The organism is Pseudomonas sp. PB120 (assembly GCF_009761815.1).
Taxonomy (GTDB): Bacteria; Pseudomonadota; Gammaproteobacteria; order Pseudomonadales; family Pseudomonadaceae; genus Aquipseudomonas.
In genome coordinates, this window is the sequence record NZ_RWIN01000047.1 from 1 (window position 1) to 56,272 (window position 56,272).

Here is a 56,272-nt window from a genome sequence, read left to right on the forward strand (position 1 = left end):
AGTCAATATTTTCGCTGACTGAATCTGACGCTATCGCGAGCAGGCTCACTCCCACAGGATTGGGGTTTAATTCGATTGTTATCGGTTTAAGCAGGGTTATTTTCGGCGAAGTGGAGATTAATCGCTTTTAAACCCGATTTTTATCGGCTATAAAGTCGCCATTGCCGCGACGCATTTCATCACGTCTGGCGCTTCTCTTTCTGTCATCGGTCGATGCCACACTCGACCCACAGCATTGCCCGGAGATGATTCATGAGCCGTATCGTTACCGTTGCCGCCACCCAGATGGCCTGTTCCTGGGACCTTGAAGCCAACATCGAGACCGCCGAGAAACTGGTCCGTGAGGCGGCCGGCAAAGGCGCGCAGATCATCCTGATCCAGGAACTGTTCGAGGCCCCGTACTTCTGCCAGAAGCCGAACCCGGACTATCTGCAGCTGGCCACGACGGTTGAAGATAACGTTGCCATCAAGCATTTCCAGAAAGTCGCTAAAGAACTGCAAGTCGTGCTGCCGATCAGCTTCTACGAATTGGCGGGCCGTGCGCGTTTCAACAGCATCGCGATTATCGACGCCGACGGCAGCAACCTCGGTATTTATCGGAAAAGCCACATCCCGGACGGTCCTGGCTACCACGAAAAGTATTACTTCAATCCGGGCGATACCGGCTTCAAGGTCTGGAACACCCGTTACGCGAAAATCGGCGTGGGCATCTGCTGGGACCAGTGGTTCCCGGAGTGTGCCCGCAGCATGGCGCTGCTCGGCGCGGAAATTCTGTTCTACCCGACCGCCATCGGCAGCGAGCCACACGACAAGACCATCTCGTCCCGTGACCACTGGCAGCGCGTGCAACAAGGCCATGCCGGCGCCAACCTGATGCCGCTGATCGCCAGCAACCGCATCGGCAACGAAGAACAGGACGGTTACGACATCACGTTCTACGGCTCTTCATTCATCGCCAACCAGTTCGGCGAAAAGGTTCAGGAACTCGACAAGACCGAAGAAGGCGTGTTGGTCCAGAGCTTCGACCTCGACGAACTGGAGCATATTCGCAGCGCGTGGGGCTCTTTCCGTGATCGTCGCCCCACCCTATACAATGCGATCAAAACCCTCGACGGTTCCCTGGAGTCCTGACCCATGACCACTTTAAACAGCACCCCGCGCGCCGACGGCTTCTACATGCCCGCCGAGTGGGCGCCACAAACCCAGACCTGGATGATCTGGCCCGAGCGCCCGGACAACTGGCGCCTGGGTGGCAAACCTGCGCAAGCCGCGCACGTCGCAGTGGCCAAAGCCATCGCCCGTTTCGAACCGGTGACCGTGGCGGTGTCCGCCGGCCAGTACGAAAACGCTCGCGCTCGTCTCGATGTACCGAATATTCGCGTCGTGGAAATGTCCAGCGATGACGCCTGGGTTCGCGACACCGGCCCGACGTTCGTCATCAATAACAGTGGCGAAGTCCGTGGCGTGAACTGGGATTTCAACTCGTGGGGCGGCTTTGACGGCGGCCTGTATTCGCCGTGGAATCGTGATTCGCAGGTCGGCGGCAAGATCCTCGAGATCGAGCGCAGCCAGCGCTATCGCACCGCAGGCTTCGTGCTCGAAGGCGGTTCGATCCACGTGGATGGCGAAGGCACGCTGATCACCACTGAAGAATGCCTGCTCAACCGCAATCGCAACCCGCACCTTGATCGAGCAGAAATCGAAGCAGTGCTCAGCGCAAATCTGGCTGTGGATAAAATCATCTGGCTGCCGGACGGGCTGTTCAACGACGAAACCGACGGCCATGTGGATAACTTCTGCTGCTACGTGCGCCCGGGCGAGGTATTGCTGGCCTGGACTGATGATCCGCAGGATCCAAACTACCCGCGTTGCCAGGCCGCCATGAAAGTGCTGGAAAGCAGCACGGACGCCAAAGGTCGCCCGTTCACGGTGCACAAGATGCCGATTCCGGGGCCGCTGTACGCGACTGAAGAAGAGTGCGCGGGTGTTGATCCGGTAGACGGGACCCAGGAAAGAAATCCGACCGTTCGTCTGGCCGGTTCCTACGTGAATTTCCTGATCGTTAATGGCGGCATTATCGCGCCGAGCTTCGACGATCCGCTGGACGCGCCTGCCAAAGAGATTTTGCAGGCTTTGTTCCCGCTGCATGAAGTGGTGATGGTGCCAGGACGAGAACTGTTACTGGGAGGCGGTAACATCCACTGCCTTACCCAACAACAACCCGCCCCGCACAAGCAGTGAGTGAGGTCGTAACAGCTTGAGTTGAGAAGAGAATCGCTTTAGCAGTCCTTTACCCCCGGCGTCAGACAGCAAGCCCGCAGCCCTACAGGACTGCGGGCTTCTTTGTATCCACTTGTCGACACTTGAGAAATATTGGCACAGCTCTTGTATCTGTCATCGAGTGAAACAGGGAGGGGGAGGACTTCGATGTTCTGTCATAAACCTTGGATAAGTTAGCCGCTCACACACCAGGAGAGAGCGCGGAAATGAACGCCGAAGTGAATGTAGTGAGCGAGCGGGCGTTGCATCCCCTGGCAGTAAACAGCGAATCGCTCCAGATCCTGGCGCACTGGTTGAAGTCCAAAGGAACGCGTCAGACCACAGAATGTGATCCGCGCCGGACGATGATCGAGCGTTATCCCGCTGGTTTGTTCAGCGAGGCGGAACTGGATGCGTTGTGGGATGTGATGGAAGGATAAGAAGAATAAACAACGGATTGATAAAAGCGCTGCCGGGATGGCGGCGCTTTTTTTATGGGCGGGTTTTATCGGTCGTACACAAAGCGTGCGGTCACCGCAGGCTCCGCACCCTCAAGCCTCTTAGACGATTTTTGCCTATCTACCGACGATTCATGAAATTGACACATGGATAAGGGCGCGACTAGGATTCGCGCCAACGCCTGTGGCTAACCGCCATGACTCAAAATAATAAGAAGGCCCGCCGCGATTTTTCGTGGGCGGGCCTTTTTGTTTCGGGGTGAAAAAAGAGCGCGACAGCGCCGATTCAGCCGTTCGGCACAGCGCGTATCAACCCGTAATAAGGAAAAGAACAAAATGTTGAATAAGCGAATCAGCCTGATCGCTCTGGGGATGTTGAGTGCTACGTCGGTCATGGCTAACGACCAGGCCGAATCCAAGGGTTTTGTTGAAGACAGCAGCCTCAAAGTGCTGCTGCGCAATGCCTACATCAATCGCGACAAAAAAGACGGCAATGAAGATCAGCGCGAATGGGGTCAGGCTGCCATCGGCACCTACTCGTCGGGCTTCACCCAAGGCACCGTGGGTGTGGGCGTTGATGCCTTCGGCCTGTATGCCTTGCGTCTGGACCGTGGCAGCCACAGCGGTGGCCAAGGCATCGACTTCTTCAAGGAAGGCGACAGCGGCAACCCGGCGGGCGACCTGGCCAAGGCCGGCGGCGCGGTAAAATTCCGCCTGTCCAACACCGTCCTGACCTACGGCGACCAGATGCCGGCGCTGCCGGTGCTGAGCTACGACAACTCCCGCCTGCTGCCGGAAAGCTATACCGGCACCCTGATCACTTCCAAAGAGATCAAAGGCCTGGAACTGAACGCCGGTCGCTTCACCGCCGAATCGCGCAAAAGCGCGGAAGGTCGTGACAGCGGTGGTCTGAAATCGATCAACGTATTGGGTGGTAGCTACCAGTTCACCGAACAGTTCAAGGCGGCGGTGTACGCGTCCGACGTTGAAGACGTGCTGAAGAAGCAATACGTCAACGCCAACTACGTGTTCCCGATCGACAAGGATCAGTCCCTGACCCTCGACTTCAACGGTTACCGTACCAAGCTGGACGATGCTTACGTTCGCGAAAGCAAAGCCACCGGCGACGACAACAAGATCTGGAGCCTGGCAGCAACCTTCGTCACCGGCCCGCACTCGTTCACCCTTGCGCACCAGCGCAGCACCGGTGACAGCAACCTGGGCTACGCCTATGGCGGTTATCAGAAAGATCAAGGTCGCATCGGTGATGGCGGCAACACCATCTACCTGGCGAACTCCTACTGGTCCGACTTCAACGCTGAAGACGAACGCAGCTGGCAGTTGGGCTACGGTCTGGACTTCAGCGCCTTCGGCGTTCCGGGTCTGAGCTACAACGTGGCTTACGTGCGCGGTGACAACATCACCACGTCCACCAGCGAAGGCGGTACCGAGCGCGAAATCTTCAACCAGTTCAAGTACGTCGTCCAAAGCGGCCCGGCCAAAGACCTGAGCGTGAAACTGCGCAGCTCGATCCTGCGTGTTTCGCAGAAGTCGAGCGAGTACAACGCCAGCGGTAACGAGCTGCGTGTATTCGTGGATTACCCGATCAACATTTTCTGATGATGGGTTGCGGTATCGAGGCCTGATTCAAGGCTGAAAAAGAAAAGCCCCGACTGGTTCGGGGCTTTTTTGTGGGCGCCGATCGAGTGCGACCCTCTGTAGGAGCGAGCTTGCTCGCGATGGACCAGAGAGCGCCGCGGTTAGCCAGAATATATGCGTTATCGTTCACGACCATCGCGAGCGAGCTCGCTCCTACAAGGGCGGATCGAGTTGTGTGCCATCCCGAGACTCTTGGCCACAAATGATCGAAACGATCATTTGAATGATTGGTTTGCGCAATTGACAGCGATATCCTAAGATCGATTTGACCGAAATGAACATTGCCTGATCAGTTCAGTCAGTTTCGAGGTGAAGCACGTCTTGCCAAACAATTATAAAAGGAGACCCTCGTGGCCCAAATTCCTATCAAGCGCACCATAGAACGCGTACCGGGCGGCATGATGATCGTGCCCCTGCTGATCGGTTCGCTGGTGGCAACGTTCCTGCCCGATACACCCAAATTTTTCGGCTCCTTCACCAATGCGCTGTTCACCGGTGCCTTGCCCATCCTTGCGGTGTTCTACGTCTGCATGGGCGCGAGCATCAACATCAAATCCACGCCTTACCTGCTCAAGAAGGGCGGCACGCTGCTCGCTACAAAAGTCGGGATCGCCGTTCTGATCGGCATTGTGCTCGGGCACTTCCTGGGTGAGCAGCCGATTTCTTCCGGTCTCTTCGCCGGCATTTCAACCCTGGCGGTGGTCGCCGCGATGAACGACACCAACGGTGGCCTGTACATGGCGCTGATGGGGCAATACGGCCGCTCCGAAGATGTCGGCGCGTATTCGGTCATGTCGCTGGAGTCCGGCCCTTTCCTGACCATGGTCACCTTGGGCATCGCCGGTCTGTCGGCATTCCCTTGGCCAACGCTGGTGGGCAGCATCCTTCCGTTGGCGCTGGGTATGTTGCTGGGCAATCTCGACCGTGACATGCGCGATTTTCTGGCCAAAGCCGTTCCAGTGATGATCCCGTTTTTCGCCCTTGCACTGGGTGCCAGCCTGGATTTGCATAACGTCTGGCAAGCCGGTTTGCTGGGGCTCGGGATGGGCGTTGCCGTCGTCGTGCTGACGGGCATCCCGCTGTTCTTCGCTGATCGCCTGACCGGCGGCACGGGCGTCGCCGGGGTTGCTGCGGCGACCACTGCCGGGAACGCCGCAGCGGTCCCTGCGCTAATCGCAGCGGCCAATCCGGTGTATGCCGAAGCGGCCAAGAGCGCGACTATCCTGGTGGCTGCGTGTGTCGTGGTCACCGCGATCCTCGCGCCGTTGCTGACCGCCGCTGTCGCCAAGCGCGTGCAGCAGCGCAGCCCTGTCATCACACCGGACGCCGGGGTCGCGCCGCAAAAGCAGGAGGCGTTGCGATGAGGATTCTGATCATCGCCGATGACCTGTCCGGTGCGGCCGATTGCGCCATCGGCTTTGCGAGCGCAGGGCTGCAGACGGTGGTCACGCTTGAACCCTTGAGTGACAAAGCGGACGCCCAAGTGATCGCCGCCGATACGGATACCCGGCGCCTCACACCGACACAGGCCGCCGAGCGCACCGTCGCTGCGTACAAGGCACTGCATCAACCTGGGCAGCGACTGTACAAAAAAATCGATTCGACCCTGCGTGGTAACTGGGCGGCGGAAGTCGCCGCCCTGCAACCGTTGGCGGGCCTGGCGATCGTGGCTCCGGCGTTTCCCGCCACCGGGCGCACGCTATGCGGTGGCCGGGTGTTGGTGGACGGCCAGCCGCTGGAAACCGCCGATACCTGGAAGCTTGAAAACGCCGACCGCCCGGCGGATGTCGAGGCAATGCTCATCGCCGCCGGCTTAAGTACCGCCAAGCTCGATCTTGACGCCCTGCGCGGTGACCAAAAAGCACTCGCGCAGCACATCGTCGAAGTCGCTCGCAGCGGCACTCAGGCGTTGATCGTCGATGCGCAAACCGAGCATGACCTGCTGACTCTCGCCCGCTTGACGGTGTCGATGGATCAGCCGCTGTTCTGGATCGGTTCGGGTGGCCTCGCGCGGGAAATCGCCAGTCTTGCTGATGTCTCCGACGTAGGATTCACGGCCATCGAACACGATGCCGTCGAAAAAAACCAGGCGCCGATTCTGATACTCGTCGGCAGCCTTTCTGGCGTCTGCGAACGCCAGTGCGCATTGCTTAAAGAGCGGGGCGGAGTCAGCGAATTGGTGGTCCCGCCCGAGATCCTTCGCCAAGGCACGACGCATGTCGATTGGGCGCTCTGGCAATCGCGCATCGGCGAGCAACTGGATGGCTGGAGCGACCTGCTGCTGCGCATCGGCCGCGATGAAGCGTTCGATCCCCAAGAGGGCGCACAACTCTCGACCCTGCTGGCCGCGCTAGTAAAACCCCATTTCACCAAGGTTGGCGGCTTGATCGCCACGGGCGGCGAGACCGCGCGCGCGATATTGACCACCGTTGGCATCGATAGCCTGCAACTGCTGACCGAAATCGAAGCCGGCGTCGCCTTCGCCCGCCCGACCATTTCCCGGCAGGGGCATCGCCCCGGCATCGTGACCAAAGCCGGCGCGTTCGGCACCGATCACGCCTTGTATGCGGCATGGCAACACTTGAGCGACAGCGCCGATCGCTCCCCGCCCCAACGCACACGAATCCAAGGACTCGAATGAACACTATGAACAACTACCTTCCCGTCATCGGCATCACCATGGGTGACGCCACGGGCGTTGGCCCGGAAATCATCGTCAAGAGCCTGACTCACGACGTCGTCTACCAACAATGTCGCCCGCTGGTGATCGGCGATGCGCGCCGTCTGGAGCAGGCCAATGTCATCGTCGGCGGCAGCGCCAAAGTGCGCCGCATCAAGAACGCCGCCGAGGCGCAATACGAGGCCGGCGTCATCGACTGCATCGACCTCGACCTGATCCCCGACGACCTGCCGTTCGGCGAGCTGTCGCCCATTGCCGGCGACGCTGCTTATCAATACATCGCCCGTGCCGTGCAACTCGCCGAGGCCGGCCAGATTGATGCGATCTGCACCGCGCCGCTGAACAAGGAAGCGTTGCACGCCGGTGGCCATAAATACCCCGGCCACACCGAAATGCTCGCGCACCTGACCAACGTCGACGAAGTGTCCATGATGCTGGTGGCGCCGCAGCTGCGGGTGATTCACGTCACGACTCACATCGGCATCATCGACGCGATCCGCAAGATCGAGCCGGGCTTGGTCCAGCGCACCATCGAACGCGGCAACGCGACACTGATCAAGGCCGGCATCGCCCGCCCTCGGATCGGCGTGTGCGGGATCAACCCGCATGCCGGTGAAAACGGCTTGTTCGGCTATGGCGAAGAGGAAGAAAAAATCATTCCTGCGGTGAAGTTGTTGCAGGAACGTGGCCTCGACGTAACCGGCCCATTGCCGGCCGACACGCTGTTCTTCCGCGCCGGACGCGGCGACTTCGATCTGGTGGTCGCGATGTATCACGACCAGGGCCACGGCCCGGTCAAAGTGCTCGGCCTGGAAGCTGGCGTGAACGTCACCGTGGGGCTGGACGTGATCCGCACGTCGGTCGACCATGGCACCGCTTTCGATATCGCCGGCAAAGGCATCGCCGATGAACGCAGCCTGCTCGAAGCGCTGCGCCAGGGCGCGGAGCTTGCCACTCGACGGGGATGAGGCGCACCGGCGCGGTCGTGTAAGATCGACCACCGTCCCCACAACGAGACCCGCCATGAAAGCCTCCGAACGCCACCGCGCCATCCTCGACCTCGTACGCATTGGCGATGCCAACGTCGAGCAATTGAGCGCGGCGCTCGGGGTGTCCGAAGCGACGGTGCGCCGTGACCTGACCATGCTCGCCAAGCAGCGGCATTTGGTGCGCACCTATGGCGGCGCCACTGCCGTGGTGGGCGTGCATGAGCCGGAAGCGTCACTCGAAGAGCGCAAGACGTCCCAATGGGAACAGAAAGACGCCATCGCCCAAGCGGCGGCGGCTCACGTTCAGGACGGCGATACCGTGCTGCTCGACGGCGGCACTACCTGCGCCGCGCTGGCCCATCACCTGTGCTCGCGACAGGATGTGCACGTGGTTACCAATAACCTGTTGGCCGTCATGACCCTGGCCAACGCGCCGGGTATTCGCCTGACCTTGATCGGCGGCGATTTGCGCGGTTCGAGCATGAGCACGTTGGGGCCGTTGGCGGAGCTGACGTTGAGCCGGTTGAGTGTCGATAAAGCGTTTCTCGGCGCCGACGGTGTGGTCGCCGAATTCGGTTTGTGCGAGGCCAGTGCGCAGCAGGCGTATCTCAAGGAATGCATCATCAAGCGGGCGGCACAGATTGTTGTCCTCGCTGACACCGACAAACTTGGCCGTGCCCGGCAGCAGCACTGGACGCCGATTGAGCGAGAGTGGCGGTTGATTACCGGGGCCACTGCTGATGAAGCGGCGCTTGCACCGTTTTATGCGCTGAAGCAAATCACCGTAGAAACGGTGGAAATGGAGTAACCGCGAACCCCTGTGGCGAGCGAGCTTGCTCGCGCTGGGCTGCGTAGCGGCCCCAAAAATCTAACAACCAAGCCAGTGCCTGCGGGTGACACACATTCAATTACCCGTCTCCCCCTCGCGGTAGGTCTCATGTCGCCAACATGTCGTCCGCAGCGACACGTCCTCAAGACGTGTCGCAAAAAGTGAAAAATTGCGACACGTAGTAGACGTGACTTCTGCAGTATAAATTACACCACGTAACTAATGATGTTCCCGCCCCCACCTTTATCCCCTCCAGCTAACTCCCTACATTGAGCTCCAACGCCTACCCATCATCCCGATGAGCAGGTCACTGGAGATTCCTCATGCCTTTCGTCAGCGTCCGCATCACCCGCGATGGTGTTACCTCCGAGCAGAAAGCTCAGGTGATCGCCGAAATCACTGAAACCCTGCAACGCGTCCTCAAAAAGGACCCGCACCTGACCCACATCGTGATCGAAGAAGTCGACACCGATAACTGGGGTTACGCCGGTATCACCACCACCCAGTACCGCAAGCAGCTGGCTGAAGAGGAGGGCAAGTCGTGACGGCGTCGGTCTCCATCGATTTCATCTCTGACGTGGTGTGCCCGTGGTGTGCGTTGGGTGCCACGGCACTGGAGCAGGCCATCGAGAACCTGGCGGGTGAGGTCTCGGTGGAGCTGACCTACAAGCCTTTCGAGTTGAACCCGGACATGCCGGCAGTCGGCGAAAAAGCGGTCGAGCATTTGATGCGCAAGTATGGACGGACCGCCGAAGACGTTGCCGCTGGTAAGGCCATGCAGATCGCTCGCGGCGAGGCCATCGGTTTCACCTTCGACCTGGAAAAGCGCACTCACTTCTACAACACGTTTGATGCGCATCGGCTGTTGCTGTGGGCATTGCAGGAAGGGCGGCAGGTCGAGCTGAAGAAGATCCTGTTGCGGGCCTACTTCAGCGAGGGCCAGAACCCGAGTGATCGCCAGACGCTGGTTCGACTGGCAGCACAAGCCGGACTGGATGCGGCAGCGGCTCAAGAGGTGTTGGCGTCCGGAGCGTTCGCCAAGGAGGTCCGTGAGCTTGAAGCGTTTTACCGCCAGCACGGCATCAATTCAGTACCAGCCATGATCCTCAACGGTCGTCACCTGGTGTCCGGTTCGCAGTCGGTCGAGTACTACGAACAGATGTTGAGACAAATGGCGAAGGCACCTGCCGAAGCCTGATTACGTACTTTTAAAACCATCATTTATCAGTAGAGGTTCATCATGAGCAATTCGAAAAAAGTCATCGTTATTACTGGCGCGTCCCAAGGTCTCGGTGCAGGCATGGTTAAAGCGTTCCGTGATCTGGATTACCGGGTGGTCGCCACTTCGCGTTCGATCAAGCCGTCAACCGATCCGGACATCCTTACCGTGGCTGGCGACATCGGCAACCCGGAAGTCGCTCAACACGTTATCCGTGAAACCATCGCCCGCTTTGGCCGCATCGACACCCTGGTCAACAACGCCGGGATCTTCATCGCCAAACCGTTCACCGCGTACACCGCTGAAGACTATGCGAATGTGCTGTCGGTGAACCTCAATGGTTTCTTCTACATCACCCAACTCGCCATCACCGAGATGGAAAAACAAGGCAGCGGCCACGTGGTCAACATCACCACCAGCCTGGTGGACCATGCCATCGACGGCGTGCCGTCGGTGCTGGCGTCGCTGACTAAAGGTGGTTTGAACGCGGCGACCAAATCCTTGGCCATCGAATACGCCAAGCGCGGGATTCGGGTGAATGCGGTCAGCCCTGGCATCATCAAGACGCCGATGCATGGTGAGGAAACGCATGAAGCATTGGGGAACCTGCACCCGGTTGGGCGCATGGGCGAGATCAGCGACATTGCGCAGGCGGTGGTGTATCTGGATAGCGCCAACTTTGTCACTGGCGAGATTCTGCATGTGGATGGTGGGCAGAGCGCGGGTCACTGAGTTCGGTTTCTCAAACCCCGGAAACAACAAAGCCCTCGTATTTCTACGAGGGCTTTGTTTTGTATGGTGCCGGCACCAGGAGTCGAACCCGGGACCTACTGATTACAAGTCAGTTGCTCTACCAACTGAGCTATACCGGCGTGTTAGGGCGACGATTATAGCGACTGGATTGGTTCTGTAAACCCCTGAATTCAGACTATTTTTACTTAAGCCTCAATCGGGGTTTTTTGACGGGTCTTTCGATCATCGTGCGTTATGGAACTCGACCCGCTAAACGTTGACTTTGGGGGCGGACGTCATCGCTGCGGCGCGCCAAATCCAATACAGATTTACCACTCATATCTCCCCGATTTAGGCAGTTATGTCCTTTTGATTGAATGCTTATGCACAACGGCCTGATCGACGCACGCCATTACCACCGTATTTGTGGATCCGTTCTCATTTGCTCGCAAATGCCTGTTTTTCTGGTTTTTTCTGCATGTGTACGAAAATTGAACAGCAGTGTTTCAGGCCCGAAACAGGCGCGGATATTGGATCCACGATAATTCCATCAACAGAGTTATCCACAGGCTGATGCTGATCAAGAGCGCTCGGCAAGGAGCAAGAAATTGCGCGGTGTGACGGCGGCTTGGCAGAAGGTTCCGAGGCGGACGTCGTAGCCCTGCTCGACGAGGAAAAGTGCCCGATCCAGTACCAGCCAAAGCTCCAGTGGGCGTCGGAATAGACCGCGCAGCAGCTCCAGATTGCGCACTTCGGCCAAACGTTGCCAGCCGGCTGATTCGAGCGCTGACCAATTCTGCGGGCCGATTGTGGATAACTCTTTCAGTGCGGCCAAATGGTGGCAGTAATCAGCAAACGATTTATCCAGCCATGCGCTGGGCAGGGAGGGGGTGGGCAGGTATTCGTCGGCTCCGCGCAGTTGCCGCTGCAGCAGGTCGAACGCCAGGCGTCGGGCCATGGACGTGTCGCGTTGGCGTCGGACGCGAGCACCGGCGGTGACGGTTTCGCTCATGGGTAGCGAAAGGTCGTCGAGGGACAGTTGCAGGTGGGAGCGCTTCGCCGAGGAGGACATCGGTTGATATTCGCCAAGGCTGATCCGGTTATAGCAGCAGGGCGCAATGGCCAGTTGCTTACAGCCTGCCGAACTGGCGAGCTGGATCAGCCGCACATGCAGGTCACCACAGGCGTGCAGTGCGACCGGGGTGTGCTCAGCGTTCAACAACGTGGCGGCGCCCGGAGCCAGCACATCCTGTTCGACATGCAGCGCATGCAGGTGATGACGTTGGCTGAGTGCCTGGCCGCTGGCAACCAGTGCGGGATCGTATTCCAGACAAGTCAGTTGCTGCCCGGTTTGCAGCAGGCGTCGACCCAAGTGACCTTTTCCCGAGCACCAATCCAGCCAGTGCATCGGTGTTGTAGCAAACGATAACCGACCGGCAAACGCTTCGATCTGCTGCCACTTGCGCCCCGGCACATCGACATTCAGCCGATGCCCGGCCGCTTCAAGCGCATGCAGCGGCAACTCACCCACCAAACCCAGCTCAAGGGACAGCGCCGCCAGCGAAGCAAACGGCTCGGGCGCATCCAACAGCGAAGGTTGATTGTGAGCACTTTCCGCCTCGTCCAGCGAACGTCCGCGTAGCCACAAAGCCAGCTCGGGGTGGGACGCTTCCCACGGAAGCTGACGATGGGTAAACGGTCGAGGTTTCCACAGCGCCTGATGTTCTGTCAGAAAAGCATCCAGCGCTTCGAAACGGGCGAGTAAGAGCTCGCCCGTCAGCACGTGGGAATCAGCGCCCTTGGCAGGCATCGACGCGCAACCAGCGCTCCAGCAGCTTGAAGCCGCGGACCAGCACGTAAGCCATCAACAGATAGAACATGCCCGCCGCGAAGAAAATCTCCACTGGCAGATACGTCCGGGCAATGATGGTGCGGGCCATGCCGGTCAGTTCCAGCAAGGTCACGGTGCTGGCCAGTGCGCTGGCCTTGAGCATCAGAATCACTTCGTTGCTATAGGCCGGCAGGCCGATGCGCGCGGCGCGGGGCAGGATGATGTAGAACATCGCCTTGGCGCGGGACATGCCCAGCGCGCGTGCCGCTTCGATTTCGCCCTTTGGAATCGCCTGGATCGAGCCGCGCAGGATCTCGGCGATGTACGCCGCCGTGTGCAGGGTCATGGTCGCCGTGGCGCACCAGAAAGGATCGCGCAAGTACGGCCACATCGAGCTGTTACGGATCACATCGAACTGCGCCAGGCCGTAGTAGACCAGGAACAGTTGAACCAGCAGCGGTGTGCCACGGAAAAAGAAGATGTAGCCGTAGGGAATGGCCCGTACATACCAGAGTCGCGACGAGCGCGCGATGCCCAGCGGGATCGCCAGCAGCAGTCCGGCAATGACGGCGATGGCAACCAGCTCCAGTGTCAGCGTCGCGCCCTGAGCCAGTTTCGGCAGCCACTTGATAATGACTTCCCAGTTCATTGAGTTGTCCTCGCGAAGCCGCGACCCGCGCGTTTTTCCATGAAGTGCATGCCGGTCATGGCGAGAATCGTCAGGCCCAGGTACATGAACGCCGCCACCATATAGAAGGTGAACGGTTGCTTGGACACGGTCACGCCGATTTGTGCGTGACGCATGATTTCTTCCAGGCCGATGACGGACACCAGCGCGGTGTCTTTCATCAAGATCATGAACAGGTTGCCCAGGCCGGGCAGGGCGATGCGCCACATCTGCGGCATGATCAGTTTGGTGAAGATGCGAAATTTCGACAGGCCCAGTGCCACGCCGGCTTCACGGTGGCCCTTGGGAATCGCCAGAATGGCACCGCGAAACACTTCCGTGGCGTAGGCGCCGAAGCACAGGCCCAGCGCAATCACGCCGGCGGCGAAGGCATTGAGTTCGAGATCGGGTTTGCCAAAAAACTCACCCAGGGCACGCATCAGGTTGACCGTGCCGAAATAGATCAGCAGCACCCAGAGCAATTCCGGGATGCCGCGAACCAGCGTCGAATAAGTGCCGCCAAGCCATTGCAGCGGCTTGTACGGGGAAGTCTTGGCCAAAGCGCCGAGAAGACCGAGCACCAGCCCGAGGCACAGGGCCGAGAGCGCCAGTTTCACAGTCATCAGCGCACCCGCGGCAAGCGCGGGGCCGAATCCGTAGAGATCGATAGTCATGGATTTCTTTTCAAAGCGCGGCAGGCAATGCCGAGGACGGGCGCCGTACAACCCAGGCGCCCGTCCGGCAGGTCAGAATCAATAGATGCTGAACGGGAAGTACTTGTCGTTGATCTTCTTGTAGGTGCCGTCAGCGACGATTTCTTTGAGCGCGAGGTTCAGCTTCTCGCGGATCGGGTCGTTTTTACGCACAGCAATACCGATCTTGTCGCTTTCTTCCACCGGGTCACCCTTGAACTCGTAAGAGCGACCGGCGTCGCTTTTCAGCCATTCATAGTTGACGTATTTGTCCGCCAGGATGCCGTCCAGACGACCGGAAGTCAGGTCCAGGTATGCGTTTTCCTGGGTGTCGTAGAGTTTGACTTCGACGCCTTCCATGTTGTCTTCCATCCAGGTGCCAGCGAGCGTTGCACGTTGTGCGCCGATCACTTTGCCTTGCAGGGAAGCCTTGTCGGTTTTGAAATCAACATCTTTCTTGGCGATAAACTGCAGCTTGTTCGAGTAGTACGGGTCGGTGAAGTCCACCGCTTGCTTGCGCTCGTCGGTGATCGACATCGAGGAGATCAGGAAGTCGAATTTCTTGGCGTTCAGGGCCGGGATGATGCCGTCCCAGTCGGAGGTGACCACGCTGCACTCGACTTTCATCTTGGCGCACAGGGCGTCGCCGATTTCCTTGTCGAAGCCGACGACATTGCCACTGGCATCTTTATTGTTGAACGGCGGGTAGGCCGCTTCGATGCCCATCTTCAAAGTTTCGGCCATGGCACCGGCGCTGAAGGCCAGGGTGACGGCGGCGGCCAGGAAGACCTTTTTGTAGTTCTGCATGCGGGTAGCTCCGTTAGCGGTTGCTGGACATGAATTGTTTGCAGCGCGCCGAAAGCGGGTTTTCGAACACCTGCTGTGGCGATCCTTGCTCTTCTACCAGGCCCTGGTGGAGGAACACCACTTCGCTGGAGACCTGACGGGCGAAGCCCATTTCGTGGGTGACCAGCAGCATGGTGCGGCCTTCTTCGGCCAGTGCGCGGATGACATTAAGTACTTCCTGGACCATTTCCGGGTCAAGGGCGGAGGTGGGCTCGTCGAACAGGATCACCTTGGGTTGCATCGCCAGTGTGCGGGCAATCGCTGCGCGCTGTTGCTGGCCGCCGGAGAGTTCGGCCGGGTACGCGTGGCGCTTGTCAGCGATGCCGACCTTGGCCAGCAAGGCTTCGGCGACTTCGATGGCTTCTGCCTTGCTTTGGCCGAGCACGCGGCGCGGGGCCTCGATGATGTTGTCGAGCACACTCATGTGAGGCCAGAGATTAAAGTTTTGAAACACAAAACCAATCTCGCTGCGCAGGCGGTTGATCTGTTTGCCGTCGGCGGCCACCAGTTCGCCGTTCTTGGCGGCTTTGAGCTTGAGTTCTTCGCCGGCCACCAGGATTTGGCCCTGGTGCGGGTTTTCCAGCAGGTTGATGCAACGAAGGAACGTGGACTTGCCGGAACCGGAGGAGCCCAGGATCGAGATCACATCGCCGTCGCGGGCGGTCAGCGAGATGCCTTTGAGCACCTCCAGCGAACCGTAGCGTTTGTGCAAGTTGCGGATTTCAAGCGCGGGCGTGGCCTCAGCCATGTGCGTTCCTCATAGTGTATTGCGCTCCTGCTGTTGGCGGGCCTTCCTGGCGAGGCGGCCAACCTAGCATAGCGTCTGAATGGCAGCCAACAGCGCTACGGGCGGTAATCGGGTGGCTTGCGGCAGGTTGTCGCATCGGTACAGCAGACTGTCGCCCCATCAACAACCGAACAGAGGTTTTAACCAGCGCCTGCCGGGCTGCGGCGTAAAAAAGGGCGCGATGTTGCCAGCTTTGGCCGGGGGTTGGAAGCGCTATCCGGACAAACGTCCCTGATCCGCCCCTTTATTGTGCGTCGAGTGCTTTTTCAGGTGTGTTTCTGGTGCGCGGATACGTTACTTGAGTGGGTCGCAGGGTAACGTTCTGGCTAATTGCCATTAATCTCAATGACTTGCGATGACTGTCCGGTCGGGACGAGATCGCCGGATTAGACGGTTTTGAAACATTTTGGCGCAAATCTTGCGTACAGAATCTAGAACGCCCCGTTGGTTTCTTTTTACGAGAAGGAACACCGAGCGGGATGCATGCATTCGCTTTTCCTTACAAAGGTAGTTTCAATGAGCAGTAACCAAAGCTCTAATGGCCTCGAACAGGGGCTCAAACCGCGTCATGTGACCATGCTGTCGATTGCCGGGGTTATCGGCGCCGGCCTGTTCGTGGGCTCGGGTCACGCCATCGCCGCTGCAGGCCCGGCCGTACTGTTGGCCTATGCCGCCGCCGGTATGCTGGTGGTGTTGGTCATGCGCATGCTGGGTGAAATGGCGGTTGCTTCGCCAGACACCGGCTCTTTCTCGACGTACGCCGATCGCGCGATCGGTCACTGGGCCGGTTTCACCATAGGCTGGCTGTACTGGTGGTTCTGGGTTCTCGTGATCCCGCTGGAGGCCAACGCCGCCGCAACCATCCTGCATGCCTGGTTCCCTGGCGTGGATATCTGGGCCTTCGCCCTGGTCATCACCATGTTGCTGACCGTGACCAACCTGTTCAGTGTGAAGAACTACGGTGAATTCGAGTTCTGGTTCGCCCTGATCAAAGTGTTGGCGATCATCGGCTTCATCGTTCTGGGCGTCGCGGCGATTTTCGGCTTCCTGCCGGGCAGCCAGGTCAGCGGTGTTTCGCACCTGTTCGACACCCAAGGTTTCCTGCCAAACGGCATGGGCGCGGTACTGGGCGCAATCTTGACCACCATGTTCTCCTTCATGGGTACCGAGATCGTGACCATTGCGGCCGCGGAATCGAAAGATCCGGGCAAGCAAATCTCCAAGGCCACCAACTCGGTGATCTGGCGGATCGGCTTGTTCTACCTCGTTTCGATCTTCATCGTTGTGGCCCTGGTGCCTTGGAACGACCCTGTACTGGCCAGCCTGGGTTCCTACCAGACCGTGCTTGAGCGCATGGGCATCCCTAACGCCAAAATGATCGTCGACATCGTGGTACTGGTCGCTGTAACCAGCTGCCTGAACTCGGCGCTCTACACTTCGTCGCGTATGTTGTTCTCCCTGGGCAAGCGCGGTGATGCACCGGCCATGTCCACCCGCACCAACAAAAGCGGCACGCCTTACTGGGCTGTCATGCTGTCCACTGGTGCAGCGTTCCTGGCAACCTTCGCCAACTACGTAGCCCCGGCTGCGGTGTTCGAATTCCTGCTGGCCAGCTCCGGCGCCATCGCGCTGTTGGTGTACCTGGTGATCGCGATCTCGCAACTGCGCATGCGCAAGCAGCGCATTGCCCGTGGCGAGAAAATCGCGTTCAGCATGTGGCTGTTCCCTGGCCTGACCTACGCCGTGATCGTGTTCATCGTCGGCGCACTGACCATCATGCTGTTCCAGGAAGCCCACCGCGTGGAAATCCTCGCGACCGGCCTGCTGAGCCTGTGTGTCGTGGCCGCCGGCCTGTTCGTGGCTCGCCGCCGCAAGCTGGACGCACGTGGCGCGGTAGTACTGAGCTGATTGATCGCGTGATGTGAAAACGGCCGCTGTCAGTGATGACAAGCGGCCGTTTTTGTTTAAGGGCGAAGACTTACTCGCCTTTTTCTTCCTCTGCATCCAGCGTCTGGCGATAGCTGTCCAGCGCATCGCCAAAGTCGGTGATGAACTGCGGATCGGTCAGCCAGGCCTGCGCGGTCTCACGGTCCATGCCGTCGGCCCACATGCGGTAATCGATCAGCATGTCGGCGGCCAGGTGGGTCGCGGCCATGGCTTCGTTGTCGGCGTTTTCCATGTCCAGCAATTCTGGATGGTCGCTGATGATTCCGGCGAGATCGGACAGCAGGGTCAGCAGCATGTCGTTACGGCTGACAGCTTCTGCGTCGCGCATTTTGCTGAACATTGCCAGGGTGTATTCCGGAATCGGTTCGCCGATCTCGCCCAGGTCATCGTCCAGTGCGGCGGGCTTGCGGCCGTGGATATTGATTTGCTTGGCTTTGATCTTGGCGCGTTTGGCGCGTTTCTGCTGCTTGTTCAGGGAGGCCATGGGTGCTCAGTTTGCTTTCGGTTGGTTTTGGGCCGCGATGGCTTCGGATGCCGCCACGTAATCCACCTGGAAGGCAGGGGACTCGATCCAGGCCAGCGCGCCGGCTTCATCTGTTTCCGTGGACCATTGGCGGTACTCGATCAGCGCGGCGATGATGAAGTCTGTCGCTGTTTCTTCGCCTTCCTGCTCCAGCACCAGCGCAATCAGCGGGTGTTCCAGGAAGGCCGCGCACATGGCCTGCTGGCTGATCTTTTGCGCGTCGATCATTTCTTTGAACATGTCGGTCAGGTCGACCGATTCAAAATCGATGCGGTCGTCGTTCGGGTCCAGCTCCACCGGCGCCGCGGCCCGTTGGGTGCGGTTCTGTTTAGCCTTGGCTTTGGCGCGGGTGGCGCGTTTTTGCTGCTTGTTGGCGGAGGCCATGGTGTTTGATCCGTCGTGCGTTAAAAGGGCTCGCTGCGCGGTACTGTCCGCCCCGGGGTATCGGGGGCCAGTTCACCGCTTCGCAGCCAGGACAATGCAATGGGCCATAGTGTGGCTTGGTATGCGCTGCGAAAAAAGGCGAAATGTCCGACTTCTTCTTCGCCGATGTCCATTGGAGTGATTCGCAGGTGGGTATTTGTGCCGTTGGAGAAATAGGCGAGCAGGCGTTCAATGGCAGCAACTGTTCCATAAGGATCGTCGCTGATGCTGATGGCGAGGGTTTTCGCGGTAACGCTGGCAAACGGCAGGTGGCCGGTTTTTGCGAGTAGAGCGCGGCCACTGGGGCGTTTTTCATAACGGGACGTCGGCGTGCACCAGTCGCGAACCACGCCGGCGGGCGTATCCTCCAGCCAACCGAGGCGCTTGCCCGGGAAATAGCCGTAGAGCATCGTCATCAACGGCATCACCACATGCCACTTGCCGAACATCCGCCAGCGATGGGCCGGCGCATAGTCGCGCCAGTAAGCGAATTGGGCGCCAACCGTCACCAAGTGTCGAACCAAGTGCCCGGACGCTCCCAGGCCCGCTGCACAGCCTCCAAAGCTGTGGCCGACGACATCGACAGGTTGACCGGGGAATTCGCGCTGAGCGCGCTTGAGCATCGCCTCAAAGTCCAATGCGCCCCAGTCGGTCCATGACGCCTCGAGGTTTTTCAGTGATGGGGGGCGAGATTCACCGATACCGCGGTAGTCGTAGGTGATCACGTCGAAGCCGTTGGCGTACAGGTAATCGGCGAAGCGCGAATAGTGCCGGCAGCGAACGGAGGTGGCGGCGTTGATGATGACGACGGGGCGAGCAGTGTCCTGAAAGGCATGGCGCCAGGTGAAGCCACCGAGGATGAATCCGTCTGCGGCGGGTTCGTTGAACGGTTCGCCGGGCAGCTGTAACGCTATTTGATTCAGCGCCAGTGAAGGCATGTCCTGCAAATTCATCGGCTTCGTACCTTTGCGGGTAGTGGCCAACAATAGTCTTCGTGCTGTGTGCGAACAATCGATCTGTGATTATTCGGGTGACTGATCAAGCAGTCGCTCTTCAATCGCGGCCCGTTCCCGATCCAGTTCCGCGCGCAGCTCTTCTTCACTTGGAAGCACGAATTTGTATTTGCTGGCGAACAGTTGTTCATTGCCCTGCAGCACCGAGTAGCGCACCACGGATTCGTTTTTTTGAGCGCAGAGAATGATGCCGACGGTCGGGCCATCTTCATCGCTGCGTTTGAGGTCATCGTACATTCGGACGTACATGTCCATTTGCCCGACATCCTGATGGGTCAATTCGCCGCGTTTGAGATCAAAGATGACAAAACATTTGAGCAGATAGTTGTAGAACACCAGATCGATGTAGAAGTCCCTGCCTTCGGTACTGATGCGTTGCTGGCGGGCGACGAAAGCAAAGCCTTTGCCCAGCTCCAGCAGAAAGCCCTGCAGCTGTTCGATGAGCGCTTGTTCAAGTTCGGTTTCCAGCACAAACCCTGCATTGGGCAGGCCGAGAAACTCCAGCATCATGGGATCCCGGATGAATTCCCGGGGGTTATCGTTCATCGCATGGATATTCGTATCAGCTTCCTGCATGACGGCAGTCTTGTCACGACTCATCAGCAGGCGCTCGTAATAGAGCGTATTGATTTGTCTCTCCAGGGCGCGGCTTGACCAGTTCAGTTGGCGGCCTCGTCCATGTACCAATTGCGCGCACTGTCACTGTCGACTCGCAGCAGCCTGCGGTAATGGGTCCAACTCAATTCGAGGCGCAGTGCGTCTCGAATTGGAAACGCTTGATAAAACAGCCGCATTTTTCGCAGGTTGGTTTCGTCAAAGCCCTTCCCGAACTCGGCTGTCAGTGCCTTCCCTAGCGTTGCCAGCAATTGCTTGCCATACGCCGCTCGCCGCGCACCTTCCTGCTCGAATTCCACCATATGCCTGCCGATTTGCCAGCACGTTTGCACCTGAAGAGTATCGACGGTGCGTAACACCTTGCTCCGTGCCTCGCGTATCAGCTCGCCAAGATTTCCCAGTAATGAGGCCAGTTGTGTGTCTTGTGCATTTTCAGATTTGAGTGCACTCATGAAATCTTCCGCCGCTGGATGAACAGGCAGAAGAGGATTGCAGAGGAGGGTGGGTTGGCGATGCCGGGCGCGTCTTGGAGTCCGGAAGGAAAATCCGATTACTTTTGCAGGATGGCTCCGACGGCCATCAAGGCTTGCGGAGTGCATCCTGTAGTCCAATTCGCAGTGAGCTCAAGGTCAAATCAATCTAAAACTTGAGCGCCCAGTCAGAAATCTAAAAGGAGTAACGATTGGGTTCTGAAGAACCCGGGAGTCGTCATCATGAAATACGTCCATTCTTTGATGTTGCCCATCGCAGTTGTCGGTGTGTTTATGTTTCCCGCCATGGCCCCTGCAACGTCTCCGGGACCTGTCGACACTGCCGGTGTGCAGATCCAGCAAGAACAGCAGAATGGAATCAGTTACCTGTCAGGTGGCATTGGTGTGGATGAAGCGCGGTTCATCGAGCAAGCCCATGGGTACAACCTCCACATGAGCTTCAGTGTTGGATCAGCCAATGAATACCTGCCTGGCGTCAATGTGGTCGTGCAGGATACACACGGCCATTCGGTGTTCAGCCTGGACCAGGCGGGTCCCTTGGTGTACGTGAGTCTTCCCGCAGGCAAGTACACGGTCGTCACCACGCGTAACGGCCAGGAACGACGCAATACCGTGGACATCGGAAGCGGTGCTGCCCGTGAGCTGAACATCCACTGGAGCGGCGATCAATACGCTACTGGCTCATGAGGCTGGCCACCTTTTCCCGAAGCGGGAGAGGGAAAAAGTATCGGTGATCGAGCGCAAGGCCCGGATGGGATGAAATCTCGGGCATAAAAAACCCTGAATCTTGCGATTCAGGGTTTTCGGTATCTGGCGTTATTACGATGATGTGAATGAATGGATGATCGCAACACGCAATGGATTGTCTTCGACGCTCAGCAGCTTGATGGCCAAGGCGCAGCAGACCATGATCAACATGGGTTTAATCAGTCGTGGGCCCACCCGAACGGCCGCGCGGGCGCCCAATTGAGCGCCGATGAAGGCCGCCAACGCCATGGCTATGGCAATCGGCCAGATAATCACACCTTTGGTAATGAAGACGGCCAGAGACCCCAGGTTGCAAGAGGCGTTGGCAAGCTTGGTAAAACTCATGGCCCGCATCATTCCCAAGCCGCAGAGAAGAACAAAACCGACGAGAAAGAAAGAACCTACGCCGGGACCGAATATACCGTCGTAAAAACCGAGGATCGGCGCTACGGTAAATGAAAAAAGCAGAATGCCGATTCTCTTGCGTCGACCCTCGTTGGCCAGCTTGGGCGAGAACGCAAAATACATAGCCACCAGAATCAGCAGGATAGGCACGCAAACTTCCAGATAGCGCTTATCAACTGAACTGACCAGCAATGCACCACTGGCGCCACCAATGAATCCGCAGATCACCAGGAAACGGCCCGTGCGCCATTCGATCATTCCCTTGCGAGCAAAGGTTGCCGTTGCCGAAATGGTTGCCGAAGCGGCCTGGAACTTGTTCGTGGCAATTGCACTGATGGGGTCTACCCCGGCCAAAAACAGCGCGGGCAAGGTGATCAGCCCGCCTCCGCCAGCAATGGCGTCAAAAAATCCGGCGCAAAACGCGACGAGCGCCAACATGCCGATTACATCCCAAGACATCACATTCCCTCTTTTCGGATCTGAAGGGTGAATGGTCTGATTTCGGCTTTAGTAAAAAAATCAGCGCTAGCGATGTCTTGGTTAGTGGCGCCGGTCATCGTTCACATCCCTGTTGTGCATCAGCTTCCAGTTAAGCGGCAGCTCCTGCGCCGATTCTGCCCAATCTGATGATCAGCGTATGTCGTCCATTTCCGTTAAAGCCTACGGAGCGTTCCGACAGATTCGAGAGACTGCAAAGGGGTTAGAAAGCCACCTCACCAAATCCCAGGCATAAAAAAACCCTGAATCTTGCGATTCAGGGTTTTCGGTATTTGGTGCCCAGAGACGGAATCGAACCGCCGACACGGGGATTTTCAATCCCCTGCTCTACCGACTGAGCTATCTGGGCAACGGGGCGAATTAAACTGGTTTTTCAGGGGGTCGTCAAGAAAGTTTTCAAAAAAATTTTAATTATTACCGTCGCTTACGTTCCGACCCTCGAAAAAGCGGGATTATTCGGCCGGTGGAACGTAGCCGTCAGCCTTGGCGTAATCCTCGCCGGAAAAGAACTTGTCCATCTCGCCCTGCAAATATTTGCGGTCTTCGGCATTCATCATGTTCAGGCGTTTTTCGTTGATCAGCAGGGTCTGGTGCTTTTGCCAGGCGGCCCAGGCCTTGGCCGAGACGTGGTCGAAAATGTCCTGGCCCTTTGCGCCCGGGAATGGAGCGCGCTCAAGGGCGGGCAGTTCTTCTTTGTACTTGCGGCACATGATGGTGCGGGTCATGACGACTCTCCTGCGTTCAATACGGCGGCCGCGCGTTCGAGCAAGGTTTTGACCGGGGCGGCAAGGCCCAGGCGCGGCGGGGTGGCGAGGTTATACCAGAGCCAGTCGGCCTCGGCCACGTGATGGCCGGTCTCCTGGACCTGAACCAGCCAGGGTTCGATGGATAACTGAAAGTGGCTGAAGGTGTGAACCAGGCTCGGCAGTGCTTGCTGCGTGCCCAATTCCAGCGAGTGTTGCGACGCCAAGTGCTGCAGGTCGTCGAGGTCGTCGAGTTCCGGCAAGCTCCAAAGACCGCCCCACAAGCCCGTGGAAGGGCGACGGTAAAGGAGGATCGCGCCTTCTGCGTTGGCGAGCATCGGCATCAGCGTGCGCTTCTGTGGCACGGTTTTACGCGGTTTGGGGATCGGATAACGGGTTTCCAGGCCGAGCATGTGCGCTTCGCAGCCTTTTTCCAGCGGGCAGAGCAGGCAGCTCGGCTTGCTGCGTGTGCACAGCGTGGCGCCCAGATCCATCATCGCCTGGGTGTAGGCGTTGACCCGATCATGCGGCGTAAAGCGCTCAGCATTGGCCCACAGCTGTTTGGCGACCTTGGGCTCGCCCGGGTAGCCCTCTTGCGCCGTAAACCGCGCCAGGACGCGTTTGACGTTGCCGTCGAGGATCGGCGCCCGCAGACCCATGCTCAGGCTGGCGATCGCGCCGGCCGTGGACAGGCCGATGCCCGGCAGGTCCACCAGCTTTTCCACATCTCGGGGAAACTCGCCGCCGTAGTCGGCAACGATGATTTTCGCGGTCTTCTGCAAATTGCGCGCGCGGGTGTAGTAACCGAGGCCGGTCCACAGATGCAGCACTTCGTCTTCCGGCGCGGCGGCCAGGGCTTCGACCGTTGGCAGCGACGCCATGAACCGGTCGAAGTAATTCAGCACGGTGCTGACCTGGGTTTGCTGCAACATGATTTCCGAGACCCACACCCGATACGGGGTGATGCCTTGTTGCCAAGGCAAATCGTGGCGGCCGTGGCGGTCGTACCAATCCAGCACCGCCGATGAAAACTGCTCGGATTTCATCGCTTGAACAGCCCCTTCAATGCGTTTTTCAGCTCGGGACTGACTTTGTCGCCCAGCTTTTCGTCAATTTTTTCGCTGATTTTGTCACCGGCCAGTTTGCTGGCGACCTGTCCCATGCGTTCGTTGTCGAGGCGGCAAGCCTTGGCGCCGAGTTCCAGCGGGCCACGGCAGCGCAATGGCCACTCGATACCGACGAACTTGTCGCCGACCTGGCAAGCCGGGTCCGGCATGGCGCTGGTGTCGCCTTCGACAATGATGCCGACGCGGTAATCCATGCCCAGCACTCGCAGGTCGACGTCGCCGTCGCCATTGACGGTCATGCCCGGGATACGCACTTTCAGGTCCGGGTTGCTGGCCACGCCGTTGCGGAAGGTCAGGTTGCCCTTGAGCTCCTGGAACGGTGTGTCCCTGCCGCGCGGCTCGCCGCTGAGGGTTTTGCGGTTGAGCGTGGCGATGCCTTTGCACAGCTGCTGTTCGAGGTTGGCATTGAGCAGCACGCCGTTGTTGATGACGAAACTGGCGTTGCCGTTGAGGCTCTCGATCAGTGCTTTCTGGCTGTTGCCGTTGCCGGTCAGGGCGCTGGTGAGTGTGACCAGGCCTTTGACCGGCGGATTTTTACCCTGGCTTTCGAGGATCTTTTCCACCGGTACTTTGCTGATGCGCGTCTGCAGATTCAGCGCTGGTGCTTGCTGGCGCACGTCGAGGGTGCCCTTGGATTCGAAGTTGCCGTCGTACAGGTCGCCACGCAGGTTCTCCAGGGTCAGCAGGCCACCCTGGCCAGTGGCTTTGAGTGCAGCGTTCTGGATCGGCAGTTTGTCGAGCGTCAACTGGCCGAAGGTCAGGTCGGCGTCTACGTCGAGTGTGCTCAGTCGCTCCACCGGCAACAGACGCTCCGAACTCCAGGCTTCCTTGGTCGGTTTTTCCGGCAGCGGCGTGCTGCCGGCACCGGCCAGGGCATTGGCCTCGGTGCTGGCCACTTCGGCCTGGCGCACTTGCTTGGCGCTGTTGGCTTCGGCGGATTTGGGTGGCAGGTAGCGATCGACGTTGAAAGTGTCAGCCTTGAGCACCGCACGCAGGGACTGTTTGGCGAAATCCTCGACAGCGATACGACCGCTGAAGCTGCTGTCATCGACTTTCAGGTTGATGTTGTCGAACGACATGCTGGTCGGTGTGCCGGCAACGCGGCTGACCAGCTCGACTTTGCTCAGGCTGCCTTCGGCCATGGCAGGAAGCTTCTGGCCAATGCTGTCGACAAATTTCGCCAGGTCGAACTGGGCAACCGAAATGCCGCCATTGATTTGCGGAGTCTTGTCGAGGTCGTTGACCTTCAATTCGCCCAGTGCACGCAGCTGGTTGGCGGAGATCTTGATGCCGGTCCATTCGGCGACGTTCGCGGCTTTATCCAGCAACAATTGCCCTTGGGCGGCGAAGGTCATGGTCTTGCCTTGCAGCGGATCGCCGGCGACTTCACCGGACAATTTCATGTCTTCGAATTTGTAGCGCTGCAACGCGCGCTCGAAACGCAGCTCGCCATTGAGTTCGGTACGCACCCGCAGGACCGGTTGATTCGTGCCCAGGAACGCGGTGAGTTTGACGGGGATGTTGGTCGAGTCATGCACCGGGCCGGTGCTCAGCTGGATGCTTTCGGCGCTGAATTGCTTGCCGGTCTTCTCGTCGTTGTATTCAACGCGGGCGTTATTAACGGTCAGGCTGTCGATGTCCAGACGGATCGGTTGCGCCGGCTTTTCGGCCTGGGCGGTGGTTTGCGCGGCCGGCGCAGGTTCTCCAGTGGCGGCCGGTGGCGTGGCCGGGGTGGCGGGCGCCGGGGACTTGCCGATATCTTCCCAATTGCCGTGGCCATCCTTGTCGCGGTTCAGGCGCAGGTTGAGGCCTTCGACGCGCACATCGCTCATCTGCACTTCACGGCGCAGCAGTGGCAGCACGCGGACGGAGAGCCCGAGCATCTGCAAGTCGGCAAACGGCTCGGTGGGTTTGACCAGGGTCGCGACGCTGGCTTCGTGCAATTCCAGGCCCAGCCACGGGAACAGGCTCCAGCCGATGTCGCCATTGAGCGTCAGCTCGATGTGGGCCTTGTCGCGGGCAATCTGGCGAATCTCGTCTTTATAGTCGTTGGGATCGAAGAGGTGGGTCAGGGCAAAGCCGAGCGCCACAATGATCAGCAACAACCCGAGAAGCACCAGACCCAGGATTTTGCCGAACGCTTTCATGGGCGAGTCCTTGTAGTTAGTCAAATTCGAAATTTAGCCGGGGAGTATAGCGCCCCAAAACTGACGACCGGTCAGCGATGACATCGGCAACACATACCGCGGCAAATTTAGCCTGGCCACAAAGCCAAGGCTTAAAGATGCCAGTCGCTCGACCATGACCAGCATGGCAGTTCCTGCAGTGGTACGAAAACAGATGACTTGTAAAAGGTGATATCAGTTTGGTTTTTCTGTCACCTGCAAATGGTAACCTCTGCCGGTTCGCCCGTCCTTCTGCGACGTGATGTCGCACAAACACGACGTCTCATCCAAAAAACAGTCATGCCCGCGTGCATAGAGGCTGGGGGTGAGAAGCGGCTGGCGAGCCATACTAATAATTGGGGGATACACAATGAGCACGAGCACCACGGCGGACGGCTTTGCCGCCGGCCAGCCCGCGTTCCTGTCCAAGGAACGCATCATCGCCAAGCCCGGTTTCAACCGCTGGCTGGTTCCACCGGCCGCGTTGGCCATCCACCTCTGCATCGGCATGGCCTACGGCTTCTCGGTGTTCTGGTTGCCGCTGTCCAAATCGCTGGGCGTGACCAAGCCTGTGGCCTGCGCGCCGGACATGAGCTTCATCTCGCAAGTCTTCTCGTCGCAATGCGACTGGCCGATCTCGATGCTCGGCTGGATCTACACCCTGTTCTTCATCTTCCTCGGCTGCTCGGCAGCGATCTGGGGCGGCTGGCTGGAACATGCCGGGCCGCGCAAGGCTGGCGTTGTGTCGGCGCTGTGCTGGTGTGGTGGTCTGCTGATTTCCGCGCTAGGGATTTATACCCACCAGATCTGGCTGATGTGGGTGGGCTCCGGGGTCATCGGCGGTATCGGCCTTGGGCTGGGTTACATCTCACCGGTCTCGACCCTGATCAAGTGGTTCCCGGACAAGCGCGGCATGGCGACCGGCATGGCGATCATGGGCTTCGGCGGTGGCGCGATGGTCGGTGCTCCGTTGGCCGCAGCCCTGATGGGCCACTTCGCTTCGCCGGACAGCGTGGGCGTATGGCAGAGCTTCCTGGTGATGGCCGCGATCTACTTCGTGTTCATGATCGGTGGCGCACTGTCCTACCGCGTTCCGCCAACCGGCTGGAAGCCTGAAGGCTGGACCGCTCCGGCGAAAAAAGCCTCGAATGCGATGATCACCCACCGTCACGTCCACGTGAATGTGGCGTGGAAAACGCCGCAATTCCGTCTGGTGTGGCTGGTGCTGTGCCTGAACGTGTCGGCCGGTATCGGCATCCTCGGCATGGCTTCGCCACTGTTGCAGGAAGTGTTCGGTGGCAAATTGCTGGGCACTGATCAGTCGTTTGGCCAACTGGACGCCGGGCAACTGGCTTCGATTGCAGCGATTGCTGCCGGCTTCACCGGTTTGCTGAGCCTGTTCAACATCGGCGGTCGTTTCTTCTGGGCTTCGTTCTCGGATTACCTGGGTCGTAAAAACACCTACTTCGTGTTCTTCGCCCTCGGTTTCGCCCTGTATGCGCTGATACCGAACCTCGGTCACCTGGGCAACGTTGCGCTGTTCGTGGCGGCTTTCTGCATCATCCTGTCGATGTACGGCGGTGGTTTTGCGACTGTTCCTGCTTACCTGGCGGACCTGTTCGGTACACAAATGGTCGGCGCAATCCACGGTCGTCTGCTCACGGCCTGGGCGGCGGCGGGTGTGCTGGGTCCGGTGTTGGTGAACTACCTGCGTGAATATCAATTGAGCATCGGCGTTGAACGCGCCGCGGCGTATGACATCACGCTGTACATCCTGGCTGGCCTGCTGGTGCTGGGCTTCCTGTGCAACCTGCTGGTTCGTCCGGTGGCCGACAAGTACTTCATGACCGACGCCCAGCTGGCTGCCGAACAGGCGCTGGGCCATGACAAGGGTGCTGACAGCAGCACCGTACTGGAGTGGAAAGCGGCGCCAGGCAGCAAGCCGTTGGCGATTGCCGCGTGGCTGGTAGTGGGTATTCCGTTGGCGTGGGGTGTTTGGGTGACCCTGCAGAAGACCGCGGTACTTTTTCACTAAGTAAAACGCGCTAACCCTGTAGGAGCGAGACCGGCTTGCCGGCGATGACGGTCTGACAGTCGACAGAAATGTTGAATGAAAGGTCCCCATCGCGAGCCGGCTCGCTCCTACAGGTGTTTTGGGATGTCCGAAATGGCTTGTATGGACATGTCTATCCCCGTCGTTGCGGGGTTCTATCCGTCAGCGATATCACCTCTCGTGTTTCTGTTTCCCGCCCGCGCCCCTATAATGGCTGCCTTTTTCGCCCAATGATTTTGCGGAGCTGGTGATGGCCGAACGTAAGGCGTCAGTCGAGCGCGACACTCTGGAAACCCAGATCAAAGCCTCGATCAACCTGGATGGCACCGGAAAGGCCCGATTTGATATCGGCGTTCCTTTTCTTGAGCACATGCTGGACCAGATCGCCCGTCACGGGCTGATCGACCTGGATATCGTCAGCAAGGGCGACCTGCACATCGACGACCACCACACGGTGGAAGACGTCGGTATCACGCTGGGTCAGGCGTTTGCCAAAGCCATCGGCGACAAGAAAGGCATTCGTCGCTACGGTCACGCCTACGTGCCGCTCGATGAAGCGCTGTCGCGCGTGGTGATCGACTTCTCCGGTCGTCCTGGCCTGCAGATGCATGTTCCGTATACCCGCGCGACCGTCGGCGGCTTCGACGTTGACCTGTTCCAGGAATTCTTCCAGGGCTTCGTCAACCATGCGCTGGTCAGCCTGCACATCGACAACCTGCGTGGCACCAACACCCACCACCAGATCGAGACCGTGTTCAAGGCCTTTGGCCGTGCACTGCGCATGGCGGTAGAGCTGGATGACCGCATGGCCGGTCAGATGCCGTCGACCAAGGGCGTCCTGTAATGCAGACGGTCGCGGTTATCGATTACGGCATGGGCAACCTGCACTCGGTGGCCAAGGCCCTCGAGCACGTGGGTGCCGGCAAGGTCCTGATCACCAGCGATGCCGATGTGATTCGCGAAGCCGACCGGGTGGTTTTCCCCGGCGTTGGCGCGATCCGCGATTGCATGGCAGAGATCCGTCGCCTGGGCTTCGACTCGCTGGTGCGTGAAGTCAGCCAGGATCGCCCGTTCCTCGGCATCTGCGTCGGCATGCAAGCCTTGCTCGACAGCAGTGAAGAGAACGGTGGCGTCGACTGCATCGGCCTGTTTCCGGGCGCGGTGAAGTTCTTCGGCAAGGACCTGCATGAAGAAGGCGAACACCTGAAAGTCCCACACATGGGCTGGAACGAAGTGAAGCAGACGGTGAGTCATCCGCTGTGGCACAACATTCCAGACCTGGCGCGTTTCTACTTCGTGCACAGCTACTACATCGAGGCCGCTAACGCGCGCCAGGTGGTGGGTGGCGGTCACTACGGTGTCGATTTCGCCGCGGCGCTGGCCGATGGCTCGCGTTTCGCCGTGCAGTTCCACCCGGAGAAGAGCCATACCCATGGCCTGCAATTGCTGCAGAACTTCGCTGCGTGGGATGGTCGCTGGTAAATGGCCGCCAAGAAGAAGCCGCCGATCCTGACCCTCACTCCCGAGCAGGAGAACGAGGCCAATCAGAAGATCAAACGCTTCATGGAAGACCGTTTCGAACTGGACCTGGGTTCGTTCGAAGCGGCTGAAATCCTTGAGCTGTTTACCCGTGAAATTGCTCCGCACTATTACAACAGGGCGATTTTCGATGTGCAGACGCACCTCAAAGAGAGGTTCGAAAGCATCGAAAGCGACCTGTGGGCGCTCGAGAAAAACTGATTTCCGAGCGAAGCTGAATACTCGAATTTGAAGGTTTGCCAGATGCTGATTATTCCCGCTATCGATCTCAAAGACGGTGCCTGTGTTCGTCTGCGCCAGGGCCGCATGGAAGATTCCACGGTGTTCTCCGATGACCCGGTGAGCATGGCCGCCAAGTGGGTGGAGGGCGGTTGCCGTCGTCTGCATCTGGTCGACCTGAACGGCGCCTTCGAAGGCCAGCCAGTCAACGGCGAAGTGGTCACCGCCATCGCCAAGCGCTACCCGAACCTGCCGATCCAGATCGGCGGCGGTATCCGTTCCCTGGAAACCATCGAGCACTACGTCAAAGCGGGTGTGAGCTACGTGATCATCGGCACCAAGGCCGTGAAAGATCCGGCGTTCGTCGCTGAAGCCTGTCGCGCGTTCCCGGGCAAAGTAATCGTCGGTCTGGATGCCAAGGACGGTTTCGTCGCCACCGATGGCTGGGCTGAAATCAGTACTGTTCAGGTCATCGACCTGGCCAAGCAATTCGAAGCCGACGGCGTGTCCGCGATCGTTTATACCGACATCGCCAAAGACGGCATGATGCAGGGCTGCAACGTGCCGTTCACCGCTGCGCTGGCCGCTGCAACGCGTATTCCGGTGATCGCGTCCGGCGGTATCCACAACCTCGGTGACATCAAGTCGCTGCTCGACGCCAAGGCGCCAGGCATCATCGGCGCGATCACCGGCCGGGCGATCTACGAAGGCACCCTCGACGTCGCTGAAGCGCAAGCTTTCTGCGATTCGTACAAAGGCTGAGGACTGACCATGGCGCTGGCCAAACGCATCATCCCTTGCCTGGACGTGGACAACGGCCGGGTCGTCAAAGGTGTGAAGTTCGAGAACATTCGTGACGCCGGCGACCCGGTAGAAATCGCCCGTCGCTATGACGAGCAAGGCGCCGACGAGATTACCTTTCTCGACATCACTGCCAGCGTCGACGGTCGCGACACGACGCTGCACACCGTTGAACGCATGGCCAGCCAGGTGTTCATCCCGCTGACCGTGGGCGGTGGTGTGCGCACCGTGCAGGACATTCGCAACCTGTTGAATGCCGGCGCGGACAAGGTCTCGATCAACACCGCGGCCGTGTTCAACCCGGAGTTCGTGGGCGAAGCGGCGCAGCATTTCGGCTCGCAATGCATCGTCGTGGCCATCGACGCGAAGAAGGTCTCCGGCCCGGGCGAAACCCCGCGCTGGGAAATCTTCACCCACGGCGGCCGTAAGCCAACCGGTCTCGACGCCGTTGAGTGGGCGAAGAAAATGGAAGGCCTGGGTGCCGGTGAAATCCTGCTGACCAGCATGGACCAGGACGGCATGAAAAACGGCTTCGACCTGGGCGTGACCCGCGCCATCAGCGATGCCTTGGGCATTCCGGTGATCGCGTCCGGCGGCGTCGGCAACTTGCAGCATTTGGCCGACGGCATTATCGAAGGTCACGCCAGCGCAGTTCTGGCCGCGAGTATTTTCCACTTCGGCGAATACACCGTGCAGGAAGCCAAGGCCTACATGGCCCATCGCGGCATCGTGATGCGCTAAATCCCCGAGGCCCGGAAGAAGCGATCCGGGCCGATGTCAGGGGGTAATCTCAGTGATGGCCGGTGCAGCCTCGTGAGTGACTGTCGCGGGGGGCAACAGGTCAGCTCTCGGCTCGGACGCCTGCCCCGATTTGTCGTAGGCGATGGAGCAGAGCTTCCCCGGAAGGTCGTGGCTTGGAATGAAGAAATCCATGTCCACGCTGGTCTTGTATTTATCGGGTTGATTGCAGTCCGTCGTTGCGGCAGAACCGTATTTTCTGGAATAGGTCCTGTGTGGTTCCTCCGTTTTAGCCAAGGCTACATAGACTTCGGTCACGATCGATAGATCAGGCAGGGTGGTTGGTTTGTTATCCAATATCTCGACCGACAGGGACAGCGCATTTTTCAGAAGTCCCGGTTCAGGCTTCTGGGTCACAGAATCAACACCAACAATGCACAGGAAATAGAATCCCGGTTCGCTCCCTATCTCGGCATTGATGAAGGCATCTGCTGAACTTTCAGCGTTGCTGTAATGATGAGTGCTCTCACACTCCATAGCCTTGCGCACCGTTTTATGACGATAAAAGTCAGTGCTGATGGAGAATCGATAGTTCCAGGTTGGAATGACCGTGGAACCGTCATCGTGCTGTTTGACCCTTTTGTAACTTTCCAACTGGGTTGCGCCAGAGTCGATGGTGAACGCCGGGTAGAGTTGGCAGGATGACGGCGGGTTTGCTGCGATACGACCTTGTGCGAAGCACCCGTTGAGAAATACCGTCGGGTTGCCGTATACATTTCCCGATACCGCCTGGTACGCGCCGTCAACGGGCGTGCAGGGTGCATGATCGCGGCATGGAACAATGCTCTCATCAAAATTTCCGGTCCCGATCACACCAACTATCTCATTGGAGTAGCGATCCAGTAATGGACTTCCTGAGCTGCCTCCCCGGATATCCTGGCAGCGAGTCATAAGCGTGTTACGCCACACCCAAGGGCCTTCAACGATTTCCTGAGCCGATTGCAGCTTACAGGCCGCCATGCGCAACGTAGTTTGATCAAAGCCTATTGGCGCCCCAACGATCAATACGTTTGTCCCGTTTGCGGGTGTTTCGCGCGCCAGTTTCAATGGCTGTATACCATCCTCGATCAGTTTTTGAAGAGCGACATCCAGTTCGACGATCGCCATATCGACGCCTTGCATGCTCCGCCATGTCGTCGTCTTTAGCGGATAGGTCTTGAAACTGGAGCTATCAGTGAAGTAATTGAATGTGATGCTGCCGCTGACCGGTCTATTGGTCACGATGTTGCCGTTGGTTAATTCTATGCAGTGTCCTGCGGTGAGTATGTAGGCGGGAGTTCCATGCAGATCAATATCATCCCGGGTGTCCAGAAGCGTGGCTGTACAGGTGCCGCGGTTGATCGCCAGCTGCCCGATACCTTGCCAGTGGTTGCGGGAGCCGTCGGTATTTTCAAGGGCTTTGGAAGGCATCAAGTTTTGCAGGCCTTCGCCAAAATCGATGCCGTTCGCAAAACAAGTTGCACTTAGTGAGCACGCTGCGCTGGCAAGAAGAACGTGTATCGAATTCATGAGTGGAAATCTCTGATTTGGTGATTGGAAAACCGGAATGTCGCCGGCTATCACCAATTAATCAGATGTTCGGGAGCGGATGGCGGTAACTATGTACCTCCACGTGCGCCGGTATGGCGCCCTGGAGAAGGTGGCGGCGTTGTTATCAAAAGGCCAGTAGACAGCATGTCTAGCTCAGGGCACTCTTAGTCATGCCATGGATTTCGGTTGCCCGACATGATCAAACGCTTATTACTTGCCCTCGTCACTACTTCTCTATTGATCGTGCATGGCGTGCACGCCACTGAAAGTCCCGACACCGACATGGTGTTGCTGACGGAAAACTTCCCGCCGTACAACATGGCGAAGAACGGCAAGAATTTCGCGCAGGACGAGAACATCAACGGCATTGCCACCGACATCGTCCGCGAGATTTTCAAACGCGCGCAGATTACCTACAGCTTGACGCTGCGTTTCCCTTGGGAACGGATCTACAAACTCACCCTGGAAAAGCCCGGTTATGGCGTGTTCGTCATGGCGCGGCTGCCGGACCGCGAAAAGCTGTTCAAATGGGTGGGGCCGATCGGGCCGGATGACTGGATCATGCTGGCCAAGGCGGACAGTAAGATCAAACTCGACACCTTGGATGATGCGCGCAAGTACAAGATCGGCGCGTACAAGGGCGATGCGATCGCCGAGACGTTGGCCAAGCAAGGATTGAATCCGATTGTCGTGCTGCGCGATCAGGACAATGCGAAGAAGCTCACCAGCGGCCAAATCGATTTGTGGGCGACGGGCGACCCGGCCGGGCGCTATCTGGCTCGTCAGGACGGCGTTACCGGGCTCAAGACGGTGCTGCGCTTCAATAGTGCGGAGTTGTATCTGGCGTTGAACAAAGACGTGCCGGATGAAACCGTCGCCAAGCTGCAGGCCGCGCTGGATCAGCTGCGCAAAGAAGGCGTGGTGGACGAGATCATGGCGCGGTATCTCTAACGATCAGCGCCAAATGTTGCGCCATACACATACCCCTGTGGGAGCGAGCCTGCTCGCGATAGCGGTCTTCCAGTCAACATTTGAGTCGACTGTAAGACGGCTATCGCGAGCAGGCTCACTCCTACCATGGTTAGTGGTGTTGCGGATTAGCGGTACACCCCATCCTTGCCATGGGCAGCCGTGGCACGATTGCTGCGCACACTGATCATCTGTTTGATATCAATCCAGTCAATGCCCTGAGCTTTCAGCTTCGGCAATTCGCGCTCAAGCACCGCGAGCGTCTGCGGATACGGATGCCCGATCATCACTGCCGAACCCTGCTTGTGGGCCAGGCTGATCGCGGTCTGCAGCTGCGTCAGAATCGCCGCTTCAGTGCGCTCATCATCCAGAAACACATCCCGCGAAACACTCGCCAACCCGATCTTCTGCGCTTCAGCCGCTGCCACGGTTTGCGCGCTGGTGCGGCTGTCGACGAAGAACTTGTGCCGCCGCTGCAACTCCGCCATCAACCAGGCCATGGCAGGTTGCTGAGCGGTCATGCGACTGCCCATGTGATTGTTGATGCCGCTGGTGTACGGGACCCTCTTGAACGCCGCGTTGAGGCGCTTTTCGAGTTCTTCGATAAGCAATTCCGGATGCCAGGCGAACGGGCCGGTGGCCGGGTCCATGGGCATGTGCAGGATGACGATCTTGCCGGCGCGATGGGCTTCGCGGGCAAACTCAGTGGCGTGGGGCGTGTCGGGCATGATCGCCGTGGTCACCGGGCCGGGCAGGGCCAGCACGCGACGATCCCGGGGCAGGTTCTGCCCCAGGTCATCGATGATCAGCGTGATGTAGGCCTTTTGAGGGGCCGGCGCTGCGTGAACAGTACCCGCCAGACAGCACAGCAAACCTAATACGAACCGCAGAGACATCTCAGCGGCCGGAGGTGATGCTCAGCCCTTTGAGCAGGCTCAGGGCCTGGGCCAGCTGGTAATCGTCATCCTGCGGCATCGGTTTGGCTTTGCCGCCGGAGCCGGTCGGTTTGTCGGCGCCGCCGTTGCCATTGCCCAAGTGACCTTGCAGATCGGCTTCCTTGAAGTACTCGCCGTCCTGCTCGCTGGTGATCTTGGCCTTGCGCACTTCTATATCCGGCACGATGCCCTGGGCCTGGATCGAGCGGCCGTTTGGCGTGTAGTACAGCGCCGTGGTGATCTTCAGTGCGCGGTCATTGTTCAGCGGCAACACGGTTTGCACCGAGCCTTTGCCGAAGCTGGTGGTGCCCATGACCACTGCGCGTTTCAGGTCCTGCAGGGCGCCGGCGACGATTTCCGAAGCTGAGGCGCTGCCGCCGTTGATCAGCGCGACCATTGGCACGGCCTCGCTTTCGTCTTTGCCAGTGGCGGAGAAGCGCAGTTCGGAGTTGGCAATACGGCCCTTGGTATAGACAATCAAGCCCTTGGTGACGAAATGGTCGACCACTTCCACCGCCGCTTGCAGTACGCCACCCGGGTTGTTACGCAAGTCCAGGATGATGCCGTTGAGCTTCTTGCCGTTGTCCTTGCGCAGCTTGGCCAGGGCCTTGGAGACCTCTTCGCCGGTCTTGACCTGGAATTGGGTGATGCGGATGTAACCGTAACCGGACTCCAGCAGCTGGCTCTTCACGCTCTTCACTTGAATGACGGCGCGGGCCAGGGTTACGTCAAACGGCGTGCCGCCATCGCGTACCAGGGTCAGGGTGATCTTCTGGCCGATCTTGCCGCGCATCTTGTCCACGGCTTCGGTCATGCTTTGGCCGCGAGTCGGCTGGCCGTTGATCTTGACGATGAAGTCGCCGGCCTGAATACCCGCCTTGGAGGCCGGGGTGTCATCGATCGGCGATACCACCTTGATGAAACCGTCTTCGGCACCGACTTCAATGCCCAGGCCGCCGAATTCACCGCTGGTGCTTTCCTGCAGCTCGGCGAAATCTTCAGGGCCCAGGTACGCGGAGTGCGGGTCGAGGTTGCTGAGCATGCCCTTGATCGCGTTTTCCAGCAGGGTCTTGTCGTCTACCGGTTCGACATAGGCGGCCTTGATCCGGTCCATGACCTCGGCAAACGTGCGCAACTCATCCAGCGGCAATGGCGCCTTGGTGGTCGCGGCAGTGCCCGCAGGCGCGACAGCCGGAGCCGGTTGAGCGGCAAACGCCAGCGGCGCGCCGATCACCAGGGCGATCGTCAAGGCCAGCGAGGTAAGGCGGGACAAATGCAGCATGTCGAACGAACTCCTAATGTAGGTGACTCAACGCCTATCCTTGCGCGCGGCACCATTGCGCCGGATCACTCGGGTGACCCTGCTGACGAATAGCAAAATACAGCGCTGGTGTGTCCTGCCCGCCACTGTTACCGACAGTGGAGATGGACTCACCGGCTTTAACCACGTCACCCGCAGACTTGAGCAGCGTCTGGTTGTGACCGTAAAGACTCAAAAAGCCGTTGCCGTGGTCGAGAATCACCAGCAGCCCGGCACCGCGCAACCAGTCGGCGAACACCACGCGCCCGCCATGCACGGCATGCACCTGGCTGCCGGCGGCGGCGCTGATCATCACGCCGTCCCACTTGGTGCGGGCGTCGTCGCCACGGGTTTCGCCAAAGCGTGCCAGCAGTCGACCATCAACCGGCCAAGGAAGTTTTCCCCGGGTCGAAGCAAAAGGGCCGCCGAAGGTCTCGCCTGAACTTGAAACCAGTGCGCCAGGTGTCGATTTGACTGTTTTACGTGGGGCGTCAGTGGCATCTGCTTCAGCCTGAGCCTCACGTAAACGCTTTTTTTCGGCTTCCTGCTGGGCGATCAGCGCTTTTTGTCGCGCTTCTTCTGCCTCTCGGGCCTGGCGGGCCAAGGTTTCTTCAATAGTTTTAAGGACTTTAGACAGGTCTGCCTGATCCTGCTCGCGGGCGGCGAGTTTCTGATCGCGCGCCTTCACGTCATCGCTCAGCTTGGCCAGGACTTGCTGGCGTTCCTGGCGGACTTTGTCGAGTTCGTCACGCTGGCTGTCGAGGCTGCTTTTCTGCACCAGCAGTTGCGCTTGTTGCAGGCCGATGTCTTTTTCGACATTGGCCAGCTGGCGCAGGGTTTCGTTGAAATTCTTCAGCTGCTCCAGGCGGGCCTGGCTCAGGTAGTCGTAATAGGTGAGGGTGCGGGCGAATTTTTCCGGGTTTTGCTGGTTGAGCAGCAGCTTCAGGTATTCCTGACGACCGTTCTGGTAGGCCGCCCGGGCCTGGATCGCGATCAGTCGTTGCTGTTCAGTGCGCGCGCTCTGGAGTTTTTTTTTCTCACCATCGAGTCGCTGCAGCTCGGATTCGCTTTTCTTCAGCTCTTTTTGCAGGGTCTCGACCTGCTTCTCGAGCTTGCCCATTTCGGTCTCGGTGCCCTTGAGGTCTTTTTGCACACCGGATTTTTCTTCCTGGAGCTTGCCCAGCAGTTTTTTCAGCTCGGCGATGTCCTGACGCGTGGCGTCCAACTGTTGTTGGGTTTGCGTGCGCTCGTCAGCGAAGGCCGGTTGGAGCAGGCAAGTCAGAGCGAGGGCTATCAGGACGCGAAGCATAGAGGCGGGCGGCACCAGGGAAAGGGACGGCCTAGTATGCCCGCCATGCGCCGCAAAAAAAACGCCCAATTGGGGCTGTGTGATAACTGGAGTGGAGTTGCATTTGAAAACACCCTGAAACCATTGTGGGAGTGAGCCTGCTCGCGATGGCATCAGTACATTCAACGAAGAGGTTGATGTCAGATTGCTATCGCGAGCAGGCTCGCTCCCACAGGGTTTGGTGGTGTTTGTAGGGGCTGCTTACACCAGAATCGAAGTCCCGGTCATTTCCGCCGGTTTCTCCAGGCCCATCAGCATCAGCATGGTCGGTGCCACATCCGCCAGCACGCCGCCGTCGCGAACCTTGAAGTCTCGCTTGCCGACATAAATGAACGGCACCGGTTCGGTGGTGTGCGCGGTGTGCGCCTGGCCGGTGGATTCGTCAGCCATCTGCTCGACGTTGCCGTGGTCGGCGGTGATCAGGGCTTCGCCGCCAACGTTGTCCAGCGCTTCAACGATGCGGCCGACGCACAGGTCCAGGCACTCAACGGCTTTGACTGCTGCATCGAACACGCCGCTGTGGCCCACCATGTCGCCGTTGGCGTAGTTGACCACGATCACGTCGTAACGCTGATTATCGATGGCGTCGACGATGCGGTCGGTGACTTCCGGGGCGCTCATTTCCGGCTGCAAGTCATAGGTGGCGACTTTCGGCGACGGAATCAGGATGCGTTCTTCGCCCGGGAACGGTTCTTCGCGACCGCCCGAGAAGAAGAAGGTCACGTGAGCGTACTTCTCGGTTTCGGCAATGCGCAGCTGAGTCTTGCCGTTTTTCGCCAGGTAGTCGCCGAGCACGTTGTCCAGGCTGCCGGCGGCAAAAGCCGAAGGGGCAGGGATGCTGGCGGCGTATTGAGTCAGCATGACGAAACCGGCCAGTTTTGGCTGGCGGGCGCGTTCGAATTCCTTGAAGCCGTCTTCGACGAAGACGCGGGTCAGTTCGCGGGCGCGGTCGGCGCGGAAGTTCATGAACACAACGGCGTCGCCGTCTTCGACCTTGACCGGTTCGCCGATGGAGGTGGCTTTGACGAATTCGTCGCTCTCGCCTCGGGCGTAAGCGGCTTGCAGGCCTTCCTGGGCGGTGGCGGCGTTGAATTCGCCATTGCCATCGACGATCAGGTTGTAGGCCTGGGACACGCGGTCCCAGCGGTTGTCACGGTCCATGGCGAAGTAGCGGCCGATGATGCTGGCGATCCGGCCTTTGCCGAGGGCCTGGAACGTCGCGTCGAGCAGTTCGATGGACGACTCGGCGCTCTTCGGCGGCGTGTCGCGGCCATCGAGGAAGGCGTGCAGGTAGATTTTTTCGGCGCCGCGTTTGTAGGCCAGTTCGGCCATGGCGACCAGGTGGTCCTGGTGGCTGTGGACGCCACCATCGGACAGCAGGCCCATGAAGTGCACGGCTTTGCCGGCAGCGACGGCTTTATCAACGGCAGCGCAGATGGTCGGGTTCTCGAAAAACTCGCCGTCGCGGATCGATTTGGTCACGCGAGTAAAGTCTTGATACACCACGCGACCGGCGCCCAGGTTCATGTGGCCGACTTCAGAGTTACCCATCTGGCCGTCCGGCAGGCCGACATCCATCCCGCTGCCGGAGATCAAACCGTTCGGCACGGTGGCCCACAGGCGGTCCAGTACGGGCTTCTTCGCCGCAAACACGGCGTTGGACTCAGGGCTGTCACTGTGGCCGAAGCCGTCGAGAATAATCAGGACCAAAGGTTTAGGCGTGGTAGTCATGGATTCCACTCGCGGCTGAATTAAAAGAGGGGGATGGAAAAGGGAGTGGCAGTTTAAAGCGAAGTTCCGGCCACGTCACCGCCGGACGGGGTTTGGCCCACCATAGTGGCTGTGTATACTGGCCGACATTTTAACGCCCTGGAACCTCCTTCGATGGTTGATCACCTGATTCAATTCGCCACCAACCACTACATTCTCGTGGGTATCTTCGTTGTACTGGCGGCCCTGCTGCTGGCCTATCAGATGCAAGGCGGCGGCCGCAGCCTGAGCACCGGTGAACTGACCGGGCTGGTCAACAAGGACGCGGGCGTTGTAATCGACATTCGTCCGACCAAGGACTTCGCCGCCGGCCACATCGTTGGCGCGGTGAACATTCCTCAAGACAAGCTCGCCGCTCGCATCGGCGAACTGGAAAAGCACAAGGCCAAGACCATCATCCTGGTCGATGCCATGGGCCAGACCGCCGGCACGCACGCCCGCGAACTGATGAAATCCGGCTTCACCGCCGCCAAGCTGTCCGGCGGGATCTCCAGCTGGAAAGGCGACAACCTGCCGCTGGTGAAGTGATATGAGCAACGTCGTCGTCTATTCCAGCGATTACTGCCCTTACTGCTCGCGAGCCAAGTACCTGCTCGAGAACAAAGGCGTGGCCTTCGAAGAGATCAAGGTCGATGGCAAGCCGCAGGTGCGCGCCGCCATGGCTCAGAAAGCCGGACGTACGTCCGTGCCACAGATCTGGATCGGCAGCACCCACGTAGGTGGTTGTGATGATTTGTTTGCCCTTGAGCGCGCCGGCAAGCTCGACGCCATGCTCAAGGCCTGAATGCCTTCCCTATAAGACCCCAAGATCAGAAAGGATCTGAGATGACTGACCAACAGAACACTGCAGCCAGCGAAGAAGAAACCGCACCGCAATTCTCCTTGCAGCGCATCTACGTACGTGACTTGTCCTTCGAAGCCCCGAAGAGCCCGGCGATCTTCCGCCAGCAGTGGGAGCCGAGCGTCGGTCTGGATCTGAACACCCGTCAAAAGGCCCTGGAAGGTGACTTCCACGAAGTCGTGCTGACCCTGTCCGTGACCGTGAAGAACGGTGAAAGCGGCGAAGTGGCGTTCATCGCTGAAGTGCAACAGGCCGGGATCTTCCTGATCAAGAACCTGGACGACGCTTCGATGAGCCACACCCTCGGTGCGTTCTGCCCGAACATCCTGTTCCCGTACGCTCGCGAAACCCTGGACAGTCTGGTCACCCGCGGTTCGTTCCCGGCGCTGATGCTGGCCCCGGTTAACTTCGACGCGCTGTACGCACAAGAGCTGCAACGCATGCAGGCGGCTGGCGAGACTCCAACCGTTCAGTAAGCGATCTTCAGCAGCGACGTAATATCAATGTGGGAGCGAGCGTGCTCGCGAATGGGAGTGTCAGTCGACATTAATGTTGTCTGACACACCGCTTTCGCGAGCAGGCTCGCTCCCACATTTGTTATGCGGTTTTACTTGAAGCCAAGCTGGCGCCAGCCTTCATACACGGCAACCGCCACGGTGTTCGACAGGTTCAGGCTGCGGCAGCCTTCACGCATCGGCAGGCGCAAGCGTTGTTCGCCGGGCAGGGCATCCAGCACCTCGGCGGGCAAGCCACGGCTTTCAGGGCCGAACAGAAAGGCATCGCCCTCTGCGAAGCTCGCGTCATGGAACGGCCGCGAGCCTTTGGTGGTGAAGGCGAACAACCGTGGATGGCCGAGGCTTTCCAGGCAGCTGGCGAGGTCGGCATGGCGCTGCAAGGTGGCATACTCGTGATAGTCGAGGCCGGCCCGGCGCAAGCGCTTGTCGTCCATCTCGAAGCCCAGCGGCTCGATCAAATGCAGGTGGCAGCCACTGTTGGCGCACAGCCTGATAACGTTGCCGGTATTCGGCGGAATTTCTGGTTGGAAAAGGATGACGTGAAACATGCACGGCTCCGAAGATAAAGATGACGGGCATTCTACGCCGCCAAAAGACCCACGTTCGAAACTATTCCCGCGGGTGATGGGTTCTCTGGCGATTGTCGGGCTGATGATCGGGTTGATGATCGGTCGGCTGACCACGCCGGACCCCAGCGAACTGCAGCAGATCGAGACCACGAACGATGGCCTGGTGGTGTGGTTCAACAACGAACCCAAGACCCACGGCGAAATCGTCGACGGTAGTGTCGCGCTGCTGTTTGAGGCTGAAGGCAAGGCGCAGAAAGGTCAGCTCCAGCTCAACGACAAGAGCGTGAACTGGCGAGTGCGTCTGAGTGATGGGGGATTGTTGCTGTCGGTGGTGGCGGCCCGGCCACTGCAGGGCGACTGGGCCGGCAGTGAGGTCGATCACCGCTGGCGGCTGGAGATCCATCTCCGGGAGCAATAAAAGAGGGAATCCCCGGCCTGCCTGTACCAAGGTTCCCGAAACGGGAGGGCTCGCGCATTGCGTCGTGAGCCCGGTGTAAAGAAGGAACCCCTGACCTGCCTGTATCAAGGGCCCCAAAACTGTTTGGGCTCGTCGCTTGTGCGGTGTGAGCCCGATGTAAAGAGGGGAATCCCCGGCCTGCCTGTACCAAGGTCCCCGAAACCGGGTAGTGAACTGAATCACTGAATGGACTATTGCAGGGGGCGTGCCAGCTTTTAACAAGTTGAAACGAAAAAGCGTCTTTGAGCGCTGAAAGCCCCGTGATTCGGGGCTTTCGTGTTTTTTTGCCGGGGGTTCGTTTGTGAAAACAGGCGGGGTGTTGGATTGGTGGGCGTGCGCGATTGCGGTTCACAGTGCATTGCGGCGGTGCACATAGGCCCCAAAAGCATCGTGGGCAAGTCCGCTCCCACAGGTCATGCGCCAATGTTGAAATGGCGTAAATCCTGTAGGAGCGAGGCTTGCCCGCGAATGGATGTAGCTGTCAGCGAAGGTCTAAAGGCTGATTAACCCTCTTCCCCCTCATCATCATCCCCACCATCGACCTTCATCCCCAATTCCTTGATCTTGCGCGTCAGGGTATTACGCCCCCAACCCAGCAAAACAGCGGCATCACGGCGACGACCGGCGGTATGTTTCAGGGCGGTCTCGATCATGATCCGTTCGAACGCCGGCACCGCGCTGTCGAGCAGGCTCGACTGCCCGCGAGCCAGCGCCTGATCGGCCCACTGACGCAACGCCTGCTCCCAGTTGGTCACCGGTGCTGAATCCTGCGGCAGGCTCAGCAGCTCCGGCGGCAGGTCACTGATGTGCACTTCACGGCCTGAAGCCATCACTGTGATCCAGCGGCAGGTGTTTTCCAGCTGACGGACGTTGCCGCCCCACGGCAGGTTCTTCAGGTATTCCTCGGTCTCGCTTTTCAACAGCTTCGGCTCGACCGCCAGTTCTTGCGCGGCGCGGCTAAGGAAGTGCCTGGCGAGGGTCGGGATGTCTTCGCGACGGTCCGACAGCCGTGGAATGTGGATGCGGATCACGTTGAGGCGGTGGAACAGGTCTTCACGGAATTTCCCGGCATGCACCAGGGTTTCCAGGTTCTGGTGCGTCGCGGCGATGATTCGCACATCGACCTTGACCGGCACGTGGCCGCCGACGCGGTAGAACTCGCCGTCAGCCAATACCCGTAGCAGTCGGGTCTGGGTGTCCGCCGGCATGTCGCCGATCTCGTCAAGGAACAAAGTGCCGCCATCCGCCTGTTCAAAGCGACCGCGACGCAGGTTGGCCGCGCCGGTGAACGCGCCCTTTTCGTGGCCGAACAGCTCGGACTCCATCAGGTCCTTAGGGATCGCCGCCATGTTCAGCGCAATAAACGGCGAGGCCGCCCGTGGGCTGTGGCGGTGCAGTGCGTGGGCTACCAGCTCTTTACCGGTCCCGGATTCACCGTTGATCAGTACGGTGATGTTGGAGTGACTCAAGCGCCCGATGGCGCGAAACACTTCCTGCATCGCCGGCGCTTCGCCGATGATTTCCGGGGTGCGGGTCAGAGCGACCGGGACTTCCAGGCCTTGTTGTTCCTGGGCGTGCTGGTTGGCGCGCTTGACCAGGGAAACCGCTTCGTCGACATCGAACGGCTTGGGTAGGTATTCGAATGCGCCGCCCTGATAAGACGCGACAGCGCTGTCCAGATCGGAGTGAGCGGTCATGATGATGACCGGCAGCCGTGGGTGTTGTTCGCGAATCCGCGCCAGGAGCTCCAGGCCGCTGGCGCCAGGCATGCGGATGTCGGAGATGATCACGTCCGGCTGCTGGCGCGCCAGGCGGCTCATTACGCCATCGGCGCTGTCGAAGCTTTGCGTGGTCATGCCTTCCTGCTGCAAGGCTTTTTCCAGGACCCAACGGATAGAACGGTCGTCATCGACGATCCACACGGTTTCACTACGGCTCATGTCGATGTGGCTCCTTGTTCCAATGGCAGAAAGATCGAGAAAGTGGTGTGGCCTGGGTGGCTGTCACACTCGATCAGGCCCTGGTGCTGGCTGATGATGTTCTGGGTAATGGCCAGGCCCAGCCCGGTACCGTCCGGGCGACCGCTGACCATGGGAAAAAAGATGGTTTCCTGAAGTTCCGCAGGAATGCCGGGACCGTTGTCGATGATCTCGATCTTGGTCACCAGGCGATGGCGCACGTGGCCGATGGTGAACTGGCGCATGGCGCGGGTGCGCAGGCTGATACGGCCAAGGCGCAGCTCGTTCTGGCTGCTGATGGCCTGCATTGCGTTGCGCACGATGTTCAGGACGGCCTGAATCATCTGCTCGCGGTCGATCAGGACGTCGGGAATGCTCGGGTCGTAATCGCGCACCAAGGTGATGCAGCCCTGGCTTTCAGCCTCGACCAGATGACAGACGCGTTCCAGCACTTCATGGACGTTGCACATGGCCAGGGACGGCAGCTTGTTGGAGCCGAGCATGCGGTCCACCAGATTTCGCAGGCGATCGGCTTCTTCAATGATGACGTTGGTGTAGTCGCGCAGGCTCTCTTCCGGCAGTTCGCGGGCCAGCAGTTGCGCGGCGCCACGAATCCCTCCGAGCGGATTCTTGATTTCATGAGCCAGGCCGCGCACCAGCATTTTGCTGGTTTCCTGCTTCGACAACTGCGCCTCTTCCTTGGTGATCCGCAGCAAGCGGTCCCGCGGGTGGACTTCCAGCAACAGCAGGGTGACGCCGTTGGCCAGGATGGGCGTTACCGCGTAGTCGACGGTCAGGGTCTGGCCCGTGAGGGCGGTGAGCATGGCTTCGCGCTTGGTGAACGGGTGCGCTTGCTCGACCGCCTGGCGCAAGGAATTGAGCGCCTCGGTGGATTCGGTGAACAGCTCGCTGATGAACTGCCCATGGCTGCGCTGGCCGCTGATGGCCAGGAGCATCTCCGCCGCCGGGTTCATGTACTCGAGGCGCAGTTCAGCGTCGAGCAGAATCGTGGCCGTGGTCAGGTTGTCGAGTAGCAAACGGTGCAGTGCGTCGCTAATGGTCATCAGGACCTCTTTTGGAGCGGAGCGTGCGCAAGAAAAAAGCGCTGATGCAGGGAAAATGCAAAAACCAAACCAAGGCTCCGAAAAGAAGCGTTCAAGGCCTGAAACAGGCGTTTGACGCTCGTTTGCGTGGCGTTCCGCCAGCTTTCACGGGTACTTTCGAACCAAAATGGGATGGGATGTGGGAATGGTGCGGCCGATTGCACCAATATAGTGCTTAAACCTGAACGTGATTAGAAAAACCGCAGGAAGGGATTTTTTTCCGGTTCAGGCTTGTCTTTGAGAGGGCATTCCGGGCGCTGGCCGTAATCGGGGAGGGCGCAAGGCTTGACCTGGCGTTTCTGTGCAAGGGAGATGCGCAGCATATGAAAGGGTTGATTGGCGGTGCGCTCTACGGTGCGCCCCTGTTCGTCGAGGATTTCCACCGACAGGTTATGGCTGCCACGATCAATATTGCTCAGGGCGAATACCGGACTGGTGCCGGGTTCTGCGGTGGGCTGGCCATCGAGTAGCAAACGATAGCGATGCCCCCTTTGCAGGCCGGGCTCGCTGGTAACGCTGACGATAATCTCACCGGCGCTGCTGCGCACGGTTCCGTCCGGTTCCGGGACCAGCACACGGAGCATGTCGTAGTGGAAAAAGGGCTGCTCTTCGGCTTTTTTAGAGGGCACCACCGGGGTGGTCGGGTGGGCGGTCATGCGATTGCTTGTGGTAACCGGTACACGCTTGGCTTTGCCGGAGGTTGGCTGATCGGTGAAGACCCGATTGCCCTGGGCGTCGACGTAGGTAAAGACTTCGGCGTGCGTCGGCAGCGCAATCAGGCAGGCGATCAGCAGCAACACCCTCACGACTTATGCACCCGTTGTACGGTGAAGGTGATGGTCGGGCTTTGCTGAACGATGTTTTCACCGTCAATGACCTGAACCGCAAGGCTGTGTGTGCCGCGATCAATGTCGACCAATTGCAGGATCGGCACGTTACTCGGCTGACCGTAGGGTTGATCGTCCAGCAACAGCCTGAACGCATGTTGCCCCTGCAAGCGTGGTTTGATCAGCACATTGACGGTAAAGGTGCCGTTATTGGCCCGTAGCGCTTCGTCGGTGGGCAGGTTGGTCAACTCCAGCACCTCGTAGACGCTGTTCGGTTGCTCACCCCTGGTGGCTTCGGTGGGCGGAGCCAAAGGCGCCTGGCGTTCAACGCTATTGAGCGGTGGCAATTCGACGGGTTGCGCCGTGACGCCGTCAGGCGGCTGGTTGGAGTAGGCGGTGTTGCCCGAGGCGTCGGTGTACTTATAGATCTGCGCTGCGGCGGGCAGGGCAATCAACAGCAACATCAACAGAAAACCACGACCCATAAAATCGACCGGAAGCGAAGGCGTTGGAGTGCAGCATAGGTCAGAGCTGGCGATAGACCCAGCTGCTAAATATCTGGCCACAAGTTATTTCGGTGGCCATTAAATCGTGGGCACAAAAAAGGCCTCCCGAAGGAGGCCTCTTTTTTGTCACGCCGCTCGCGCTGGCGCTACCGGATCAGCAGCTGTAGTACAGCTCGTATTCCAGTGGGTGTACGAAGGTGCGTACTTTGATTTCTTCTTCGCTTTTCAGGGCGATGTAAGCGTCGATGAAGTCATCGGAGAACACGCCGCCTTTGGTCAGGAACGCACGACCTTTGTCCAGCTCTTCCAGGGCTTCTTTCAGGCTGCCGCAAACTTGTGGGATCTCTTTCGCCTCTTCAGGCGGCAGGTCGTACAGGTTTTTGTCAGCTGCGTCGCCAGGGTGAGTCTTGTTCTGGATGCCGTCCAGGCCAGCCATTACCAGGGCAGCGAAGGCCAGGTACGGGTTGGCTGCTGGATCCGGGAAGCGGGCTTCGATACGGCGAGCGCGAGGGCTGGACACGTAAGGAATACGGATCGAGGCGGAACGGTTGCGAGCCGAGTAGGCCAGCATGACCGGTGCTTCGAAACCTGGGACCAGACGCTTGTAGGAGTTGGTCGACGGGTTGGTGAAGCCGTTCAGTGCCTTACCGTGCTTGATGATACCGCCGATGAAGTACAGAGCGGTGTCGGACAGGCCGGCATAGCCTTCGCCAGCGAAGGTGTTCTTGCCTTCTTTGGCGATGGACAGGTGAACGTGCATACCCGAACCGTTGTCGCCGTACAGAGGCTTAGGCATGAAGGTAGCGGTGCGGCCGTAAGCAACAGCAACGTTGTGTACGCAGTACTTCAGGGTCTGAACTTCGTCAGCCTTGGCGACCAGGGTGTTGAACTTCACACCGATTTCGTTCTGGCCAGCCGTTGCCACTTCGTGGTGGTGAACTTCGATGACCAGGCCCATTTCTTCCATGGCGTTGCACATGGAGGTACGGATTTCGTGGTCGTGGTCAAACGGTGGAACCGGGAAGTACCCGCCTTTGATGCCTGGACGGTGGCCATGGTTACCGCCTTCGACGTCCTGGTCGGACATCCACGAACCTTGCTCGGAGAAAATCTTGAACATCGAGCCGGAGATGTCGGACTTGAACTTCACTTGGTCGAAGATGAAGAATTCTGGCTCCGGGCCAACGAATACGGTGTCGCCGATACCGGTCGACTTCAGGTATTCCTCGGCACGCTTGGCGATCGCACGTGGGTCGCGGTCGTAGCCTTGCATGGTCGACGGCTCGATGACGTCGCACACGATGATCAGCGTTGGGTCTTCGGTGAACGGGTCGAGGACGGCGGTGCTGTCGTCTGGCAGCAGGATCATGTCGGAGGCTTCGATGCCTTTCCAGCCTTCGATGGAGGAACCGTCGAACATTTTGCCTTCTTCGAAGAAAGCGTCATCCAGCGCGTCGCGAGCCGGCATGGTCACGTGGTGCTGAGTGCCTTTGGTGTCCGTGAAGCGCAGATCAATCCACTTGACGTCATGATCTTTGATGAGTTGAACCGACTTCGACATAGTGTCCTCCGGGTGGCTTCGGGCTTAGTAGTGGATGCCCTTAGAATGTGGGTGATGCCGGCGCGAATACTCTGCCAAGGCAACCTGCCTCACAAGGGAGCAAATTGCATGCCAGTGCCCCACCATGGGTTTTGTGCCCCAATTTCACGCTAATAAAGGCACAAAGCGCCTTTATGAAGGAAATCCCGCCCTACAATGTGGCGTATAAATCCATAAATGACCCGTTTTGGTGCGCGTAAAACCTTCTGCACATTAACTGGTTAAACCTTGAGCAATTTCCGCTATAATCCGCGCCCCCCTTTTTCGGCTGGCCCAGCGCGCGCTGTTTTCATGAAACTAATCGTAAAAGTCTTTCCCGAGATCACCATCAAGAGCCGCCCGGTACGGATGCGTTTCATCCGCCAATTGGCCAAAAACATCCGCACCGTGCTCCGCGACCTGGACCCGGCCGTGGTGGTGAACGGTGTGTGGGACAATCTCGAGCTGGAAACCCGCGTCAGCGAGCCCAAAGCCCTGAAAGAGATGACCGAACGCCTGAGCTGCATGCCGGGCATCGCGCATTTCCTGCAGGTCGATGAATACCCGTTGGGTGATTTCGACGACATCGTGGCCAAGTGCAAGCAGCACTTCGGCGAAGCGCTGGCCGGGAAGATTTTTTCCGTGCGCTGCAAGCGTGCCGGCAAGCATGAATTCAGTTCGATGGACGTCGAGAAATACGTCGGCAGCCAACTGCGTCGTCAGTGTGGCGCCGCCGGAATCTCGCTGAAAGAGCCGGAAATCGAAGTTCGCATCGAAATTCGCGACAAACGGTTGTTCGTGATTCACAGCCAGCACAACAGCATCGGCGGTTATCCGCTGGGTGCCCTGGAACAGACGCTTGTGCTGATGTCCGGCGGCTTCGATTCGACCGTTGCCGCTTACCAGATCATGCGCCGCGGGCTTATGAGCCATTTCTGCTTCTTCAATCTGGGCGGACGGGCCCATGAATTGGGCGTCATGGAAGTCGCGCATTTCATCTGGAAGAAGTACGGCAGCTCCCAACGCGTGTTATTTGTCAGTGTGCCGTTCGAGGAAGTACTGGGAGAAATTCTCGGGAAAGTCGATAACAGTCATATGGGTGTAGTTTTGAAGCGTATGATGTTGCGCGCTGCTTCCCGTATTGCCGATCGTCTCGACATCGAAGCGCTGGTCACCGGTGAAGCGATTTCGCAGGTTTCCAGCCAGACGCTGCCGAACCTGTCCGTGATCGACTGCGTGACCGACAAGCTGGTCTTGCGTCCGCTGATCGCCAGTCACAAGCAGGACATCATCGACCTGGCTAACGAAATCGGTACGGCCGACTTCGCCAAGCACATGCCGGAGTACTGCGGGGTCATCTCGGTGAACCCCAAGACCCATGCCAAGCGTCCGCGCGTTGAGCATGAAGAGAAAGAATTCGACATGGCGGTCCTTGAGCGTGCGCTCGAGAACGCCAAGCTGGTGCCAATCGATCGCGTGATCGACGAATTGGGCCAGGACTTGCAGATCGAAGAAGTCAGCGAAGCACTGGCGGGCCAGATCATTATCGACATCCGTCACCCGGATGCCGCTGAAGACGACCCGATGGAACTCGCTGGCATTGAGGTACAGACGATGCCGTTTTATGCACTGAACGCTCGTTTCAAGGAACTGGACCCTACTCGCCAGTACCTGCTGTATTGCGACAAAGGCGTGATGAGTCGCCTGCATGCCCACCATTTGCTCAGTGAGGGGCATGCCAATGTGCGCGTTTATCGACCGAGCTAAGTGCCCGGGGCTGTTTGCCTGTGGCTTGCGTCACCGGCCCCCCGATGCCGCCGTCAAGCTGTAACGGCTTTCACGGACGCTACTGTTAATCGCTGCCAAGACTTGTCAGCACACCGAATCCTCTGATCGAGATACACAAGTGATCGAAAATCTACGCAACATCGCCATCATTGCTCACGTTGACCATGGTAAAACCACCCTGGTAGACAAACTCCTGCGTCAATCCGGCACCCTGGAGCGCAACGAGCTCAACGACGAGCGCGTGATGGACTCCAACGACCAGGAAAAAGAGCGCGGTATTACCATCCTGGCAAAAAACACCGCTATCAACTGGAACGGCTACCACATCAACATCGTGGACACCCCGGGCCACGCCGACTTCGGCGGCGAAGTTGAACGTGTAATGTCGATGGTTGACTCCGTTCTGCTGCTGGTTGACGCTCAAGACGGCCCTATGCCGCAAACCCGTTTCGTGACCAAGAAGGCTTTCGAAGCCGGCCTGCGTCCGATCGTGTGCATCAACAAGGTTGACCGTCCAGGCGCTCGTCCGGACTGGGTTCTGGACCAGATCTTCGACCTGTTCGACAACCTGGGTGCCACCGAAGAACAGCTGGACTTCAAAGTCGTCTACGCCTCGGCCCTGAACGGCATTGCCGGTCTGGATCACACCGACATGGCTGAAGACATGACCCCGCTGTACCAGTCGATCGTCGACAACGTGCCAGCTCCAAAAGTTGACCGTGAAGGCCCGTTCCAGATGCAAATCTCGGCACTGGACTACAACAGCTTCCTGGGTGTTATCGGCGTTGGTCGTATCGCTCGTGGTAGCGTCAAGCCGAACACTCCGGTTGTGGCTATCGGCGCCGACGGCAAGAAGCGTAACGGTCGTATCCTGAAGCTGATGGGTCACCACGGTCTGCACCGCATCGACGTTGAAGAAGCTTTCGCCGGCGACATCGTGTGCGTGAGCGGTATGGACTCCCTGTTCATCTCCGACACTCTGTGCCAGCCGGACAACGTCGAGGCAATGAAGCCTCTGACCGTTGACGAGCCAACCGTTTCCATGACGTTCCAGGTAAACGACTCGCCTTTCTGCGGTAAAGAAGGCAAGTTCGTGACCTCCCGTAACATCAAGGAGCGTCTGGACAAAGAGCTGCTGTACAACGTTGCACTGCGCGTTGAAGAAGGCGACTCGGCTGACAAGTTCAAGGTCTCCGGTCGTGGCGAGCTGCACCTCTCGGTACTGATCGAAACCATGCGTCGCGAAGGCTTCGAAATGGGCGTTGGTCGTCCTGAAGTGATCATCCGTCAAGTTGACGGCGTGAAGCAGGAACCGTTCGAAAACGTAACCATCGACACCCCTGAAGAATCCCAGGGCAAGGTCATGGAAGAGATGGGCCTGCGTAAAGGCGACCTGACCAACATGGTGCCGGATGGCAAAGGCCGTGTTCGTCTGGAGTACAACATCCCTGCTCGCGGCCTGATTGGTTTCCGTAACCAGTTCCTGACCCTGACCAACGGTGCTGGCATCCTGACCTCGATCTTCGATCGCTACGACACCATGAAGTCCGGCGACATGTCCGGCCGTCAGAACGGTGTTCTGGTATCGGTAGAAACCGGCAAGGCACTGACCTACTCCCTGGAAACCCTGCAGGCGCGTGGCAAGCTGTTCGTTGAACACGGTCAAGAGATCTACAACGGTCAGATCGTTGGTCTGAACAGCCGTGACAACGACATGGGCGTCAACCCAACCAAAGGCAAGAAGCTCGACAACATGCGTGCTTCGGGTAAAGACGAAACCATCGCCCTGGTTCCACCTGTTCGCTTCACCCTGGAACAGGCTCTGGAATTCATCCAGGACGACGAGCTGTGCGAAGTGACTCCTAAGTCGATCCGTCTGCGTAAGAAGATCCTGGACGAAGGCGAGCGTACCCGCGCTGCCAAGAAAGCCAAGAACTGAGTTAACTCAGGCTGAATGAAAACGCCCCCGGTCGAAAGGCCGGGGGCGTTTTTGTTTGTCTGGCTGTAGCAGCTGTCGAGCCCCGGCGAGGCTGCGTTCGATTGCGCAGCAGTCGCGAAATCGATTGCTGCAATGCATCATTTCAGATGTGTACGCCGAACGCAGCCTCGCTGGAGCTCGACAGCTGCTACGGGGAGTTGGAGGCTTTAGAACTTCTCAAGGGGGCGACGACTGCTGCTGGTCTCGCGCGCCACTTCTTTGGGCTTATAAGCGCAATACCCTGGCCGTGGGCCGATTTTCGGGTGATTGCGGCAAGTATCCGGGCGCTTTTCATAAATAGTGCACAGACGGCTCTTACGATCCAGGTACAGGCAATCGTTGTTGCTCATGCGCTGGAGGGTAAAGATCTCGGATTTCTGGTTATAGCGCTCGACGATCCCTTCCTTCTGCAGGCGCTTGGCAATGTTCTTCGCCGGCTCGCCGCGTTCGAATTCATCGACGACACCGATGCGGATCAGGTCCTTGATCTTGGCTTCGACCGGCAAGGTGCAGCAGCTGGACACGCAGGAACCGCACATCGGGGCGGAGTACTTGGCCCAGGTGTCGAGGCGATCGATCTCTGCGGCGGCGATCAGGTTGGACTTCATCATCGGTTGTTACCAGCGTGCATCAGGGCGCGCGATCATACCGGGACTGGTGGATTTTTGAACAACCTTTCGCCAGATTTTTTTGTTTCTCGCCAAAAAACGCTCGGGTTCCGGCACGGCACCTGCATTGATTCAGCTTTACGACAAGGTAATGCCGGCCTAACAGGAAATAGTGCCGAACCAGAGCCCCGACCGCCTGTCAGACCGTCTAGGCTCAGACAATTCCAGCTCGCTCGAGGTCTTATCGATGACTCAAGAACCACTTGTTCGCGAAGCAGAGGTGGCCGCATTCCGCGACGCCGTCTTGACCAAACTCACCTACGCGGTGGGCAAAGACCCGGATCACGCCTTCGACCACGACTGGTTCGAAGCGATTGCCTTGGCCGCGCGCGACCACATGGTCGAGCACTGGATGGATCACACCCGGCAGATCTATCGCAAAGGTCAGAAACGGGTTTACTACCTCTCCCTGGAATTTCTCATCGGCAGGCTGCTCTACGACAGCTTGAGCAATCTTGGCCTGCTCGACGTCGCTCGTGAAGCTCTGACTGAACTCGGTGTCGACCTGGAACGCATCCGCTTGCTGGAACCCGACGCGGCGCTGGGCAATGGCGGCCTCGGTCGCCTGGCCGCGTGCTTCATGGAAAGCATGTCGACCCTCGGCATCGCCGGGCACGGCTACGGCATTCGTTATGAGCATGGCTTGTTCCGCCAGGCCATTGTCGATGGCTGGCAGCAGGAGCAGACCGAACACTGGCTGGACTTCGGCAACCCTTGGGAATTCGAACGGCCAGAGGTTGTTTACCCGATCGGTTTCGGCGGCAGCGTCGAAACCGTGACCGATGACACCGGCAAGTCCAAGCAGGTCTGGACCCCGGCGGAAACTGTACGGGCAATTGCCTACGACACGCCGGTGGTCGGCTGGCGCGGGGCGAGCGTCAACACGCTGCGCCTGTGGCGCGCACGGGCCATGGAAGATTTGCACCTGGAGCGTTTCAACGCCGGCGACCACTTGGGCGCCGTGGCCGAAGTGGCCCGCGCTGAAAGTATTTCCCGTGTGCTGTACCCGGCCGACAGCACCGAAGCCGGCCAGGAACTGCGCCTGCGCCAGGAATATTTCTTCGTCGCCGCGTCCTTGCAGGATTTGCTCCGCCGCCATCGCAACATGCACACCTCGGTGCTGACCCTGGGCGATCATGCGGCGATCCAGCTCAACGACACCCACCCCTCGATTGCCGTGGCCGAGCTGATGCGTCAACTGGTCGACGTCTATGATGTGGCGTGGGATGCGGCATGGCAGGTGACGGTCGACACGCTGTCGTACACCAACCACACGCTGTTGCCTGAAGCCTTGGAAACCTGGCCGGTCGGCTTGATGGAGCGGATGCTGCCGCGGCACATGCAGATCATTTACCTGATCAACGCCCAGCACATCGATTCCTTGCGCGCCAAGGGCATTCACGATTTCGACGTGTTGCGCGCGGTGTCGCTGATCGAGGAAGACAATGGCCGTCGCGTGCGCATGGGTAACCTCGCATTTCTGGGGTCGCACAGCGTTAACGGCGTGTCCGGGCTGCATACGCAACTGATGCGCAAGACCGTGTTCTCCGAACTGCACAAACTCTACCCGGACCGGATCAACAACAAGACCAACGGCATCACCTTCCGCCGCTGGCTCTACCAGGCCAACCCTGAACTGACCTCGATGATGGTCGATGCGCTCGGGCCTGAGTTGCTCGACAGTGCGGAAACGCGCTTGCTCGAACTCGAGCCGTTCGCCGAGAAGCCGGCGTTCCGCAAGGCATTTGCCGAGCAGCGCCTGCACAGTAAAAAGGCGCTGGCGTACATCATCCACGAGCGTCTCGGGGTGGCGGTCAACCCGGCGGCGATGTTCGACGTGCAGGTCAAGCGAATCCACGAATACAAACGGCAGCTGCTTAACCTGCTGCACACCGTGGCGCTGTATCAGGCGATTCGGGCCGAGCCGGAAATCGACTGGGTACCTCGGGTAAAAATCTTCGCCGGCAAGGCGGCGGCCAGTTATCACCAGGCCAAGTTGATCATCAAGCTCACCAACGATATCGCCCGCGTAGTGAACAACGACCCGACTGTTCGCGGCTTGCTGAAAGTGGTGTTCCTGCCCAACTACAACGTCAGCCTGGCGGAGAGCATCATTCCGGCGGCGGATTTGTCGGAGCAGATTTCCACCGCCGGCTTCGAAGCCTCGGGCACCAGTAACATGAAGTTCGGCCTCAATGGTGCGTTGACCATCGGCACCCTGGACGGCGCCAACGTGGAAATGTGCGAGCGGATCGGTGCCGAGCACATGTTCATCTTCGGCCTGAGCGCGCAGCAGGTTGAAGCACGCAAGCAGAACCACGAGTTCAATGCCATGCCGGACATTGCCGCTTCCCATCGCCTGAATGACGTGTTGCAAGCGATTCGCGGCGGGGTGTTCTCGCCGGATGATCCGTCCCGCTACGCGAGCTTCATCGACTCGCTGATCGACTACGACCGCTTCCTGGTCTGCGCCGACTTTGACTCGTATTGGGAGGCGCAGATGCGCGTTGAAGCCCACTGGCACGACTCGCAAGCGTGGTGGCGTTCGGCAGTATTGAACACGGCGCGCATGGGCTGGTTCTCTTCGGACCGGACGATTCGCGAGTACGCCACGGATATCTGGAAGGCGTTGGAGTAACTTTTCACAATAATCGCGTGCAAGGCCCAACGGTTGTTGGGCCTGATCGATATACTAAGCGCCGGTTACGCCGGGCGTCCTGTGTGGCAATCCATGTGGGAGCGAGCCTGCTAGCGATAGCGGTCTGACATTCAGCATCAATGCTGAATGTCAGGTCCTCATCGCGAGCAGGCTCGCTCCCACAGGTTTGTGTGGTTTCACACTAAACTCAGCCAGATGCTGTTTTTGCCCGGATTCGCCCCCACTGCGGGGCCGCTTAGGGATATCGACCATGCAATGGATTTTCATGCTGATTGGCTGCGTGCTCGGCTGGATACTCGATGAGTCTTTCAGCGATGCACTGCTGGGTGCGCTGCTCGGATTGGGCATCGGCCAGGCCATTCGCATTGGCCGCTTGAGTTCGCAATCGGCCGAGCAACGGCTGCTGCTTGAACAGGCGCAAGCCACGCTGAATACGGTGCAGCAACGCCTGACTCTGCTGGAGGCGACCGGCGTTAACGCGCCTGAGGTCAGCACACCTGAAGCGAGCGAAACCCTTACATCCCCTGAATTCAGTCTCGACGAAATCCCGGCCGCTGCGCCGGAACTGGTCTGGGAACTCCCGCCAGAGCTCGAGCCGATTACTGCGGCGACTACCGAAACCAGTCACCCACCTGTCGATGCCTGGAAACCGGACCCGGTTATCCGTGAGCCGCAACAACCCGCCGCCCCGCGTGGGCCCAATTTCATCGATCGCGCCATCAGCGGCGCGCGCGCCTGGTTGTTCGGCGGCAACACTGTGTTGCGGGTCGGTGTGGTGCTGCTGTTTCTCGGCCTGGCGTTCCTGCTGCGTTATGCCACCGAAGGCATGGTGGTGCCGATCGAGCTGCGTTATGCCGGCGTTGCGGCGGCTGCGTTGGGCTTGCTCGGGCTGGGCTGGTGGCTGCGCCATCGCAATAACAACTATGCATTGATGCTGCAAGGGACCGGGATCGCCGTGTTGTACCTGACGGTGTTCGCGGCCATGCGCCTGCATCCGTTGCTCGATCCGACGGCGGCCTTGGGCCTGTTGGTGGCGGTAACCGTGTTCTCTGCCATTCTGGCGATAACCCAGGATTCCCTGGCCCTGGCGTGCGCCGCCGCATTGGGCGGGTTCGCCGCGCCCATCCTGACGTCCACCGGTGCGGGCAATCACGTCGCGCTGTTCAGCTACTTCGCCTTGCTCAATGCGGGCATCATGGCGATTGCGTGGTTCAAGG

The 56,272-nt window shown here is 59.0% G+C and carries 53 protein-coding genes, 2 tRNA genes and 1 pseudogene (1 of these 56 cut by a window edge); 29 read left to right on the top strand and 27 right to left on the bottom strand.

Annotation, left to right across the window (positions count from 1 at the left end):
- Positions 1–252 precede the first annotated feature (252 nt).
- From aguB to EJA72_RS09780, 11 genes are all read left to right on the top strand, one after another.
- On the top strand, positions 253–1,131 hold the full coding sequence (gene aguB / locus EJA72_RS09730) for an N-carbamoylputrescine amidase (protein WP_157711256.1): 879 nt from the start codon (positions 253–255) through the stop codon (positions 1,129–1,131).
- A 3-nt stretch (positions 1,132–1,134) separates the two neighbouring features.
- Positions 1,135–2,241, top strand: coding sequence for an agmatine deiminase (gene aguA / locus EJA72_RS09735; RefSeq protein ID WP_157711257.1), 1,107 nt, complete (start codon positions 1,135–1,137; stop codon positions 2,239–2,241).
- Between the two features lie 245 nt (positions 2,242–2,486).
- Positions 2,487–2,699: a hypothetical protein gene (locus tag EJA72_RS09740; RefSeq protein ID WP_157711258.1), complete on the top strand. Its 213-nt coding sequence runs from the start codon at positions 2,487–2,489 to the stop codon at positions 2,697–2,699.
- 354 nt (positions 2,700–3,053) lie between these two features.
- Positions 3,054–4,337 (top strand): OprD family porin, encoded by a 1,284-nt coding sequence (locus EJA72_RS09745; RefSeq protein ID WP_157711259.1) that lies wholly within the window; start codon positions 3,054–3,056, stop codon positions 4,335–4,337.
- 389 nt (positions 4,338–4,726) lie between these two features.
- A complete protein-coding gene (locus EJA72_RS09750) occupies positions 4,727–5,740 on the top strand; it encodes a 2-keto-3-deoxygluconate permease (protein WP_178129228.1) in 1,014 nt (337 codons plus the stop codon).
- Positions 5,737–7,017 carry a four-carbon acid sugar kinase family protein gene (locus EJA72_RS09755; RefSeq protein ID WP_157711260.1) on the top strand — a complete coding sequence of 427 codons (1,281 nt, stop codon included), beginning with the start codon at positions 5,737–5,739 and terminating at the stop codon, positions 7,015–7,017. The genes EJA72_RS09750 and EJA72_RS09755 overlap by 4 nt, the downstream gene beginning before the upstream one ends.
- A 5-nt stretch (positions 7,018–7,022) precedes the next feature.
- A complete protein-coding gene (gene pdxA, locus EJA72_RS09760; RefSeq protein ID WP_157711303.1) occupies positions 7,023–8,024 on the top strand; it encodes a 4-hydroxythreonine-4-phosphate dehydrogenase PdxA in 1,002 nt (333 codons plus the stop codon).
- Between the two features lie 55 nt (positions 8,025–8,079).
- Positions 8,080–8,853, top strand: coding sequence for a DeoR/GlpR family DNA-binding transcription regulator (locus tag EJA72_RS09765; protein WP_157711261.1), 774 nt, complete (start codon positions 8,080–8,082; stop codon positions 8,851–8,853).
- A 344-nt stretch (positions 8,854–9,197) separates the two neighbouring features.
- Positions 9,198–9,419, top strand: a complete 222-nt coding sequence (locus EJA72_RS09770; protein ID WP_157711262.1) for a 4-oxalocrotonate tautomerase family protein — start codon at positions 9,198–9,200, stop codon at positions 9,417–9,419.
- Complete coding sequence (locus EJA72_RS09775; RefSeq protein WP_178129230.1) at positions 9,416–10,072, top strand: DsbA family oxidoreductase; 657 nt, start codon at positions 9,416–9,418, stop codon at positions 10,070–10,072. Before EJA72_RS09770 ends, EJA72_RS09775 begins: the two co-directional genes overlap by 4 nt.
- A gap of 42 nt (positions 10,073–10,114) precedes the next feature.
- Entirely contained in the window at positions 10,115–10,825 is a 711-nt protein-coding gene (locus tag EJA72_RS09780) for an SDR family NAD(P)-dependent oxidoreductase (protein WP_157711263.1), read from the top strand.
- Between the two features lie 64 nt (positions 10,826–10,889).
- Here the strand turns inward: EJA72_RS09780 and EJA72_RS09785 are convergent.
- The 6 genes from EJA72_RS09785 to EJA72_RS09810 form a co-directional block, all read right to left on the bottom strand.
- Positions 10,890–10,965: transfer RNA gene (locus EJA72_RS09785), tRNA-Thr, on the bottom strand.
- Positions 10,966–11,405: 440 nt separating this feature from the next.
- The gene (locus tag EJA72_RS09790) at positions 11,406–12,635 is read right to left on the bottom strand and encodes a methyltransferase (protein WP_157711264.1); all 1,230 of its coding nucleotides are present in this window, start codon (positions 12,633–12,635) and stop codon (positions 11,406–11,408) included.
- The gene (locus EJA72_RS09795; RefSeq protein WP_157711265.1) at positions 12,616–13,305 is read right to left on the bottom strand and encodes an ABC transporter permease; all 690 of its coding nucleotides are present in this window, start codon (positions 13,303–13,305) and stop codon (positions 12,616–12,618) included. Before EJA72_RS09795 ends, EJA72_RS09790 begins: the two co-directional genes overlap by 20 nt.
- Entirely contained in the window at positions 13,302–13,997 is a 696-nt protein-coding gene (locus tag EJA72_RS09800) for an ABC transporter permease (protein ID WP_157711266.1), read from the bottom strand. Before EJA72_RS09800 ends, EJA72_RS09795 begins: the two co-directional genes overlap by 4 nt.
- Before the next feature lie 78 nt (positions 13,998–14,075).
- Positions 14,076–14,822: an ABC transporter substrate-binding protein gene (locus EJA72_RS09805; RefSeq protein WP_157711267.1), complete on the bottom strand. Its 747-nt coding sequence runs from the start codon at positions 14,820–14,822 to the stop codon at positions 14,076–14,078.
- Between the two features lie 13 nt (positions 14,823–14,835).
- Complete coding sequence (locus tag EJA72_RS09810; RefSeq protein ID WP_045062018.1) at positions 14,836–15,609, bottom strand: ABC transporter ATP-binding protein; 774 nt, start codon at positions 15,607–15,609, stop codon at positions 14,836–14,838.
- A gap of 555 nt (positions 15,610–16,164) precedes the next feature.
- Here EJA72_RS09810 and gabP point away from each other — a divergent pair.
- Complete coding sequence (gene gabP / locus EJA72_RS09815; protein ID WP_157711268.1) at positions 16,165–17,556, top strand: GABA permease; 1,392 nt, start codon at positions 16,165–16,167, stop codon at positions 17,554–17,556.
- A 70-nt stretch (positions 17,557–17,626) separates the two neighbouring features.
- Here the strand turns inward: gabP and EJA72_RS09820 are convergent, their stop codons facing one another.
- The 4 genes and pseudogenes from EJA72_RS09820 to EJA72_RS09835 form a co-directional block, all read right to left on the bottom strand.
- A complete protein-coding gene (locus EJA72_RS09820; RefSeq protein ID WP_157711269.1) occupies positions 17,627–18,079 on the bottom strand; it encodes a hypothetical protein in 453 nt (150 codons plus the stop codon).
- Between the two features lie 6 nt (positions 18,080–18,085).
- Entirely contained in the window at positions 18,086–18,502 is a 417-nt protein-coding gene (locus EJA72_RS09825) for a hypothetical protein (protein ID WP_157711270.1), read from the bottom strand.
- Positions 18,503–18,522: 20 nt separating this feature from the next.
- Positions 18,523–19,494: an alpha/beta fold hydrolase gene (locus EJA72_RS09830; protein WP_157711271.1), complete on the bottom strand. Its 972-nt coding sequence runs from the start codon at positions 19,492–19,494 to the stop codon at positions 18,523–18,525.
- A 69-nt stretch (positions 19,495–19,563) separates the two neighbouring features.
- Positions 19,564–20,621: pseudogene (locus EJA72_RS09835) on the bottom strand (YhcG family protein).
- A 261-nt stretch (positions 20,622–20,882) separates the two neighbouring features.
- Between EJA72_RS09835 and EJA72_RS09840 the strand changes: the two are divergent.
- Positions 20,883–21,347, top strand: a complete 465-nt coding sequence (locus EJA72_RS09840) for a carboxypeptidase regulatory-like domain-containing protein (protein WP_157711272.1) — start codon at positions 20,883–20,885, stop codon at positions 21,345–21,347.
- 132 nt (positions 21,348–21,479) lie between these two features.
- Here the strand turns inward: EJA72_RS09840 and EJA72_RS09845 are convergent, their stop codons facing one another.
- The 5 genes from EJA72_RS09845 to EJA72_RS09865 all read right to left on the bottom strand — a co-directional run bounded on the left by EJA72_RS09845 (position 21,480) and on the right by EJA72_RS09865 (position 26,327).
- Positions 21,480–22,271 (bottom strand): TSUP family transporter, encoded by a 792-nt coding sequence (locus EJA72_RS09845; RefSeq protein WP_157711273.1) that lies wholly within the window; start codon positions 22,269–22,271, stop codon positions 21,480–21,482.
- A gap of 312 nt (positions 22,272–22,583) precedes the next feature.
- Positions 22,584–22,659, bottom strand: a tRNA-Phe gene (locus EJA72_RS09850).
- 103 nt (positions 22,660–22,762) lie between these two features.
- Positions 22,763–23,035 (bottom strand): oxidative damage protection protein, encoded by a 273-nt coding sequence (locus EJA72_RS09855; RefSeq protein WP_157711274.1) that lies wholly within the window; start codon positions 23,033–23,035, stop codon positions 22,763–22,765.
- Positions 23,032–24,099 carry an A/G-specific adenine glycosylase gene (mutY, locus tag EJA72_RS09860; protein WP_157711275.1) on the bottom strand — a complete coding sequence of 356 codons (1,068 nt, stop codon included), beginning with the start codon at positions 24,097–24,099 and terminating at the stop codon, positions 23,032–23,034. Before mutY ends, EJA72_RS09855 begins: the two co-directional genes overlap by 4 nt.
- Positions 24,096–26,327: an AsmA family protein gene (locus tag EJA72_RS09865; protein WP_157711276.1), complete on the bottom strand. Its 2,232-nt coding sequence runs from the start codon at positions 26,325–26,327 to the stop codon at positions 24,096–24,098. The genes mutY and EJA72_RS09865 overlap by 4 nt, the downstream gene beginning before the upstream one ends.
- 388 nt (positions 26,328–26,715) lie before the next feature.
- Here EJA72_RS09865 and EJA72_RS09870 point away from each other — a divergent pair, with 388 nt between their 5' ends.
- From EJA72_RS09870 to hisF, 6 genes are all read left to right on the top strand, one after another.
- The gene (locus EJA72_RS09870) at positions 26,716–28,380 is read left to right on the top strand and encodes an OFA family MFS transporter (RefSeq protein WP_157711277.1); all 1,665 of its coding nucleotides are present in this window, start codon (positions 26,716–26,718) and stop codon (positions 28,378–28,380) included.
- Between the two features lie 268 nt (positions 28,381–28,648).
- Positions 28,649–29,242: an imidazoleglycerol-phosphate dehydratase HisB gene (gene hisB / locus EJA72_RS09875; protein ID WP_003218037.1), complete on the top strand. Its 594-nt coding sequence runs from the start codon at positions 28,649–28,651 to the stop codon at positions 29,240–29,242.
- A complete protein-coding gene (hisH, locus tag EJA72_RS09880; protein ID WP_157711278.1) occupies positions 29,242–29,880 on the top strand; it encodes an imidazole glycerol phosphate synthase subunit HisH in 639 nt (212 codons plus the stop codon). The genes hisB and hisH overlap by 1 nt, the downstream gene beginning before the upstream one ends.
- Positions 29,881–30,138 (top strand): DUF2164 domain-containing protein, encoded by a 258-nt coding sequence (locus EJA72_RS09885; RefSeq protein ID WP_157711279.1) that lies wholly within the window; start codon positions 29,881–29,883, stop codon positions 30,136–30,138.
- Between the two features lie 42 nt (positions 30,139–30,180).
- The gene (hisA, locus tag EJA72_RS09890) at positions 30,181–30,918 is read left to right on the top strand and encodes a 1-(5-phosphoribosyl)-5-[(5-phosphoribosylamino)methylideneamino]imidazole-4-carboxamide isomerase (RefSeq protein WP_017336056.1); all 738 of its coding nucleotides are present in this window, start codon (positions 30,181–30,183) and stop codon (positions 30,916–30,918) included.
- A gap of 9 nt (positions 30,919–30,927) precedes the next feature.
- Positions 30,928–31,698 carry an imidazole glycerol phosphate synthase subunit HisF gene (hisF, locus tag EJA72_RS09895; protein WP_007972752.1) on the top strand — a complete coding sequence of 257 codons (771 nt, stop codon included), beginning with the start codon at positions 30,928–30,930 and terminating at the stop codon, positions 31,696–31,698.
- Between the two features lie 36 nt (positions 31,699–31,734).
- Here hisF and EJA72_RS09900 read toward each other — a convergent pair whose 3' ends face one another.
- Entirely contained in the window at positions 31,735–33,264 is a 1,530-nt protein-coding gene (locus EJA72_RS09900; RefSeq protein ID WP_157711280.1) for a serine protease, read from the bottom strand.
- Positions 33,265–33,480: 216 nt separating this feature from the next.
- Between EJA72_RS09900 and EJA72_RS09905 the strand changes: the two genes are divergently transcribed.
- A complete protein-coding gene (locus EJA72_RS09905; RefSeq protein ID WP_157711281.1) occupies positions 33,481–34,236 on the top strand; it encodes an ABC transporter substrate-binding protein in 756 nt (251 codons plus the stop codon).
- 146 nt (positions 34,237–34,382) lie between these two features.
- On the opposite strand, the gene EJA72_RS09910 is transcribed toward EJA72_RS09905, so the two are convergent.
- The 4 genes from EJA72_RS09910 to gpmI all read right to left on the bottom strand — a co-directional run bounded on the left by EJA72_RS09910 (position 34,383) and on the right by gpmI (position 39,568).
- The gene (locus EJA72_RS09910; protein ID WP_157711282.1) at positions 34,383–35,150 is read right to left on the bottom strand and encodes a divergent polysaccharide deacetylase family protein; all 768 of its coding nucleotides are present in this window, start codon (positions 35,148–35,150) and stop codon (positions 34,383–34,385) included.
- Between the two features lies 1 nt (position 35,151).
- The gene (locus EJA72_RS09915) at positions 35,152–36,471 is read right to left on the bottom strand and encodes a S41 family peptidase (protein ID WP_157711283.1); all 1,320 of its coding nucleotides are present in this window, start codon (positions 36,469–36,471) and stop codon (positions 35,152–35,154) included.
- A gap of 34 nt (positions 36,472–36,505) precedes the next feature.
- Complete coding sequence (locus tag EJA72_RS09920) at positions 36,506–37,798, bottom strand: murein hydrolase activator EnvC (protein WP_157711284.1); 1,293 nt, start codon at positions 37,796–37,798, stop codon at positions 36,506–36,508.
- Positions 37,799–38,038: 240 nt separating this feature from the next.
- Positions 38,039–39,568 carry a 2,3-bisphosphoglycerate-independent phosphoglycerate mutase gene (gpmI, locus tag EJA72_RS09925; RefSeq protein WP_157711285.1) on the bottom strand — a complete coding sequence of 510 codons (1,530 nt, stop codon included), beginning with the start codon at positions 39,566–39,568 and terminating at the stop codon, positions 38,039–38,041.
- A gap of 153 nt (positions 39,569–39,721) precedes the next feature.
- On the opposite strand from gpmI, the gene EJA72_RS09930 reads away from it, so the two are divergent.
- Genes EJA72_RS09930 through secB form a run of 3 tightly spaced genes read left to right on the top strand, consistent with a single transcriptional unit; the run spans position 39,722 to position 40,924 of the window.
- Positions 39,722–40,135, top strand: coding sequence for a rhodanese-like domain-containing protein (locus EJA72_RS09930; protein ID WP_157711286.1), 414 nt, complete (start codon positions 39,722–39,724; stop codon positions 40,133–40,135).
- 1 nt (position 40,136) lies between these two features.
- Positions 40,137–40,391, top strand: coding sequence for a glutaredoxin 3 (gene grxC / locus EJA72_RS09935; RefSeq protein ID WP_008149430.1), 255 nt, complete (start codon positions 40,137–40,139; stop codon positions 40,389–40,391).
- Between the two features lie 41 nt (positions 40,392–40,432).
- Complete coding sequence (secB, locus tag EJA72_RS09940; protein WP_045061997.1) at positions 40,433–40,924, top strand: protein-export chaperone SecB; 492 nt, start codon at positions 40,433–40,435, stop codon at positions 40,922–40,924.
- A 131-nt stretch (positions 40,925–41,055) separates the two neighbouring features.
- Here the strand turns inward: secB and EJA72_RS09945 are convergent, their stop codons facing one another.
- Complete coding sequence (locus EJA72_RS09945) at positions 41,056–41,511, bottom strand: tRNA (cytidine(34)-2'-O)-methyltransferase (RefSeq protein ID WP_007949025.1); 456 nt, start codon at positions 41,509–41,511, stop codon at positions 41,056–41,058.
- Here EJA72_RS09945 and EJA72_RS09950 point away from each other — a divergent pair.
- The gene (locus EJA72_RS09950; RefSeq protein ID WP_157711287.1) at positions 41,510–41,950 is read left to right on the top strand and encodes a hypothetical protein; all 441 of its coding nucleotides are present in this window, start codon (positions 41,510–41,512) and stop codon (positions 41,948–41,950) included. The genes EJA72_RS09945 and EJA72_RS09950 overlap by 2 nt on opposite strands.
- Positions 41,951–42,492: 542 nt before the next feature.
- On the opposite strand, the gene ntrC is transcribed toward EJA72_RS09950, so the two are convergent.
- Both ntrC and glnL read right to left on the bottom strand, forming a co-directional pair.
- On the bottom strand, positions 42,493–43,929 hold the full coding sequence (gene ntrC / locus EJA72_RS09955) for a nitrogen regulation protein NR(I) (protein ID WP_157711288.1): 1,437 nt from the start codon (positions 43,927–43,929) through the stop codon (positions 42,493–42,495).
- The gene (gene glnL, locus EJA72_RS09960) at positions 43,926–45,011 is read right to left on the bottom strand and encodes a nitrogen regulation protein NR(II) (protein ID WP_157711289.1); all 1,086 of its coding nucleotides are present in this window, start codon (positions 45,009–45,011) and stop codon (positions 43,926–43,928) included. The genes ntrC and glnL overlap by 4 nt, the downstream gene beginning before the upstream one ends.
- A gap of 23 nt (positions 45,012–45,034) precedes the next feature.
- Between glnL and EJA72_RS09965 the strand changes: the two genes are divergently transcribed.
- The gene (locus EJA72_RS09965) at positions 45,035–45,229 is read left to right on the top strand and encodes a hypothetical protein (RefSeq protein WP_157711290.1); all 195 of its coding nucleotides are present in this window, start codon (positions 45,035–45,037) and stop codon (positions 45,227–45,229) included.
- Positions 45,230–45,241: 12 nt separating this feature from the next.
- On the opposite strand, the gene EJA72_RS09970 is transcribed toward EJA72_RS09965, so the two are convergent.
- From EJA72_RS09970 to glnA, 3 genes are all read right to left on the bottom strand, one after another.
- Positions 45,242–45,856 (bottom strand): DUF4124 domain-containing protein, encoded by a 615-nt coding sequence (locus EJA72_RS09970; RefSeq protein ID WP_372240694.1) that lies wholly within the window; start codon positions 45,854–45,856, stop codon positions 45,242–45,244.
- Positions 45,853–46,362 carry a DUF4124 domain-containing protein gene (locus EJA72_RS09975; RefSeq protein ID WP_157711291.1) on the bottom strand — a complete coding sequence of 170 codons (510 nt, stop codon included), beginning with the start codon at positions 46,360–46,362 and terminating at the stop codon, positions 45,853–45,855. Before EJA72_RS09975 ends, EJA72_RS09970 begins: the two co-directional genes overlap by 4 nt.
- Before the next feature lie 175 nt (positions 46,363–46,537).
- Positions 46,538–47,944, bottom strand: coding sequence for a type I glutamate--ammonia ligase (gene glnA, locus EJA72_RS09980; protein WP_157711292.1), 1,407 nt, complete (start codon positions 47,942–47,944; stop codon positions 46,538–46,540).
- A 330-nt stretch (positions 47,945–48,274) separates the two neighbouring features.
- Between glnA and thiI the strand changes: the two genes are divergently transcribed.
- Positions 48,275–49,729, top strand: coding sequence for a tRNA uracil 4-sulfurtransferase ThiI (gene thiI / locus EJA72_RS09985; protein ID WP_157711293.1), 1,455 nt, complete (start codon positions 48,275–48,277; stop codon positions 49,727–49,729).
- A 139-nt stretch (positions 49,730–49,868) separates the two neighbouring features.
- Positions 49,869–51,689, top strand: coding sequence for a translational GTPase TypA (gene typA, locus EJA72_RS09990; RefSeq protein WP_008028025.1), 1,821 nt, complete (start codon positions 49,869–49,871; stop codon positions 51,687–51,689).
- A 206-nt stretch (positions 51,690–51,895) separates the two neighbouring features.
- Here the strand turns inward: typA and EJA72_RS09995 are convergent, their stop codons facing one another.
- Complete coding sequence (locus EJA72_RS09995) at positions 51,896–52,336, bottom strand: YkgJ family cysteine cluster protein (protein ID WP_157711308.1); 441 nt, start codon at positions 52,334–52,336, stop codon at positions 51,896–51,898.
- Between the two features lie 247 nt (positions 52,337–52,583).
- On the opposite strand from EJA72_RS09995, the gene EJA72_RS10000 reads away from it, so the two are divergent.
- Both EJA72_RS10000 and EJA72_RS10005 read left to right on the top strand, forming a co-directional pair.
- Complete coding sequence (locus EJA72_RS10000; RefSeq protein WP_157711294.1) at positions 52,584–55,034, top strand: glycogen/starch/alpha-glucan phosphorylase; 2,451 nt, start codon at positions 52,584–52,586, stop codon at positions 55,032–55,034.
- Positions 55,035–55,305: 271 nt separating this feature from the next.
- Positions 55,306–56,272, top strand: the start of a protein-coding gene (locus EJA72_RS10005; protein ID WP_157711295.1) for a DUF2339 domain-containing protein. Its footprint extends 2,618 nt past the window's final position; the window shows 967 of its 3,585 coding nt (coding positions 1–967); it begins with the start codon at positions 55,306–55,308; its stop codon lies beyond the right edge, outside the window.

Bases quoted from the DNA above. Each gene is read 5' to 3' on its own strand.
- EJA72_RS09770 (WP_157711262.1), top strand. From the start codon at position 9,198: ATGCCTTTCGTCAGCGTCCGCATCACCCGCGATGGTGTTACCTCCGAG.
- EJA72_RS09825 (WP_157711270.1), bottom strand. From the start codon at position 18,502: ATGGCCTCCGCCAACAAGCAGCAAAAACGCGCCACCCGCGCCAAAGCC.
- hisF (WP_007972752.1), top strand. From the start codon at position 30,928: ATGGCGCTGGCCAAACGCATCATCCCTTGCCTGGACGTGGACAACGGC.
- EJA72_RS09910 (WP_157711282.1), bottom strand. From the start codon at position 35,150: ATGTCTCTGCGGTTCGTATTAGGTTTGCTGTGCTGTCTGGCGGGTACT.
- EJA72_RS09820 (WP_157711269.1), bottom strand. From the start codon at position 18,079: ATGGCCTCCCTGAACAAGCAGCAGAAACGCGCCAAACGCGCCAAGATC.
- secB (WP_045061997.1), top strand. From the start codon at position 40,433: ATGACTGACCAACAGAACACTGCAGCCAGCGAAGAAGAAACCGCACCG.
- pdxA (WP_157711303.1), top strand. From the start codon at position 7,023: ATGAACAACTACCTTCCCGTCATCGGCATCACCATGGGTGACGCCACG.
- EJA72_RS09915 (WP_157711283.1), bottom strand. From the start codon at position 36,471: ATGCTGCATTTGTCCCGCCTTACCTCGCTGGCCTTGACGATCGCCCTG.
- hisA (WP_017336056.1), top strand. From the start codon at position 30,181: ATGCTGATTATTCCCGCTATCGATCTCAAAGACGGTGCCTGTGTTCGT.
- hisH (WP_157711278.1), top strand. From the start codon at position 29,242: ATGCAGACGGTCGCGGTTATCGATTACGGCATGGGCAACCTGCACTCG.
- EJA72_RS09950 (WP_157711287.1), top strand. From the start codon at position 41,510: ATGCACGGCTCCGAAGATAAAGATGACGGGCATTCTACGCCGCCAAAA.
- EJA72_RS09920 (WP_157711284.1), bottom strand. From the start codon at position 37,798: ATGCTTCGCGTCCTGATAGCCCTCGCTCTGACTTGCCTGCTCCAACCG.
- EJA72_RS10000 (WP_157711294.1), top strand. From the start codon at position 52,584: ATGACTCAAGAACCACTTGTTCGCGAAGCAGAGGTGGCCGCATTCCGC.
- EJA72_RS09855 (WP_157711274.1), bottom strand. From the start codon at position 23,035: ATGACCCGCACCATCATGTGCCGCAAGTACAAAGAAGAACTGCCCGCC.
- EJA72_RS09995 (WP_157711308.1), bottom strand. From the start codon at position 52,336: ATGAAGTCCAACCTGATCGCCGCCGCAGAGATCGATCGCCTCGACACC.
- EJA72_RS09845 (WP_157711273.1), bottom strand. From the start codon at position 22,271: ATGTCTTGGGATGTAATCGGCATGTTGGCGCTCGTCGCGTTTTGCGCC.
- EJA72_RS09745 (WP_157711259.1), top strand. From the start codon at position 3,054: ATGTTGAATAAGCGAATCAGCCTGATCGCTCTGGGGATGTTGAGTGCT.
- EJA72_RS09740 (WP_157711258.1), top strand. From the start codon at position 2,487: ATGAACGCCGAAGTGAATGTAGTGAGCGAGCGGGCGTTGCATCCCCTG.
- ntrC (WP_157711288.1), bottom strand. From the start codon at position 43,929: ATGAGCCGTAGTGAAACCGTGTGGATCGTCGATGACGACCGTTCTATC.
- EJA72_RS09905 (WP_157711281.1), top strand. From the start codon at position 33,481: ATGATCAAACGCTTATTACTTGCCCTCGTCACTACTTCTCTATTGATC.
- grxC (WP_008149430.1), top strand. From the start codon at position 40,137: ATGAGCAACGTCGTCGTCTATTCCAGCGATTACTGCCCTTACTGCTCG.
- thiI (WP_157711293.1), top strand. From the start codon at position 48,275: ATGAAACTAATCGTAAAAGTCTTTCCCGAGATCACCATCAAGAGCCGC.
- EJA72_RS09765 (WP_157711261.1), top strand. From the start codon at position 8,080: ATGAAAGCCTCCGAACGCCACCGCGCCATCCTCGACCTCGTACGCATT.
- EJA72_RS09795 (WP_157711265.1), bottom strand. From the start codon at position 13,305: ATGAACTGGGAAGTCATTATCAAGTGGCTGCCGAAACTGGCTCAGGGC.
- EJA72_RS09945 (WP_007949025.1), bottom strand. From the start codon at position 41,511: ATGTTTCACGTCATCCTTTTCCAACCAGAAATTCCGCCGAATACCGGC.
- EJA72_RS09790 (WP_157711264.1), bottom strand. From the start codon at position 12,635: ATGCCTGCCAAGGGCGCTGATTCCCACGTGCTGACGGGCGAGCTCTTA.
- glnL (WP_157711289.1), bottom strand. From the start codon at position 45,011: ATGACCATTAGCGACGCACTGCACCGTTTGCTACTCGACAACCTGACC.
- EJA72_RS09870 (WP_157711277.1), top strand. From the start codon at position 26,716: ATGAGCACGAGCACCACGGCGGACGGCTTTGCCGCCGGCCAGCCCGCG.
- EJA72_RS09830 (WP_157711271.1), bottom strand. From the start codon at position 19,494: ATGAATTTGCAGGACATGCCTTCACTGGCGCTGAATCAAATAGCGTTA.
- EJA72_RS09865 (WP_157711276.1), bottom strand. From the start codon at position 26,327: ATGAAAGCGTTCGGCAAAATCCTGGGTCTGGTGCTTCTCGGGTTGTTG.
- EJA72_RS09800 (WP_157711266.1), bottom strand. From the start codon at position 13,997: ATGACTATCGATCTCTACGGATTCGGCCCCGCGCTTGCCGCGGGTGCG.
- EJA72_RS09900 (WP_157711280.1), bottom strand. From the start codon at position 33,264: ATGAATTCGATACACGTTCTTCTTGCCAGCGCAGCGTGCTCACTAAGT.
- gpmI (WP_157711285.1), bottom strand. From the start codon at position 39,568: ATGACTACCACGCCTAAACCTTTGGTCCTGATTATTCTCGACGGCTTC.
- gabP (WP_157711268.1), top strand. From the start codon at position 16,165: ATGAGCAGTAACCAAAGCTCTAATGGCCTCGAACAGGGGCTCAAACCG.
- EJA72_RS09780 (WP_157711263.1), top strand. From the start codon at position 10,115: ATGAGCAATTCGAAAAAAGTCATCGTTATTACTGGCGCGTCCCAAGGT.
- aguB (WP_157711256.1), top strand. From the start codon at position 253: ATGAGCCGTATCGTTACCGTTGCCGCCACCCAGATGGCCTGTTCCTGG.
- aguA (WP_157711257.1), top strand. From the start codon at position 1,135: ATGACCACTTTAAACAGCACCCCGCGCGCCGACGGCTTCTACATGCCC.
- EJA72_RS09840 (WP_157711272.1), top strand. From the start codon at position 20,883: ATGAAATACGTCCATTCTTTGATGTTGCCCATCGCAGTTGTCGGTGTG.
- EJA72_RS09975 (WP_157711291.1), bottom strand. From the start codon at position 46,362: ATGGGTCGTGGTTTTCTGTTGATGTTGCTGTTGATTGCCCTGCCCGCC.
- EJA72_RS09885 (WP_157711279.1), top strand. From the start codon at position 29,881: ATGGCCGCCAAGAAGAAGCCGCCGATCCTGACCCTCACTCCCGAGCAG.
- mutY (WP_157711275.1), bottom strand. From the start codon at position 24,099: ATGAAATCCGAGCAGTTTTCATCGGCGGTGCTGGATTGGTACGACCGC.
- EJA72_RS09805 (WP_157711267.1), bottom strand. From the start codon at position 14,822: ATGCAGAACTACAAAAAGGTCTTCCTGGCCGCCGCCGTCACCCTGGCC.
- EJA72_RS09755 (WP_157711260.1), top strand. From the start codon at position 5,737: ATGAGGATTCTGATCATCGCCGATGACCTGTCCGGTGCGGCCGATTGC.
- EJA72_RS09810 (WP_045062018.1), bottom strand. From the start codon at position 15,609: ATGGCTGAGGCCACGCCCGCGCTTGAAATCCGCAACTTGCACAAACGC.
- EJA72_RS09930 (WP_157711286.1), top strand. From the start codon at position 39,722: ATGGTTGATCACCTGATTCAATTCGCCACCAACCACTACATTCTCGTG.
- hisB (WP_003218037.1), top strand. From the start codon at position 28,649: ATGGCCGAACGTAAGGCGTCAGTCGAGCGCGACACTCTGGAAACCCAG.
- glnA (WP_157711292.1), bottom strand. From the start codon at position 47,944: ATGTCGAAGTCGGTTCAACTCATCAAAGATCATGACGTCAAGTGGATT.